The following is a 57,671-nucleotide window of genomic DNA, read 5'->3' as shown; positions in this document are numbered from 1 at the left end:
TGCGCAAGACTGCACGTTGAAAATGGGATTTCTTGCCAGCGCCTTTGACCAGACTGGCCGTTTTGCCGATATACGTCGCCATACCGGTCGCGATGACCATGGCGGTCATCTGCCCCTGCCGTGCAATGGCACCAGAATAGACCTCATCCCCCACCTTCATATCAACCGCAAGCGACTCACCGGTCAGGGCCGACTGATCAACCCGCAAGTAGTCGCCTGACAGCAGCTTGCAGTCTGCGGGAATGATATCGCCAAGCTTGATGCGAATGATGTCACCGGGCACCAGGCCCTGTGCCGGAAGGTCCGACCATGCACCATCCCGCAACACGCGCGCATCAGGTGCAAGGCGCTGCTTTAACGCGGCGATGGCATTGTCGGCCTTGAATTCCTGCCAGAACCCCACCCCGGCATTCAAAACCAGCATCACCATGATGATGGCAAAGTCTGACCAATGCTGCACAACTGCCGACAGAATGGCGGCAACTTCGATCATCCACGGGATTGGCCCCCAGAAGAACGACAAAAGCTTTTTAAGCACACTGGTTTGGCCGTCTTTCAGACGGTTTTCACCGAACTGCTCGACACGGTGCTTTACCTCATCCTGTGCAAGACCTTTTTTCGGGTCGGTCCGCAGCAATGACGGGTCAATTTCAGGGAATTCGCGTTTGGCAGTCTGTTCCATCATGACGGTGCCTCTTTGCCCCTGCTGGCGATGTGGGGAACTGCAATACTTCTAGAGTATATTGCAGCGCACAACATTGCTGCACATCAATCTGGTCGACAAACGTTTGCGCACAAATTATCTATAAAACATGAAAAAAAGCAGCACAGACACCACGGTCGCGGGCCGCATTACCCGCGCACTGGCAGAACGGATTATTTCCGGTGAATTCGAACCCGGCATGAAACTGCGTCAGGACCATTTCGCAGAGGAATTCGGCGCCAGTCATGTTCCAGTGCGCGAAGCCTTTCGCAGGCTGGAGGCACAAGGCCTTGCTGTTAGTGAACCGCGCCGCGGGGTCCGGGTTGCAAGTTTTGACATTGCCGAGGTCCGCGAGGTTGCTGAAATGCGTGCGTCGCTTGAGGTTCTTGCCCTTCGCAACGCGGCCCCCAATCTGACGCCGGATATTCTCGACCTTGCAGAGGCGCACAACCGCGAAGGTGAAAACGCCGCCGACGTTCAGGCTTGGGAACAGGCCAACAAGGCCTTTCACCGTGTAATCCTTGAGCCATGTGGCATGCCGCGCCTGCTTGCGACCATTGATGATCTGCATGCCGCCAGTGCACGGTTTCTGTTTTCGGGCTTCCGGATGGAATGGGAAGCCCCGACAGATCAGGACCACCGGGCAATCCTGGCGGCACTTCGAAGCAATCAGATTGACGTTGCCGCCGCCACCCTTGCCCGACATGTAAAATGGATCGGCAAAAACCCGGCACGGTAATGGACGCAGGCACGCACCAAACACGCTGAGGTGCCACCAAACCCAGCTTCTTTTACGCCCGCTTTCCGTCAAAAATGAAACGATCGACACCCGATACAGGGTGTACCGGCGTCGCCCTTGCACAATCCGAGCGATCAGATTGTGCTCGAACCTTATTTTATAGATAAAAAATATATTTATAAATCAATTATTTATGGATTTAACCCACTGGATTTCATCAAAATTCACTTTCACAGTTCATTTTTGCGTTGATTTCAGCGCCGGATCGCGGCGTAATTAGGATAGAAATCATCGTTTTATAGATAAAATGAATTCAAGCGGGTTCGAACGGGAAAAAAGGACGATGCGCTGCGCTGCGGTGCCGACGCCGCGCGGCAATGCCGGGAACAGCATCAAGGCGCGCACTTGCATCCCCATCGCCAAAAAGGCTCTTCGACCCAGCTTGTAAAGTTCAACCCCCGAACCCGTGCCGCCCGCACGGGTTTAATTGGCGAAGCTCTCTATCCGTGGGGGCTTCGCCACTTTTTTGGGCTGTGGGGAAAGTGCCTGTAGCTTAGTTCGCCTCGGCGGTTTCACGGGGCTGATAGATAAAGCCATGCGCCGGATAGACACTTCCAAAGCTGCCAAGCGTGTTCATCATGCGCACTTCCGACCAGTCATTATTGGGCGACACATCAACGACCGGCTGGCGGTAATGTACCTTGCCGCGTGTGCGTGAATCACTGCCCCAATTGGCATGGTTCACAAGGATCTTGCGATCATCAAGGATGGCAGACACCACCGCCACATGCCCGAGTTTCAGACGCGATGTCTTGCGCAGCGCAAGAACGGCACCGACCTGCGGGCGATTGCCACGCTGGAAGTTTTTCTGACCGGCCTGCCCCCACCACGTCCAAGCATCACCGTAAATCTGAATGCCGGAAACTTCGCGGGCATAAGGTACGCATTGCAGGAACTTGTCGGTCGGGGCGAACTTGTTGAGCGGCGAGGACGGAATCCTGACACTGGCAACAGACTGAACCGTGTCGCTTGGCATCGGGCCCGTCGGGCGAGATGCGGTATTGCCCGTGGTAAAACAGGCTGAAAGCAACAAACACAGTCCGACAACACCAACCAAACGCATCTGGAAATCCCCATCATCTCACGATGGATCACCATAGGATGGCAGGCCTTAATAATCCTTTACCGCGGCGCATTTGCACGATGCGGCAGCGCGCCAATCCGATAAAGCCGCCAAAGTCCGACACAGGCCGCACACAGGATCAAAACACCTGACCCGCGCGCGGTATATTGAATGTGACCGGCTTCGGAAATCGCCCCCAGCAGCGTTCCACCAAGTGCCATGCCGCCAAAGCTGGTGGCACTCCAGAAACTCATGACCCGACCGCGCAGACGGTTATCAACAGTCAGCTGCAGCGCCGTCTGCGACCCAACACCAACCAGCGTCAAACCACCGCCCGTAAGGGCCACCAAAACCACCGCAAGCTCATACCAAGGCGCAAAACCAAGCCCGGTCATGCCAATGGCAGCAGCAAAGGCACCCATAATTGTCACCCGTTGATAGGCGGTGGCGTCCGAGGCTATGCGCGACAGAATAAAGGTTGATGTTACCGCCCCGACCCCTGCACTTGATGCCAGCATGCCAAGCCCGGTTACACCCCGGTCATAAACCGCTTCGGCAAAGACCGGCATCAGTTCGACCATGCCCGTGCCCACAAGCGAGACAAAGCAGGAAAGGGCAAGGACGGATCGGATCATCGGATGATTGAGCGCATATCGCGCGCCGTCCACAAGCGAGGTCCAGATACGTCTACTTTTGGCATCGGGTGCGCGTTCCATGTGGATGGTCACAACTGAAATGACAAACACCATCGGCAGGTAACTGATCGCGTTGATCATAAAGGCAGCACCCGTCCCCCATGTCGCAATCACCACCCCGCCAACTGCCGGCCCGACCAAACGCGAGATATTGAAATTCATCGCGGCATAGGCCACCGCGCGGTTCATGAAGGCGCGCGGCACAATCACCGGCACCAGTGACAGGCGAATAGGTGTCATTGCACTGCCCAAAATCCCCATCGACCCTGCCAAAACCACCATCCAGGGCAGAGTCATCATGTCGGCATAGGACAGCCCCATCAAAAGAAAGGAAACGCCCGCCTGACCAAGATTGAGCAACATGGCCGTACGGCGCAAATCCACCCGATCAGCCATCACCCCAAAGATCGGACCAAGGAAAAAGGCCGGGGCAAAGTTAAGGGCCGCAATCATCCCGGTCCAAAAGGCCGAACCGGTCAGCGACCACGCCAGCCATGACATGGCGATCTTCTGAATCCACAGGCCTTGCGTCGTGATGCATTGCCCGACGAGAAACAGCAGGAAATTGCGATCAGAAAAAATCGATCTTTGTGCTTCATCATATTTCGGATCGGGTTTGGGATCATCCATATCCGGGGCGGGGTCGGGAACAGGCACAAGGCCTCCAATCATCGGTGACGAGAAAAACCGGGCGTGGCGATCATCATACGGGTGGCGGGGCAATGATCACCAGATCGGTTCGAAAGGAACCCGCGGGGCAGGATGTGCCCCGGCAGATCAGCCAGTTATACGAAAGACAGGCCGTTCTGGCATCAAATCTTCGCAAATCGAACTCGGCACGCCTTCCAAAACCGGGAAGAACGACACATATCTATCTTAAGTGCGAAATCAAAAGTAACAGATGAAATCGTCCAAGAAACCAACGCCTTATACGAGGCCATAGCCCCGAGGCCGGGATATTACCACACATGGTCCAGACATTCCGCGATATCGAACGTGAACAGTTCGCCATCAGCCCAAAGACTTGCGAGTGGACCATTCGCGCGATGACGGCGTTGCGCGCCAATATAGACATCAACATCAAAATGCACGGGCCGCGCGACCATATATCGCAGGGCGACATTTTTATGTTCAATCACTTTGCCCGGTTTGAAACCTTTATCCCGCAATTTCTGATCGCACTTGAAACCGGAGTCTATTGCCGATCAATCGCGTCAGGCGAATTCTTTGTCGAGGATAACAGCTTTTCGCGCTATCTCCGCGCCTTGGGCGGTGTGCCCAATGATTACGAACGTCTCCTGCCGTTTCTGGCCGAGGAAATCCTGCGTGGCGGCAAGGTCGTGGTCTTTCCCGAAGGCGGCATGGTCAAGGATCGCCGGGTGATAGATGCCGACCGCCCGCACCCCAAACGTCCCGATTACAGCATTTATTCCAGATCCGCCGATACCAGACGCGCACATCATACCGGTGCGGCCCTTCTGGGTCTTTGTATTGACGGCTTCAAGATCGGCCTTTCAGCCCTGATTGATAAGGGTAAAACCGGCGAACTCAGACGCTGGGCCACCATTCTTGAACGCAGCGAGGATGACCTGTTGGCAACCCTTGCCAAGCCGACCCTGATGTTTCCAGCCAATATTACCTTCCATCCGTTGCGCGTGGATCAGAACCTTTTGGCCCGCGCAGCTGACATGTTTACGGGCGGGCTTAGCCCCAAAATGGCCGAAGAAATGATCATCGAAGGCAATTTGATGTTCAAAAAGACCGATATGGACATCCGTTTGGGTGACCCGGTCAATCCGCGCGATCAATTCAACTGGCTTGATCGCCGCCTGCTGGCCAAACGGGTGGAACAGGCGCAAAGCATTGACGATTTATTCAAACCCGCAAAGACGATCGAGAAGATCACCGATCGCATTGCGCAGTTTGCGATTACGCGCAATATCAAACCACTGCGTGATCACTGCATGTCGGTGATGTATTCCAATCTGACGATCAATGTAAGCCATCTGGCGTCGCGGCTGATCATGATGTGGTTAAAGGATGGTGTCACCGAAGTTGATATCAGCCATTTTGACCACACGCTTTATCTGGCGATTAAAAACATTCAGCAGGCTGAAAATGTGCATCTGCACCGCGGCATGCGCAATCCGGCAGACTATGCGGGCATTTTCGAGCTTAACTGCCCGCAAATCCGCTTTTTTGTCGACAGCGCGGTTCAGCTTGGCCTGATTGAACGCCGTGATCAGAAATATTGCTTCCTGCCAAAATTGCAGGCCGAAGCCACGTTTGACCAGATCCGCATGGACAATCCGATCATGGTCTATGCCAACGAAATGGCACCGATCCATGCCGCATGGCAGGCCCTTGAACGTGCCCGGATCGAGGTGGATCACCTTAGTCCGACCGACATCGCCCATCGCCGCTTTGACGATGAAATTCTGGCCTGGCAGTGGAATCACACCAAGTTCCAGAAACCGAAATACGACGCGATCAACACGCAGGAAACCGCCACCGCAGACAGCCGGCCCTACCTGCTGCTGCCCAACGGGCAGACGCATTTCAACTGTGGTGTTTTGCTGGTACATGGCTTTTTGGCATCGCCTGCAGAATTGCGTGAACTGGGCGAAAAGTTTGCCGCCATGGGCCATGCGGTGATGGGGGTCCGTCTTGCAGGCCATGGCACATCGCCCCACGAATTACAAAAGCGCAAATGGACCGATTGGCTGGCATCAGTCCGGCGCGGCTATGAGATCCTGAGCCCGTTTTGTGATCAGGTGGTCATAGTCGGATTTTCGACCGGCGGGGCACTTTCGGCCATTCATGCCGCGACCAAGCCTGAAAAACTGCGCGCGCTTGTGCTTGCGGGCACGCCGCTTAAGTTCCGTAATCGCAACCTGATGTTTGTGCCGCTGCTTTATGGAGCGAACAAGCTGATGGGCTGGATGCCGTCCGCGCAGGAATTGCTTAGCTTCCGGCCAAACGAATCCGAGCATCCCGACATCAATTACCGCAACATCCCGATTGGCGGGCTACATCATTTGCGCCAGACCGTGGCCGAAATGCAAAGACGCCTGCCGGAGCTGGACTGCCCAACCCTGATTTTGCAGGGCGATGGCGACAAGGTTGTCGATCCCGCCAGTGCCACCATGATCCGGCGTTTGGCGACAAACGCACCGGAAATGGAAGTCCAGATGCTTGCATCCGACCGGCATGGCATTGTGAATGAAGATATCGACGGGGCGCATGATCGCATTATCGACTTTGTGCAAAGCCACTGCGCGGACTCGGTTCAGAAATCAGAAGCCATCCCGGCAGAATAAACGTGGCCGTTAGGCCAACGTCATCAGCTGCGCCAATCCCAGCCCAGACAGAGCAATATTTAAATCGCGTCTTGACGAGCCACCGCTCTATCCATAGTTTGGATCCATGGATACAAACCTGATCACCCAAGCCCTTCGTAATGAGATCGAGGCCGGTACACTGCTTCCTGGCACGGTGCTTAAGCAGGAAGAACTGGCAGCCCGGTTTGGTGTCAGCCGCCAGCCCATCCGACATGCCCTTGAACGGCTGCACGAAACGGGATTGCTTGAAAAACGGCCAGACAGAAGCCTTGCCGTCACCGGACTGCGCAGCAAAGACGTCCATGAACTCGGCCAGATCAGAATTTCGCTTGAAGTCACCGCCCTTCAGCTTTCAGCGCCGCGTTTGACGACTGCTGCCCTGCGCAAGGCACGGCGGATCAATGAAGACCTGTTTGAGGAAGAGGCCCCGGAAATCCTCGCCGAACTTGATCAGGAATTCCACGCAACACTGTATGATGCATGCGGGAATGAACGCCTGCTTGCAATGATTGATGGTTTGCGCGGCGAAGCCAAACGCGCCTATGCCCTGCAACCCAAAGGGTCACGGTCACGCAGTGATTTTTACCAGGAACATCAACAGATTTTGGCCGCACTGGAAGAAAATGACGTCCAGACCGCATGCGACGTCCTGACCACCCATATCGGCGTTACCGCCGGAATGCTGATCCCGATTGATCAAACCTCAAAATCCGAGAGCCCCGTATGAGCAGCTTTGGCGCAGAAGTCATCTGGACCCGCAAGGAAACTGAAATTTTTACCGACCGGCGCTACTCGCGCGGTCATGTCTGGCGCTTTGATGGCGGGGTCGAGGTGCTGGCGTCCTCGTCACCGCATGTGGTGCCGTTGCCCTATTCAGTTGAGGAAAATGTCGACCCGGAAGAAGCCTTTGTCGCGGCCCTTTCAAGCTGCCACATGCTGTTTTTCCTGCATTTCGCATCCGATGCCGGGCTGGTGATTGACCACTATTCCGACGCCGCAATTGGCGAGATGAAAAACGTCGATGGCAAAACCATGATCACCAAGGTGACCCTTCGCCCCGATATCCGTTATGGCGGCAACACACCGGATGCAGAACTTGTCGCCAATCTGCATCACCGTGCGCACGAAGCCTGTTTTCTTGCCAATTCGGTCAAGACAGAAGTTGTCGTCGAAGCAGCCTGATTGTCAGTTTGAAGCAGGCTTTTGCGCGCAGATCGCATAGCGATGCTGTGCACCGCGTTCCAGCCCCTTGGCAAAGCTGATGTGTTTTTTCTGCGCGCTGTGAATTTGTTTAAGATCGACATCCACCGCTATCGGATCAAATCCGGTCTGAGCCAGCATGGCCTTGACGTCGTCTGCCCGTGCACCATTTGAAAAATGCACGCGTGCCAGAATGTCATGATGGGTTTGCATGTGCGCAACCGGAACTGCCGGTTTGCGAAGGCCAAGGGTTTCAAGAAAGCCCGCCATTGCCTTGTTGAGTTTCGTCGCCCAGGTCGGGGAGACAAAATCACCGTCGACGACCAGAAGCTTGCCACCGGGTTTGAGCACCCGGAACCATTCCGCGAAGGCCGCCGCCGGATCTACCAGCGTCCAGACCAGATGACGGGTGACGATCACGTCATAACTGTTGTCTGCCTCAAGCGTATTTTCCGCATCCCCAAGCAGGAAGGTGATGTTCGATCCGCGCTGAACTGATTTGGCGCGCGCCTTTTCAAGCATCGCTTCAGACCAATCCATACCGGTCACATCAAACCCGAGATCATGCATCAGATGGCTGATAACACCGGTACCACTTGCCAGATCAAGTGCCTTGCGCCCGTTACCCTTGCCGAAATGACGTTCGAACAGGGCATGCCATGCGCTGCGCTCAGACTCGGAAAAAATCTCGTGACCGGGCTGTTCATCAAAGGTTGCAGCCCGCATTGACCAGTATTCCTTGATCTCTTCGCGCAGGTTGAAGTTGCTGGCCTGATTCATGGTCTTGATGCTTTCTTGGCGGAATACCCGGATTTCTGCGGGTTGGTTAAGTCTCACAGCGACAATTGCGCAATTACTAATAACAAATGATTTGCATTATCATTGCGAAAAGGATTGATTTTCATTCTCAATAACTGATAAATCGCTCGACAGGCAATCCTAATCTGAGGGAACGGGAATGAAATTTTTGGGTGTATTTGCTGCTCTGACCATGCTGGTCACAGGCACCGCACAGGCAGCAGAATCGGTCACGGTGACCGACGTTACCGGACGTGAAGTTACAGTCGAAGTACCAGTTCAGAAGGTCATTCTGGGCGAAGGCCGCCTGATCTATGGTCTGGCGACGCTTGATAGCGAAGACCCGTTCGAACGTGTCGTCGGCTGGCGAGACGACCTCAAGAAAGCCGATCCGCAGGGGTACGGCCTGTATGCCGCGAAATATCCGCGCATCGACGACATTCCGACTTTTGGCGGTATCAAGGACGGTACCTTTAATATCGAACAGGCGATCTCGCTGAATCCGGACATTGTCATCATGAACCTTGAAGCCAAGGGTGCCACCGAAGAAGGCGGTTTTGATGAAAAACTCGCCGCTGTCGGCATTCCGCTGGTTTATATCGACTTCCGCGAAGCCCCGATCAAAAACACCGAAACAAGCATGAAAATCCTCGGTCAGCTGACCGGCAAGGAAGATCGAGCAGCAGAATTCATCAAATTCCGTTCTGACCACATCAATGAAGTTGAAAAACGTCTTCGTGAAGCGAACCCGGAAAAGCCTGACGTATTTATCGAACGCGCAGCAGGCTATTCCGAGGAATGCTGCATGTCGTTTGGCAATGAAAACTTCGGCAAAATGGTCGAGATGGCAGGCGGCGTGAACATCGCAGCCCCAATTATTCCGGGCACATTTGGCACCATCAACCCCGAACAGGTGATTGCATCCAACCCGGACCAGTTCGTCGGCACAGGCGGTGACTGGGAAGCCTATGCACCAGGCATGGGATGGGTTCCGGTTGGACCTGGTGCTGATATGACCGAAGCCAAGCGCAAGCTTGATGGCCTGATGGAACGCCCTGCCTTTACCGGCATTGATGCCACCAAGAATGGCAACATTCATGTGGTCTGGCACCAGTTCTATAACAGCCCGTATCAGTTCGTGGTGATCGAACAGATGGCAAAATGGTTCCACCCGGACCTGTTTGCCGATATCGACCCGGAAGCAACTTTCAAAGAGCTTCATGATCGCTTCCTGCCGCTCGATTACAAGCCGGGCTACTTCATCTCAAGCAGCGATACAGCCACAAACTGATGACGACCAAACAACTCAACGTCGAAGCCGGGAGCGTGCATTACAAGGCACGCTCCCTGCAGCGTTTCCTGCTCCTGCTCACAATGGGCGGGGCATTGTTTCTTTCGTTTGCCATCGATCTGGCAACGGGCCCGGCGAACTATCCGTTATCAGACGTGATCGCCACCCTGCTTGATCCATGGTCGGCCTCCGATCAGTTGCGCGTGGTGATCTGGGATATCCGCATGCCGATCGCGCTGATGGCGCTCACGGTGGGTGCGGCCCTGTCGACCGCAGGCGCACAGATGCAAACCATCCTTGCCAACCCGCTGGCCAGCCCGTTTACGCTGGGCATTTCGGCCGCCGCCGGGTTTGGTGCGGCGCTGGCCTTGGTACTCGGTGTGGCACTGCTGCCGGCCTTTGTTGATTTCATCATTCCGCTCAATGCGTTCGTCATGGCGATGGGCACGGCATTGATCATCCATTTCTTCAGCCGCCTGCGCGGTGTAACGGTCGAAACCATCGTTTTGCTCGGTATCGCACTGGTCTTTACCTTCAACGCACTTCTGGCACTTTTGCAATATCTGGCAAGTGAACAGGCCCTTGCCGCGGTTGTGTTTTGGACCATGGGATCGCTGGTCAAGGCGACCTGGACCAAGGTGGCCGTGACCGCCGTTGCGGTTGTGATCGCCATTCCGCTCTTTACCCGTCAGGCATGGGCATTGACCGCCCTTCGTCTGGGCGATGCCAAGGCGGAAAGTTTTGGTGTGAATGTACAGGGGCTTCGCCTGCGCACCATGCTGATCGTCAGCCTTCTGGCCGCCATTCCCGTTTCTTTTGTCGGCACGATTGGCTTTATCGGACTTGTCGGGCCGCATATTGCCCGCATGCTGGTTGGTGAAGATCAACGCTTCTTCCTGCCGGCATCGGTTCTGTGCGGGGCGTTGATCCTGTCTGCGACCTCGGTGCTTTCGAAATTGCTGATCCCGGGTGCAATCCTGCCGATCGGGGTGATTACAGCCCTTGTCGGTGTGCCCTTCTTCTTCTCGCTGATTTTCGCAAGTCGGAGGAAATCATGGTAACCCTGCGTCTCGAAGATATCGGAACCCGCTATGGCAAGGTGCAGGTGGTTTCAGGTGTCACCACCCCGACCATCCAGCCCGGCACCGTAACCGCCGTCATCGGGCCGAACGCGGCAGGGAAATCAAGCCTGTTTCGCCGTGTGGCCGGCCTTGCACAGGGCGACGGTGTTGTGGATCTGGGGTCGCATAGACCAGATCGCAACACGATCTGTTATATGCCACAGGATACCGGTTCAACCGCAGTTCTGTCGGTCTATGAATCGGTCATTCTTGCGGCCAAGCAGGGGTCTAGCCTGCGCGTCCGCACCGAGGAACTGGCCCGGATTGATGACATTCTGGCCGCCTTGCGCATTGGTGATCTTGCCGGGCGTAATCTGGGCGAACTTAGCGGTGGCCAACGACAACTGGTCGCCATTGCCCAGACACTGGTACGCGATCCGAAAATCCTTTTGATGGATGAGCCGACCTCGGCCCTTGATCTGCATCGCCAGATGGAAGTTCTGTCCTTCATGCGTGACGTCGCCAAGGGTCAGAACATCATTGTTCTTATTGCCATTCATGATCTGAACCACGCCCTGCAATATTGCGATCAGGCCATGGCGATTCGTGATGGCCGCATGGTGGCATTTGGCCCGTGTTCGGATGTGATCGACAGCGACCTTCTGCGCGATGTCTATCAGGTTGATGGCCATGTAGAACTCAATTCAATGGGTCATCCGCATATCGTATTGCGCGGGCCAAGCGATGAAACCAACAGCCGGCACAATACCGCCGTCGGCCACAATGACATGCCGAAGTCTGCAATGGCTGCCCAATAGAAAGGCGCAGCTTTCCTTGTGATTAAAAACTTTGCATTTGAGGCATTTTCTGCTTCCATGGGAAGATGATGATCATGCATCGCAACAGCGTCATGTTTGGCGCTGTTTTCCTTTGTGAACAGGGGCAGAAACCCTTGGCGATGTCTTTCATGCTTCAGGAGGCAGAACTTGCAGACCGGCGCGCCATTCAGTTTTGAACGCTTTACCTTTCCCGACCTGAAAACCCTGTTGGCAAAGTCAAGCCCGCTTCGTTCCGGCGATTTGCTGGCCGGACTGGCGGCAAGTTCAGATGAGGAACGGGTGGCGGCACGCTTTGCGCTTGCCGATGTACCGCTCAAACGGTTTTTAAGCGAGGCACTCGTACCCTACGAAGACGATGATGTCACGCGCATGATCATTGATGACCATGATGCAGATGCCTTTGCGCCGGTATCCTCGATGACCGTTGGCGATTTTCGCAACTGGCTTCTGACCGATGATGCCACCCCCGAAGCGCTCAGGCATCTGGCCCCCGGCCTGACGCCCGAAATGGTCGCGGCGGTATCAAAACTGATGCGCAATCAGGACCTGATTGCGGTAGCCAAGAAATGCCACGTGGTCACGGCCTTTCGTAATACAGTTGGCTTGCCCGGCCATCTTTCGGTGCGCCTGCAACCCAATCATCCGACCGATGATCCTGCCGGTGTTGCGGCCTCCATCCTTGATGGTCTGATGCATGGCAGTGGGGACGCGGTGATTGGCATCAATCCGGCCACTGACAGCCCCGAAGCCATGATCGAGCTTCTCAAACTAATTGACGAGGTCCGTGAACGGATCGATATCCCGACCCAGTCATGCGTTTTGGCCCACGTCACCACGGCCATTGACGTGATGGCGCGCAATGCGCCGGTTGATCTGGTGTTCCAGTCGATTGCCGGCACGCAAAAGGCCAATGAAAGCTTTGGCATCACCCAGGCCATGCTGGCCGAGGCCGAAGACGCCGCCAAGGGGCTTAAACGCGGCACAGTCGGCAATAATGTGATGTATTTCGAAACCGGTCAGGGAGCCGCCCTTTCAGCAGACGCCCACGAAGGCATTGATCAGCAAACTGTCGAGGCGCGCGCCTATGCGGTTGCGCGCAAGTATTCGCCACTTCTGGTCAATACGGTGGTCGGCTTTATCGGGCCGGAATATCTGTTTGATGGCAAGCAAATCACCCGTGCGGGGCTTGAAGACCATTTTTGTGGCAAGTTGCTTGGCGTGCCGATGGGCTGTGATGTTTGCTATACCAACCATGCCGAAGCTGATCAGGATGACATGGACAACCTGCTGACCCTTTTGGGTGTTGCCGGCTGCAATTTTGTCATCGGTGTTCCGGGTGCGGATGACATCATGCTCAATTACCAAAGCACGAGTTTCCATGATGCGATGTATCTGCGCTCTGTGCTGGGTCTGCAACCGGCACCGGAATTTGCCGCCTGGCTGCGCAAGATGGAGATCCTTGATCAGAACGGCCGCACCCGCCCGCAACTTGACGGGCAGGCCGCCCAGAACCTTTTGGCATGGTCGGGGGCCGCTTAAATGAGCAATCTGACCAACAAGAAAATCCCAAGCGGCCTTGATCCATGGAATACGCTTCGTGCCCATACCGATGCCCGCATCGGCCTTGGCCGGGTCGGCGACGGCTTGCCGACCGAACGGCTGCTTGAATTTCAGATGGCGCATGCGCGTGCGCGGGATTCTGTACATATGGCCTTTGATGCCAGCGCGGTTCGTGACCAGCTTGACGGGCTTGATCACGCGATCCTTGATGTCCATTCCGCCGCGCCGGATCGACCGACCTATCTACAGCGTCCCGACCTTGGCCGGTTGTTGGACGAAGATTCTGCTGCTGCACTTGGCAAGTACGTCGGGGATTATGACGTTGCGTTCATTCTGGCTGATGGCCTATCGGCCCGTGCGACCCATGACCACGCTGCCAATACCTTGAAGCTGATCCTTGATCACTTGGGGCAAAGCTGGTCTGTCGCCCCGATCACACTCGCCACCCAGTCACGCGTCGGATTGGGTGATGAAATCGGTGCGGCATTGGGGGCGAAGCTGACCGTGATGCTGATCGGCGAACGTCCGGGCCTGTCGAGCGCGGATTCGCTTGGATGCTATCTGACATGGGGGCCAAAGCGCGGGCGCTCGAACGCGGATCGCAACTGCGTTTCAAACATCCGGCCGGCCGGTCTGACCCCGGAAAAGGCCGCGAAAAAGATCGCCTATTTGATGGTCGAATCGCGCAAGATGGGTCTGTCGGGTGTTGCGCTCAAGGACAATTCATCCAATCCGGATCTGATTGAAGGCTAGGCATGCGGGGTGGCGGGGCGCGAAGACAGCGCCCTTGTTTGCCCTCAGCCCTGAAGCGCCTCCAGACCGTCTGCCACCATCACCGGATCAAACTCGGTGATATGGTAATCGGCCAGATCATGCTGATGAAACGGATCGCGCGTCAATTCATCTTCCAGTGCGGCCCGATCACCCTTGGCAAGGATCACGCCGCCATCGCGCGGCACCTTGCGACCGGATGCCAAAAACATGCCCTTGGCATAAGCCTGCTTCAGCCACGCGATATGGTCTTCGATATGCGCATCGACCTGTTCAAGCGGAACCTTGTAGTTCAGCGAGACAACAAACATTGCTGATTTTCCCTGTTGAATTCTGAGGGTTGGGATTGGGCACAATCCGGCGTTTCAACGCTGATCACAAATCACATTTTGGCGATCAGGCAGCTTTATGCACCGTCCGTTTTGCTTCCCATCCGGGTAAGAAGATATTCGATCCGCTCTGCATGCGCACTCTCGACCCGTGCAAGACTTTCAAACCACGCAGCGACGTCTTCAAGGCCCTCTTCGCGGGCAATGCGCGCCATTTCCGGATAATCCGCTTCGGCTTCTTGCTGCTCTTGGGAAAGTGCCGCTTCAAGGTTACGCCGCGTCGTACCCAGTTCCCGACCTGTCAGCGGATCACCTGCAGATTCCAGAAACTCCAAATGGCCAAATGCATGCCCGGTTTCCGCTTCGGCGGCGGTGCGAAACAATTCGGCGGCTTCGGACTGACCTTCGATATCGGCCTGCTGGGCAAAGTAAAGATAGCGACGGTTGGTTTGCGCCTCGGCGGCAAAGGCCTTGCGCAGGTTTGCCTCGGTACGTGTTCCCTTGATCGGCATGTGCGCCGTTTCCTTGTTATTGATCGACCTCATACAGCCATTTGTGTATGGGCAAATGTCGTAAAAAATAAGGCGGCAGAACCGGGTGGTTCTGCCGCCATTTATTTGTCGTAAAATCTGTCATCGTCAAGCGGGGCTGGGGCAATAGCCCATTGGCGTTGCCAGATTTCACATGCCTGTCACCTGCGCAAGTTTGCGCAAAACGACGGCGAGAATGATTATGCCGCGTCCTGTTCCGCGCGATTGCGTCGCAGACGGAAGACCAGGTCAACCGATGCCAGTTCCGTGCCGCTTGGCATGTTCGGGATGTTTGCGATCTTGACGTCACCTGCCGGGATGTCAGACAGCATGCCGTCTTCTTCGCAATAGAAATGGTAATGCGGTTCGGTGTTGGTATCGAAGTAGGACCGACCTGAATCAATCACGATTTCATTGAGAAGCTGCGCATCGGTGAACTGGTGCAGGGTGTTGTACACAGTCGCCAGTGACACCTTGATGTTGTTGCTCATGGCTTCGGAATGCAATTGCTCTGCCGTGACATGACGATGACCGTCATCAAACAGCAGACGTGCCAGTGCCAGACGCTGACGTGTTGGACGCAGACTGGCATCTTTGAGCCGGTTAAGCGCATTGGTGTATGGACGCGAGGTATGTCCCATAGCTTTGCCCCTTTGTTCGTGACCGGGCCAGAATCGTGATGGCCCTAATGAATGCTTGGAACAAGCCTAGAGAACCCGAACGCGTTATTCTTTGATTTTGATCAACTACAATCGCGGGACGTAATATTGCAAAATACAAACAAAAAAGGCCGGTAAAAAAACCGGCCTTTTTATTTGATCTGAGATCCGGATCAGTCGCCCGTCATGATGCGGTCGACCAGTTCCTTCACAGTCGGAATATTGCCGTTGGCATAGAACGGATCTTCGCCAAACTTGTAGGCGTTGTGACCGGCAAACATCAGTTCATGTTCGACATCGGCACCATGTGCGATGCTCTGAAGCGTCTTCTGAATGCAGAAGGACCGCGGATCGGCACGCTTGCCTGTCGTGCCTTCGTGCTGTTCCCAGTTGGAGAACTGGCACTGTGACAGACAGCCCATGCAATCGATCTGGTCTTTTTTGATCGTCAGCGCGCTCTCCGGGGTGACAAATACCATGGTGTCATCCGGGGTCGGCATACCTTCTGTATAACCGGCCTCAAGCCATGCCTTGACCTTGTCGGCATCGTCTTCACGCACATAGATCGGGCGTCCACGACGGCCAAGCGGAATACCGACATGAAGGTCTGCCTCGGCAGTACGCGAATAGCGTACCTGACGGTCAGATCGCTGATGAAGGTCTTCAAGGAATTCGTTGCGCACAGCCGAGCTATAGAAGCCCGTCGGGCTGAATTTGTGCAACGAAACATCGCCGTTCTGAAGGTTGGTCAGACGGGATTTCCATTCATCGGAAATCTCGCTTTCCTGCGTCAAAAGCGGACGCGTACCAAACTGGAAGGCCACCGGGGCAACTTCCGGATTGTCGATCCAGTCTTCGAAATCGCGCAGGAACCAGACGCCACCGGCCATGATGATCGGAACATCATTCAAGCCAACGGAATTCATGAATTCACGCAGGGCCGCGACACGCGGGAACGGATCTTCGGGCACCAGCGGGTCTTCGGAATTCGACAAACCGTTATGGCCACCGGCACGCCACGGATCTTCATAGACCACGCCGCCCAGCCATTCCGGTATCTTTTTATAGGACCGCAGCCACAGCGCACGAAACGCGCGCGCCGAAGACACGATCGGATAATAATGTACGCCATACTGCGCAGAGATCTGCGCAATCTTGTAGGGCATACCCGCGCCACAGGTCACGCCATGGATCAGACCTTTGGCACCTTCAAGAACACCATGGAGAATGGGTTCAGCACCGCCCATTTCCCACAACACATTCATATGCAAACGGCCTTCGCCATTGCGCATTTCATGTGCAATTTGTGCTTGTGCGATCCCGCCACGAATACCGTAAGCAATCAGTTCCTGATGACGGTCACTACGGGTTTTTCCTGCATATTCGATCGGGACCAGATTGCCATTCTCGTCATAAGAATCGGCATTCACAGCGGAAAAAGTCCCGATACCACCGGCAGCAGCCCATGCGCCGGAACTTTTACCCGTCGATACAGCAACGCCTTTGCCACCTTCGATAACTGGCAAGACTTCTTTACCCGACATGACGAGCGGTTTAAGGGCTTTCAAATTCGTCTCTCCCATTCGGCATTTGCCCACGACACCAAGGTATCGTGCAGAGTGCCGGACGACGTCGCGTTTTTATCGCCGTCCGGCATCTCAATAGCTTATTCGGCGTCGCCTGCATCCAGGTCGGCACCGGTTTCCTGGTCAACACGTTTCATCGACAGCTTGATTTTACCGCGATCATCGAAACCGATGACTTTGACTTTAACCTGGTCGCCTTCTTTCACGATGTCCGAAACCTGTTTGACACGCTCAGGCGCCAGTTCGGAAATGTGAACAAGACCGTCGCGCGCACCGAAGAAGTTTACGAATGCGCCGAAATCGACAGCCTTAACGACCTTACCATCATAGATATGATTCAATTCAGGTTCCGCAACGATCGATTTGATCCAATCGACAGCTTGCTTGCCTTTCGCACCGTCTGTATGTGCGACGGTGATCGAACCATCGTCTTCGATGTCGACCTTTGCACCGGTCTCTTCGCAGATTTCGCGAATGACCTTGCCGCCCGAACCGATGACGTCACGAATTTTGTCTTTCGGGATCGAGAACTGGGTAATGGTCGGTGCATTGCCCGAAACTTCACCGCGTGCTTCCGGCAGCGCCTTGGACATTTCGCCCAGGATGTGCAGGCGGCCATCACGTGCCTGTTTCAGAGCAATCTGCATGATTTCCGCGGTCACCGAGGTGATCTTGATGTCCATCTGCAGCGAGGTGATACCGTTCTCGGTACCGGCAACCTTGAAGTCCATGTCGCCAAGGTGATCTTCGTCACCCATGATGTCGGACAGGACGGCAAAGTCCTCAGCTTCCTTGATCAGGCCCATGGCGATACCAGCAACCGGACGTGCCAGCGGAACACCGGCATCCATCATCGCAAGCGAACTTGCGCAAACGGTGGCCATCGAGGACGAACCGTTTGATTCGGTGACTTCCGAAACGATACGGGTGGTGTACGGGAAGGCTTCCTTGCTCGGCATCAGCGGATGCAGGGCACGCCATGCCAGTTTACCATGACCGATTTCACGACGGCCGGGCGAACCCATGCGGCCAGCTTCACCAACCGAGTAGGGCGGGAAGTTGTAATGCAGCATGAAGCCTTCACGGTATTCACCGTCAAGGGCGTCAACGATCTGCTCGTCCTGACCGGTACCAAGGGTAACAACAGCCAGTGCCTGGGTTTCACCACGGGTGAAGATCGACGAACCGTGCGAACGCGGCAGAACCGAAACTTCGCCAAGGATCGGGCGAACGTCAGCACCGGTACGGCCATCGATACGCTTGCCGGTTTTCAGGATCGCACCGCGAACGATGTCTTTTTCCAGATCCTTGATGATCGAGGAAACCTTGCCTTTGAGTTCGTCCGGAACTTCATCACCAAGTTTTTCAACGATCTCGGCTTTCGCTGCAGCAACAGCAGCCGAACGCTCCTGCTTGACAACGTTTGCGTATGCTGCGGTCAGGCTTTCGGTGCCCAGTGCAGCAACTTTTTCGACCAGCGCGTCATAGCCATCCGGAAGACCGGCAACTTCGCGCGGCTCTTTGGCAGCTTCTTCGGCCAGTTCGATGATCAGGTCGAGAACGCCCTGGAACTGTTCGTGACCGAATTTGACGGCACCCAGCATGATGTCTTCGGACAGTTCGGATGCTTCGGACTCAACCATCATCACGCCATCACGGGTACCCGCAACAACAAGATCAAGATCGCTTTCCTTGACCGCTTCGGTCGACGGGTTCAGCAGGTATTCACCATCCTTGTAACCAACGCGGGCTGCACCGATCGGGCCGAGGAACGGCAGACCGGAAATGGTCAGCGCAGCGGAGGTACCGATCATCGCAACCACGTCCGGGTCGTTTTCCATGTCATGCGACAGAACGGTACAAACGATCTGGGTGTCGTTACGATACTGCGGGTGGAACAGCGGACGGATCGGACGGTCGATCAGACGCGAAACAAGGGTTTCTTTTTCAGACGGGCGGCCTTCACGCTTGAAGAAACCACCGGGGATTTTGCCAGCGGCAAATGCTTTTTCCTGGTAGTTAACCGTCAGCGGGAAAAAGTCGACATCCGGGCGCGGCTGTTTTGCGCCAACAGCAGTACACAGGACAACGGTTTCACCGTAGGTAACCTTGACGGCACCATCCGCCTGACGGGCAATTTTACCGGTTTCAAGAACCAGTTTGGCATTGCCCCACTGCATTTCCTTACGGACGACATTAAACATTATTTTCTCTTCCTCTTACAAACCTCTGGCGGACCCGAAAGTATACACGAGTTCCGAACACATTACTCATGAGGCTTGCATGACAGCGTCATGAGTAATGGGTCCGGCGTAAGCATCGGGTCGGCCCATCCGACCCTGCTTCTCGTGTTCCGATCCACCGGAACAATAAAAAAAACGACGGCGGAGGTCACCCTCCGCCGCAGTTCGATATCAGCGGCGAATACCGAGGCGTTCAATAACGCTCTCGTAACGCGACTGGTCTTTGCGCTGCAGGTACTTCAGCAGGCGGCGACGCTGACCAACCATCATGAGAAGACCACGACGGCTGTGGAAGTCGTGGTTATGTTCTTTCATGTGCTCGGTGAGGTTCTTGATCCGTTCAGTCAGGATAGCAACCTGGACTTCGGGGGAACCGGTGTCACCGTCTTTCTGAGCGTATTCCTTGATCAGCTCAGCTTTGCGTTCAGCAGTAATCGACATCAGGCATCCTTTCGCCTTTAGAGATTAAAAACACGCACAGGCCGAATTTCGCCACCATTGATCTCAGCCAACGCTATTGCGCGGTCATTGAGCATGGCACAGACGATTTCGTCCTGCACGACGGGGTTTTCAAGGGCATTGCGCTTTGCCACCGGCAACAGCCCGACAGGCTGGCCAGAGGAAAGGCGTTGCGCCTCGACTTCGGTCAGGGCCAGCGCCGGGATGTCGTCCAGCGCGGTCTCAACCGGAAGCAGTTTCTTCATCACCTCGTCCGGGTCCATATCCAGCAGATCCTGCAGGGGAATGGCGTTCCCTTCCGAAAACGGCCCCGCCGATGTCCGGCGAAGCGCGGCGATATAGCCAACAGTGCCAAGGCGCAGCGCGATATCGCGCGCCAAAGATCGCATATACGCACCTTTACCCGACACAACGTCGAGCACGGCATGGTCGCGATCTGGCATGTCGACCAGTCGAAGATCCTTGATCAGAATCGGACGTGGCTGCAAAACCACATCTTCATCGCGGCGTGCAAGGTCATAGGCACGTTTGCCATTCACCTTGATCGCCGAAAACTTTGGCGGCACCTGCTGGATTTCACCGATGAACTCACCCAGCACGGCCTTGATTTCGTCTTCGCCCGGACGATGATCAGAGGTCTCGATAACCTCGCCTTCGGCATCATCCGTGCTGCGCGCTTCGCCGAATTTCAGCGTTACGCGATAACTTTTGCTGCCGTCCATGACATAGGCAACCGTTTTGGTTGCTTCGCCAAAGGCAATCGGCAGAACGCCAGACGCCAGCGGGTCAAGTGTCCCGCCATGTCCGGCCTTGTTGGCATCCAGCAGACGACGCACCTGATTGACCACAGTTGATGATGTGATCTCCAGGGGCTTGTCGACCGCCAGCCAGCCATTAATGCTCTTACCGCGACGGCGACGCGCCATCAGTCGTCCTCATCTTCCGGGTCACCCGACCGGTCATCCACAAGATCCTGCGCGACGTGCGGGTCGCGAAGGAGGGCGCCTATATGGTCAGCGACATCAAAACTCTTGTCTTCGACAAATCGCAATGCAGGCACATATTTCATATGAACCGTATTGGCCACATGACTGCGCAGGTGCCCTTTCTGACGCATCAACGCTTTCATCGACGTTTCTGCTTCTCCGCCGCCAAGCGGGGTAAAGGATACCATTGCATTGCGCATATCCGGCGACAGATTGACACCCGTGATGGTTACCGGGCGCCGGGTCAGTTCCGGGTCGTAAATGTCTCCGCGCTCCAATGCCTGCGACAGCGCCTGACGGATTTCTTCCGCCACACGGAGCTGTCGCTGACTTGGTGCTTTGGCTGGTTGCTTCGCCATGTCAGTTCCTCACCGTCTTACAGTTCGACGGCAATTTCCTCGTTCTCGAAGCACTCGATGACATCGCCAGCCTGAATATCGTTGTATTTGGCAAACGACATACCGCATTCATAGCCCTCACGGACTTCCTTGACTTCGTCCTTGAAACGACGAAGCGTCGAAAGTTCGCCGGAATGAATAACGACGTTGTCGCGCAGCAGGCGAACGCCTGCGCCACGTTTGACGATACCCTCGGTGACCATACAACCGGCAATCTTGTTGCCAGAGATGGTAAAGATGTCGCGGATCTCTGCATATCCCAGGAACTTCTCGCGAACTTCCGGAGACAGCATGCCCGACAGCATCTTTTTGATGTCATCAGCAACATCATAAATGATCGAGTAGTAACGAATATCAACGTTGTCGCGGCGTGACTGTTCACGGGCCTGCTGGTTTGCACGCACGTTAAAGCCAATGATCAGGGCGTTGGATGCACGCGCCAGCGTAACGTCGGATTCGTTAATACCACCCACACCGCTATGCAGGACACGGACCGAGACTTCCTCGTTCCCGAGTTTCTGCAAGGTACCGATAAGGGCTTCGACAGAACCCTGCACGTCACCCTTGATGACGATCGGGAGTTCTTTGACATCACCGCTCTGCGAGAACATGTTCTCAAGCGCGGATTTCTTCATCGCAGCGGCCTGGGTCTCACGAATGCGGCGCTGACGGAAGTCGGAAACTTCACGCGCCTTGGCTTCGTTTTCAACAACCACAAAGTCGTCACCAGCAGACGGCACACCGTTCAGACCGGTTACCTCGACCGGCATACCCGGAATGGCTTCTGCGACACGGTTGCCGTGATCGTCGATCAACGCACGGACACGACCCCATTCCGGACCCGTGACAAAGATATCACCGGTGCGCAGCGTACCGCGCTGAACCAGAACGGTCGCGACCGGACCGCGGCCTTTTTCCATACGGGCTTCAACGACAACACCATCGGCAACACGTTCCGGGTTGGCTTTAAGATCAAGCACCTCGGACTGCAGCAGAATGGCTTCTTCCAGTTCGGTCAGGCCGGTGCGCTGTTTGGCGGATACTTCAACCGCCTGAACATCGCCGCCCATTTCCTCGACGACAACTTCATGCTGAAGAAGTTCGGTTTTCACCTTGCTCGGATTTGCACCCGGCTTGTCGATCTTGTTGATCGCGACAATCATCGGAACGTCAGCTGCCTTGGCGTGGCTGATCGCCTCGATGGTTTGCGGCATGACCGAGTCATCGGCAGCAACCACCAGAACCACGATATCGGTAACCTTCGCACCGCGCGAACGCATTTCGGTAAACGCTGCGTGGCCCGGAGTATCGATGAAGGTGATCTTCGAACCGGTTGCCATGGTGACCTGATAGGCACCGATATGCTGGGTAATACCGCCAGCCTCGCCACCGGCAACGTCTGTTGCGCGCAGGGCATCAAGCAAAGAGGTTTTACCATGGTCAACGTGACCCATCACGGTCACGACCGGCGGACGGCCGATCAGTTGTTCTTCGTTGTCATCGGCAGCAACCAGTGCCTCTTCAACGTCAGCATCGGAAACACGGCGCATGTTATGGCCGAATTCCTCGACAACCAGCTGCGCGGTATCAGGATCAAGGCTCTGGTTGATGGTCGCCATGACGCCCATGCTCATCAGGGTCTTGATAACGTCTGCCGCACGTTCAGCCATACGGTTGGCCAGTTCCTGAACGGTAATAACGTCCGGGATAACCACATCACGCACGACTTTTTCCTTTGGTTTCTGCGGGCCCTGGGCACGCGCTTTTGCTTTGGCCTGCTGGCGCTTGATCGATGCCATGGAACGACGGCGACCACCTTCGTCACCGCTCATTGCATTATTGATCGAAAGCTTGCCACGACGGCGGCCATCGTCACCCTTGCCGCGCGCAGCGCGACCGGCTTCTTCCTCGGCACGCTTGCGTGCAGCCTGACGGGCATTTTCCTCGTCAATTTCCTTGCGGCTTTTGGACTTGGCATCTGCCGGGGCCGCACGGCGACGTTCTTCAGGCACCAGCGGTTCTGCCGGCTCACCCTGCATAACATTTTCCTCAGCCTTCGGCTTGCCAGCCGGTTTCGGCTTGGAGGTCTTGCCTTTCGCGGTCGAAGCTGCAAGTTGCTTCTCGACTTCTTCCACAGACGGGGAGTCGTTTTCAGAAGCAGCCGGCTTTTCTTCTTCCTGCTTGGCCTCAGCAGCTGCCTTGGCTTCTTCTGCCTTGCGCGCTTCTTCCTCGGCCTTGCGCGCAGCTTCTTCGCGCGCACGAATTTCCGCATCCGCTTCTTCTTGCTTGCGGCGCTCTTCAGCAGCCTTCAAAGCAGCCATACGGGCAGCGCGCTCGCTATCGGTCAGATTGCCGTGATCATCAACGGTCTGGCGCGATTTCGGCTCTTCTACCGGTTCCTTCTTGGCTTCCGGTGCCGGCTTTTCTGCCGCCGGTGCCTGCTCTTCAACAAGATCCTTCTTCACTTCACGGAAGCGACCGGATTCGTTTTTTTCGAATGTACGCTTCTTACGCACTTCGACGGTCACAGATTTTGACCGTCCATGCGAGAAGTTCTGACGAACCTGCCCAGCCTCGATCGTCTTGCTCAATTCAAGCTTCGATCTGTTGAGGCTCAGCGGTTTCTTCTCCTGTTCGCGATCACTCATAATCCGTCCAACTTCCTCATTTCCTGCGGGATCGGGCACATCTGCCGATCCTGTCCTGTCCGTCTGGCGCTTATCTGGTCACAGAGTCTGATCTCAGACAGCGCGAAATCCTTCAAGCCGCTTGCATGAACGACCCAACCGCGTGGCAAGGCCTCCTGGCGCAACGGCCACATGTACTGCTTTTTCGCGACCAAAAGCCGCGCCGATTTCAGCAGCATCCAGAACGGAATAAATCGGCAGATCCCGGGCCTTGGCCTCGATCTTGGATTTTCCGTCTGCGGCACCATCGCGTGCCGCCAATATCAAGGCTGCGCCCTCGGCAATCTGGGCACGGGCCTTTTCAAATCCTGCAACAGCCTGTCCGGCACGTCGCGCCAGCGACAACAGATCGATACATTTGCGCGTCAGCAATTCTTCGATCCGGTCTGCAAGTGCGGTGTCGACCACGACTTTTTGCCGGGCCGCCCGGGCAAAGGCGTTCTTTGCACAGGCGGTATTTATCACATCCCGCGACGGGCACAACCATAATCCCCGTCCCGGTAGCCGTTCCTCAAGGTCTGGCACCACCGAACCATCCGGCCCGATTACAACCCTGAGAAGATCTTCTTTGTTCCGGACTTCGCCGGTGACAATGCACCGGCGTTCCGGAACCTCGGCTACCTTGCCGCCTTTACGATGCGACATGGCATCCTCCGATCAGGCTTACGCCTCTTCGCCTTCGGCAGTTTCTTCGGTCTCTTCTTCAAGACCATCGAACCAGCCAAGCTTGCGGCGGGCTTCCATGATCATGTCGTTGGCCTGATCCATGGTCATGGTATCAGCATCCCCGACATATTCGATCAGCTCGTCACTGGCGAGATCAGCAAAGTCTTCAAGGTTTTTGACATCGTTTTCGCCAAGGCGAACAACAACAGCAAGCGACAGACCCGGGAATTCTACCAGATCATCGGCAACCTTGAGCTCTTCACGACGCTTCTGAAGACGCTCTGCCTCTTCGGAAAGGAAGGTGCGTGCGCGGTTGCGCAACTCTTCAGCGATTTCTTCTTCGAACCCTTCGATCTCAGCCAGCTCTGCCAACGGCACATAACCGACTTCCTCGATCGAGGTGAAACCTTCGGCAACGAGGAGATGGGCGATCACTTCGTCAACATCAAGGGCCTTGATGAACATTTCCGCACGCTTGCGTGCTTCTTCCTGACGACGTTCGCTTTCGTCTTCCTCGGTGAGAATGTCGATATCCCAACCGGTCAGCTGGGATGCCAGGCGCACGTTCTGACCACGACGGCCAATGGCGAGGCTGAGCTGATCGTCCGGAACGACAACTTCGATACGGTTGGTTTCTTCATCAATAACAACCTTGGTGACTTCGGCCGGGGCCAAAGCATTCACAACAAAGGTCGCAGGGTCTTCCGACCACTGGATGATGTCGATTTTCTCACCCTGAAGTTCGGCAACAACGGCCTGTACGCGCGAACCGCGCATACCGACACAGGCACCGACCGGGTCAATCGAGTTGTCCGAGGACAGAACCGAGATTTTCGCGCGCGAACCCGGATCACGGGCAACCGACTTGATCTCGATGATGCCGTCGTAGATTTCCGGCACTTCCTGGGCAAACAGTTTTGCCATGAAGGTCGGGTGGGTACGCGACAGGAAGATCTGCGGTCCACGCTGTTCACGACGAACATCAAGGATCAGGGCACGTACCCGGTCACCCTGACGCACGGTTTCGCGCGGGATCAGTTCTTCACGGCGCAGAATGGCTTCGGCACGACCGATATCGACAAGAACATTGCCAAATTCGACACGCTTGACGACGCCGTTGATGACTTCGTCTGCACGGTCCTTGTATTCCTCGAACTGGCGTTCGCGCTCTGCGTCGCGCACTTTCTGCACGATGACCTGTTTTGCGGTCTGGGCAGCGATACGGCCAAAATCGATCGGCGGAAGCGGATCAACCAGGAATTCACCAAGATTGATGTTCTCGTCACGGATGCGTGCCTGCTCAAGTGACATCTGGGTGAAATCGTTTTCGATTTCATCAGTGACCTCGATGTAACGGGCGAGTTTGATTTCGCCGGTTTTACGGTCAATATGGGCACGAATGTCATGCTCATGGCCATATCTGGAACGACCGGCCTTTTGAATGGCCTGTTCCATCGCACCGAGAACCTCGTCACGATCAATGCCCTTTTCACGGGCAACGGCATCTGCGACCTGCAAAAGTTCCGGCCGCGGCATTCCCGAAGTTGCTTCCATATCCAACCTCTATTCTGCGTTTTCGTCAGTCCGGCGATTACCGGTGACGTGCGCGATCAATTCATCTGTCAGCACCAATTTCGCTTTTGCGATATCGGCCAACGGCAACAAGACACGTTCGCCATCCACAATCAGAGCGACCGCATTATCTTCAATCCCATCCAGCACACCGCTGAAACGGCGACGACCATTCACGGCCATCACCAGTTCGACCTTTGCCTCAAATCCCTTCCACACATCAAAATGTGTGGCGCGGGTCAGCGGGCGGTCGATACCCGGGGAACTGACTTCAAGGTGATAGGCACCCGAAATCGGATCCTCGACATCCATCAGGGCGGAAACTGTACGGCTGATCTCGGCGCAATCTTCGACATTGATGCTGCCTGTGGCGTCCGGTCGATCTGCCATGATCTGCAGGATATTGTGGTCCTGCCCGGTCATCGAAACCCGAACCAGCTCAAAGCCCAGCGCGTTGATTGACGGCTCGATAATCTCTACGATTTTCGCCATCAACGGGTCTTTTAACTGTTGTCCAATCAGCTCAGCCATAAAGCGATGCCATACCCCAAAAAGCACAAAAGAGCGGGCGCGGGGCCCACTCTTTGTCAGAATTTACAAAAAGCTTGGCGGCTTTATACAGCCGGTTTGCGCAGAAATCAAGTCAGGATACCGGCACACAACGCCATTCAACCCAAGGATTTCCGGGCATATCGGCAAACCGGGCAACCTCGCCGATCTGCGACCAGATACAGCAACGATATTCAATCAAACGGCCTTAAACGCGGCCACCCCCGCAAATGCTTGCACTGCCTGCCTTTTCCAATACCGGGAACCCTGCCACAGGACACTGTTTTCGGCACAGTTATCTTACAGATCCGACGGAACGCCGATCTGGCCATTTTTCATCAAAGAATAAAGTCTGTGCCCGGCGACATGCTGCAAACGCAGCCCTGCCCTGATCCGCCGTAATCTGTCCAGACACGCAAGCACCATGGCACCATGCATCAGACACAGCGACTCCCGACACAGGGTCGCTACCCGCCTGACCAAGCGCGACTTAGGATTGGCGTGGTTTGCGACGGAATCGCAGATAGTTGCACTTTTTTCCCTGACGCAGCGCCTTTTGCTCATAACGGGTCCGCACCCAGTCGGACGGCGGCGTGCGCCAGTCATCGGGGCTCTCTGCCAGCCATTCGAAATCCGGATGGTTATGCATATGCTGCAAGGTCCAGGAAATATACTGCATATCATCGCTGGCAACCCGGAACTCAGCACCATCTTTCAGAAGACGTGCGAGCAACGCCAGATTTTTCGGGCCGATAAAGCGACGCTCGGCATGGCGTTTCTTGGGCCACGGATCGGGAAACAGCAAAAAGGCCCGGTCAAAACAGGCATCCACCAGCTTATAAAGCAGCGGGCGCGAATCATCGGCAACCACGAGTACATTGGATAGTTTTCGCTCATCAAGATGGCGCAGCAGGCTGCCAACCCCGTCCATAAACGGTTCTGCACCGATAATTCCGACATCCGGGTTTGCTTCGGCCTGGCCGGCCAGATGCTCTCCACCGCCAAAACCGATTTCCAGCCAGAGCTGTTTGGGCTTTGCACCAAAATAGCTGTTCGGGTCGACCCCGGCTTCATCCGGATAGGTGATACCAATTTCAGGCAACATCGCATCCACAAGGGCCTTGCGAGAATCCTTGAGCGGACGGCTGCCGCGACGGCCATAGAAGTTTGGACGATCAGCGGTCGGGATCGGACGGTCTTTGTTGCGCATGGTCGTTTCTGTTGATCAGGGTCGGAATGAAGGTTCGGGTCGTCAGAAAATCAAAACGGGCGGCCCGGAAAACTCGGGCCGCCCGCCTCTTATCACGTCATGCGATTTTGGCAAATCGCACTTTTCAACGCGCTTTCTGCCAATCAGGCACCGAATGCCGATTTCAGTTCGCCAACCAGATCGGTGCGCTCCCAGGAGAAGCCACCATCGTCGGTCGGCTGACGGCCAAAGTGACCATAAGCAGAAGACGGCGTGTAGATCGGGCGGCACAGCGACAGATGCTCGCGGATGCCACGCGGGCTGAGATCCATCAGCTGACGCAGAACGTCACCCAGCTTCAGCTCATCAACATTACCGGTGTCGTGGTTGTTGACATAAAGTGCCAGCGGCTTGGACACGCCAATCGCATAGGCCAGCTGAATGGTGCATTTTTCTGCAAGACCTGCTGCAACGACGTTTTTCGCAAGATAACGCGCAGCATAAGCCGCCGAACGGTCAACCTTGGTCGGGTCCTTGCCCGAGAACGCACCACCGCCATGCGGTGCAGCGCCACCATAGGTATCAACGATGATCTTACGGCCGGTAAGGCCGGCATCACCGTCAGGACCACCAATCACAAAGCGACCCGTCGGGTTGATATAGATTTCATCAGCAGGCGGCATCCAACCTTCCGGAAGGGCCGATTCGACATAGGGCAGAACCAGTTCGCGAACAGCGTCCTGAGTCAGGCCTTCGGCATGCTGGGTCGAAACAACCACAGAGGTCGCTGCAACCGGCTTGCCCCCAGCATAGCGCAGGGTTACCTGGCTTTTGGCATCCGGGCCGAACTGCGGGGCTTTGCCCGAGTGACGGTCAGCTGCCATGGCACGCAGGATACGATGCGAAAACTGGATCGGTGCCGGCATCAGTTCATCTGTTTCGTTACAAGCGTAACCAAACATGATCCCCTGGTCACCAGCGCCAAGGTCTTTTTCACCAGCAGAATCAACACCCTGAGCAATATCAACAGACTGTTCATGCACATGGCAGTCGATCTGGGCCGTCTTCCAGTGGAAGCCTTCCTGCTCGTAGCCAATGTCACGGATTGCCTGACGGGCCTTTTCGATCATGACCTCTGTGGTCACGCTTTCTGGGCCACGAACTTCACCCGCCAGAACCACACGGTTGGTGGTTGCAAGCGTTTCAACGGCAACGCGCGAATCTTCATCCGCAGAAAGAAAGGCATCAACGATGGAATCGGAAATGCGGTCACAGACTTTGTCCGGATGACCTTCCGAGACGGATTCACTGGTAAATAGATAATCGGAAAGAGACATATAAGACCTTCTCCGGTAATGGGTTTCCAAAACTGGACCGGAGGGCTCCCGATACAGGGCTGTATCGATAGCGCCCACTTAGCCTTTTTTTGTGTGGTGGCAAGCGGTCCAAATCCGTCCACATTGGTCAGTTCTGGGTCGAACTGTCCTGTCGGTTGTGCCTTATCGCTATGTGAAGGTCAAGCATCATTGCCGCAAAACGGTAATCCGACAAACGCCTGACCAACGGCAACTGTACCGAACAGACAAAGGCGTGATTCACAATTTGCGAACCACGCCTTTCGACAAATATCTATCGGTCAAACCGATTATTTCTGATCGGAATCAGTGCTCTGCAACGCGCCCATTGATTTAACGAGCTCAAAAATTTTCTTGCGCTGGTTCGGATCGGTGATCCGGTAGTAGGCACGCACCAGTTCAAGCGTTTCACGACGGTTCATCGGGTCGTTGTCGAACGGATCCGGGCTTTCCGACATTTCGCGACGTTCATGCACCGATTTCGAGGAAACCTCGTCAGGCATATCGTCGAAGAAGAATGATACAGGCACGTCAAGAACGCGTGACAGATCGTACAAACGCGACGCACCAACACGGTTGGCACCCCGTTCATATTTCTGCACTTGCTGGAATGTCAGGCCAATCGCCTCACCCAGCTTTTCCTGACTCATACCAAGGAGCGTTCTGCGCAGGCGAACACGTGCGCCAACGTGAATATCCACAGGATTCGGGGCGCCGCTTGCGGTCCGGCCACGACCACGTCCACGTGTGTTCTTTACCATCGTACTTTCTTCCCTAGGCGACATTTAAGGTAGTTCCTTCTCTCACTCCGACCTACCCATCCGTGTTTTTGTGGGACAATTTCCGGACGGTTCGGCAATTTTGTCAGCCGTCTAGAGGGATTTTAATCGGCGTTTATATCCCATAGCGAGAACGGCGAAGAAGGTCACAATACCGTAAAATAGAAAGTCACGCCACAAATAATATACTGTTGTATGGTTTTTATCACTCAAAAGGGGGTGCAAAAGGGTAGCCCTCTCCCCTAAGGACAGGCTTGCAACCTTGCGCCCGTAGGAATCGAACACTACCGATACTCCCGTATAGGCCGCCCTGACTAACGGACGCCCTTCCTCAACAGTCCTGAATCGGGCTGCCGCCATATGTTGATATGGGCCTGCGCTGCGGCCAAACCACCCGTCATTGGTCACATTTAACAACCAGTCGGGCTGCTTGGCGTCATCAATAACCGCACCGGGGAAGATCACTTCGTAACAAATCAGCGGTGAAAAGCTCGGGATTCCGCTAACCGAAAGCGTTTGGGGGCCCGGTCCGGACGAAAAATCAGTCCGTCCTTCCGTCAACTTCGGGAAGGGCAAAATAGAACGGAACGGCACATATTCCCCGAACGGCACCAGATGAAACTTGTCAAAGTTGGCAACAATAGACCCGCTGGCATCAATGACCTGAATGGCGTTCCAAACTTTGTACGCATCGGTGTCGCGCGGATAGGTCCGCGGCGCCCCGGTGATCAGGATATCATCGGGCCCAAGAACTTCTGCCATTTCCATGCGCGCCTGCGTCTGGGTTTCGACAAAAAAGGTCGCAGCTGTTTCAGGCCAGATAACAATGCGCTTTTGATCGGGCCGCAGGTCTTCGGGGCGACGTGACATTTCCAGCAGCAAGGAAAAATGCTGGTTTTGCAGTTCAGGACGCCATTTGTCACGCTGAGGGATATTGGGCTGCACAATCTGCAAGATGGGCACATCTGCCGGCAGGTCGGATATTACAACATCCGATGTGTCAGGACCCGCCATCATCAGGCGTACCGCGCCGCCACCCCACAGTGCGACCGCAATCATCACACCGCCAATTGCCGCCAACTTACCGCGTTTCCCGGCAACAAAAGCTGCAGGCAAGGTTGCAAATAGTGCGGTAACAAAGGACAGACCATAGATCCCGACGACCGAGGCAAATTGCATCGGTGCGGCATCAATCGCCCAAACATGCCCCAAAAGGTTCCAGGGAAAACCGGTCAGCAAATGACCGCGTAAATATTCCACAATGGCCCAAAACACCGCGAGCAGTATCGCACGCCGCACAAGACCATTGCCCAGACGCCAGCTTGCCCAGACTGCCAACATGGGGAAAATTGCAAGTCCGCCACCAAGTCCAAGCAGGGCAAACGGGATCATCCAGCCATAAATTTCGGGCTGAACCAGAAAGGCATGACTGACCCAGTAAAAGCCTGCCGCAAAATGGCCGGTGCCAAACCACCATCCGGCAGAAAGCGCGCCCTTGTTGCAGCGAACGCCCTCAAGGCTCCAGAGCAGAACCGCGAAGCACACCGGCAGAACCGGAATCACGAAGAAGGGGGGCAGAGCCAAAACTGCCACTGCCCCGGATAACAACCAGACAAACCGCCTGCGCCAGCCTGAAAGACCGGCAAGTCGGCGCGCCATGGCTTCAATCATCCGTTTTTTCCTGCGTTTCTGCCGCCACGGCAGGGGTTTGATCCTCATCGCGGCGTACCATATGGATCCGCAGGCGACGGATGCGCCGTGGATCGGCATCAAGGACTTCAAACTGAATGCCGCTGGGATGTTCGATCAACTCGCCGCGGGCCGGAACACGCCCGGCAAGCGAAAAGACAAGACCGCCAAGCGTATCGATGTCTTCATCCTCGTCCTCGTCCAGCAAGCCAAAGGACAGCTTTTCTTCAAGGTCCTCGACCTCAAAGCGGGCATCAGCAATATAGCAACCGTCCGAAAGACGGATCAGTTTCGGTGTCTGGTCGATGTCATGTTCGTCATCGATTTCACCGACAATTTCCTCAACCAGATCCTCGATCGTGATCAGGCCGTCAATGCCGCCGAACTCGTCAACCACCAGCGCCATATGCGTGCGCGACAATCGCATTTCCGACAGTAGATCAAGCACCCGAATGGCGGGCGACACGAACAATACCCGGCGCAGCAATGATTGCAGGCTGAATTCACGACCAGCCGCAACACAGCCCAGCACGTCCTTGATATGAACCATGCCGGCAATGTCATCAAGCGTATCGCCATAAACCGGCAGACGTGAATGGGCCTTCTTGACCATCACCTCGACCAGTTCCTGCAATTCGATATTCTTGGGCACAGCCACAATATCGGCACGCGGGATCATGACGTCTTCTGCCGTCATGTCACGCAGGGCAATAATGTTTTCAAAAAGGGAACGTTCGTGCAGCGAGACCGGCTCGTCGTCTTCCTCGGTCCGCTCGGCAAGTTCTTCGAGCGTATCAGAAAGCGATGCTTCGCCATTGCGTGACTTGCCACGCTTCAGCCCCAATGCAGAGGCCACATTGTCCCATAAGGAGCCATTTTCGGCGTCCTGAATTGTATCCTCGCCAGTGCGAGGGCGCATACTCTCGTGGTCGTCGTCGTGTTGACTAGAGTCGTTCATGGGTCGGTTTCGACATCCTTTTGTTCAAACAAACCGGTTAGTGGATCAGGGTCTAGTTGGGTTCATCTTCAATCGGCGCGTAGGGATCATCAATCCCAAGACCGGCAAGAATTTGACGTTCAAGTTCTTCCATCTCTTCGGCTTCATCATCAACCATATGATCGTAGCCGACAAGATGTAGCGTGCCATGAACCGCAAGATGAACCAGATGATTTTTCAAGGTCTTTTGCTGGTCGATGGCTTCACGGGCACAGGTTTCGCGCGCAATCACGATATCGCCCAGCATCAGGGGCATATCAGGCGCCATCATAAAGGCCTCGGCATCCTCGGCACTTTCAAGGGCAGCAAAGGACAACACATTGGTCGGCTTGTCTTTTTCCCGGTAATCCCGGTTCAGTATCCGAACCGATGCATCATCAGAAAGCCGTACCCCAAGTTCGATCACTGGCGCGACAGACAAAAGCGACGCACCGTCACCTTCGTCTTGCGTACCATCCGTCGGAACCGCGTTATCATCCCAAAGGGCACCATCGCCAAGCGCACCATCAAGGGCGGCAATCACAGCAGCCTCGATCGCGGCAATTTCATCGCGTTGCCAATCACCCGCCTCGACTTCAAGCTCAAGCTCAAGCGGTGCTGTCATCGTCCGCACCCTTGCCAATGCCATCCTTTTCGCCGCGATAGCCTTTTTTCAGGCGGTCACGCAGGGCATCGGCCGCGTCATAGGCCTGCACGATCTTGGTCACAAGGTGATGGCGCACGACGTCGCGCTGATCAAACTTGACCGTGGCAACGCCTTTGACATCACCAATGGTTTCAAGTGCATCACGCAACCCGGATTTGGTGCCATCGGGCAAATCAATCTGGGTCATGTCACCCGTCACCACCATGCGTGACCCTTCACCCAGACGGGTCAGGAACATTTTCATCTGCATGGGCGTGGTGTTTTGGGCTTCATCAAGAATGACAAAGGCATGCGAAAGCGTCCGACCACGCATAAAGGCCAGCGGGGCAACTTCGATTTCGCCGCTTTCCATGCGTTTTATCACGACATCGCCCGGAAGCGTGTCATGCAAAGCGTCATATAGCGGGCGCAGATACGGATCGACCTTGTCTTTCAGATCACCCGGCAGGAACCCAAGGCGCTCACCGGCCTCGACCGCGGGGCGTGACAGGATGATGCGATCCACCTGCCCCAGAATGAAGGCCTGTACGGCCATGGCAACTGCAAGATACGTCTTGCCGGTACCGGCCGGGCCAATGCCAAAGATCAGCTCGTTATCAAGGATCGCCTCGACATAGTCTTTCTGACGTTTGGAACGCGGCGAGATACGGCGCTTCTTGGTCTGGATGGTCAGGCGCGAACCGCCAAACATGTCCTTGGTCTGGCCGCTCCACGGATCGGCGTCGTCCGGTTCGGACAGGCGCACAGCACCGTCAACCGTTTCGACATCGATATTATCTATTTCCTTATCACGCAGACGCGCATAAAGCTGGGACAGCACCTTTTTGACCTGTGCAACCTTGGCCGGATCACCGGCCAGCATCACAACCAGCCCACGGCTTGAAACCTGAACCCCGGTACGCTCGGACAGGCGCGTCAGGTTCTCGGCCTGCGGGCCGTACAAAACCTGCGCAAGCGCATTGTCCTGAAACTCGATCTGATCGGAATCCTTGGGGGCATGTTTGGTCTTGGTGTTGGTCTTGCTTTTCGTGGGGGTGCCGCTCACGCAACGTTCCTTTCAGATTTCTGGTCGCTTTGGGTGGCGTCGACCAGTTCGCCGCCAAGGGAATTAGGCAGCGCCTCGGTGATTTTCAAGCGCACGATCTGTCCAAGTGCCGATTCCGGCAACCCGCTGACATGGACTGGCTGCATATAGGGGCTTTTGCCCACCAGCTGGCCTTCATATTTGCCGTGACGTTCCAGCAGAACATCCATTTCCTTACCGACACTGTTCTGGTTGAAGGTCAATTGCTGTTCGGCCAGCAGTGCCTGCAAACGCATGATCCGTTCGGTTTTGACCTTTTCAGGCACCTGCAATTCCATTGCCGATGCCGGGGTACCCGGGCGCGGACTGTATTTAAAGCTAAAGGCCTGAATGAACGTGATGTCGCGCACGATTTCCATGGTGTCTTCGAAATCCTTGTCCGATTCACCGGGGAATCCGACGATAAAGTCCGATGACAACGCAAGGTCGGGGCAGGCATCCTTCAAGCGTTTGGCAATGTCGCGATAGTCCGCATTGGTATGCTTGCGGTTCATCGCCTGCAAAACACGGTCACCCCCGGCCTGTACCGGCAAATGCAGGAACGGCATCAGTTTCTTGATATCGCGATGGGCAGAAATCAGGTCCTCATCGACATCGCGCGGATGTGACGTGGTGTAACGAATGCGATCCAGCCCGTCGATTTCAGCCAGCTCGCGCAACAACCGGCCAAGTGTCCATTCCCCGCCATTGGGGGCTTCGCCGTGATAGGCATTCACATTCTGCCCCAAAAGGGTCAGCTCACGCGTGCCCTGTGCGACAAGTTGCTTGGCTTCGCGAATAACATCCGCACCGGGGCGGGAATATTCCGCACCGCGGGTATAAGGCACCACACAGAAAGTGCAGAACTTGTCGCAGCCTTCCTGAATGGCCAGAAATGCGGAATAGCCCTGTTTTGAAACCTGCTCTGGCAGATGATCAAACTTTTCCTCGGCCGGAAAATCGGTATCGACGATGCGATTGCGGCCAACTGCGCGATTGGCGCGCGCAACCATTTCCGGCAGACGATGATAGGTCTGCGGGCCAAACACCATGTCGACCATGGGTTCGCGCTTCATCAGTTCGGCACCTTCGGCCTGCGCAACACAGCCCGCCACCGCAACGATCATCTTGTCGCCGCCACTGGCTTCCTTGGCTTCCTTGTGCTTGCGCACGCGCCCCAGATCCGAAAACACCTTTTCGGCGGCCTTTTCTCGAATATGGCATGTATTAAGGATGACCATATCGGCCCCCTCGGCGCTGTCGACCGACTGGTAACCCAGTGGCGCCAGAACATCCTGCATGCGCTGACTGTCATAGACATTCATCTGACAGCCATAGGTTTTTACAAAAAGTTTCTTCGCTTCCGTCACGCCAGATCCGTTTCGCTTTTTCAAAACGCCGAAAAGCGGTGTGATCGCTCACACCGCGCCTGGGTTCCGTACAATCGGTGATTGGAACCCGTCGGACATCTCGTTATCTGAAAACCCGGTCAGGTGAAACCGAATTTCACATCAACCGGTGCATTATACGGCAAAACGATCAGGAGCCGAACTGTCGATCCGGGCCAAACAGTCGAAAATCTTCCGAAATGATCGCAAGCGGCGAACTGCCAATAAGCTCACCGGACAGATCGCTGTCAATCAACTGAACCGGCACACCCTGATGCAGGCCACGCAAAGCTGCCTGATGTCCCTGGGCAACGCGGGCTTCACACATCCGGGCAAGCTCCTTGCGTGATCCGGCTGCGTCTGCCAGCGTCACGGGCGGATGGACAACAATCTCCACCGTCACCTTGCCGAGCGCGAGAAACTGCCACAAATGCGGGGCCAAGTCCATATCCCCGTACCAGGAATAAAATGCCCGCAAATCGCGGCCAATCGGCGCCCCGTCAAGACGGGTGGCGGCAATCGAAATCGGCTGGAAGCGCACCGGCGATCCATCGGGCATCACCCGTTCAGCCGACGCAAACAAAGTCGATTTGAACGGCAACACACGGTTGCCATCGTTGCTTGTGCCTTCCGGGAACAGGATCAGCTTGTCGCCATCACCCAAACGCTGGCTCAGTTGATCATTCTGTTCGCGTGAACGCGCGGCACGGCGTTCGATAAAGGTGGTGCGCGAAAGTTTGGCAAGCAACCCAAAGACAGGCCAGTCAGCAACTTCGGTCTTGGCAATGAAACTGCCACGGGTCAAGGCACCGAGCACCGGGATATCAAGATAGGATGCGTGGTTGGCCACGATGACCCCCGGACCATCCATCATATCGACGCCCGAAACCCGGACCTCGATATGCAAAATGCGCAGACACAGGGCGTGATAGAAACGCGGCAATTCATCAGCCAGCTTCAATCTCGCGGCAATTGCGACCATCTGAACCGGCAACAACACCAGTGTCAGAAGCACATAAGCCATCAGGCGGATGGCAGCACACACATAGCAGTTCACGATACCCTCGCGGTGCGTTCGTAATGCTTGTAATAGCGATCCGTCACCTTTTCGGTCGGCAACACGATGAAGATATCCGTGGTGTTGAACTGATGATCAATCACCGCCCCGTCACCAACAAAACCACCCAGCCGCAGATAGCCTTTGATAAGCGGTGGTAAGTCACGCAATGCCTGGCGCTGATCGATGCCATCGATCTCGGCGCGCATCATCGGCTCGTAGCGATCGGCGATCGCACGCGGGCGCATGTCTTCGGGTGCAAGGTGATTGTGATGCAGATAGGTCAGAACATCCTTGAAGGCATCCGGGTCCGTCCCGTGAAAGGATGCACAGCCAAACATCAGTTTGATGTCGTATTTGAAAACGTATGCCGCGATCCCCTGCCACAGAAGCTGCAAGGTCGGCATGGTGCGGTATTCGGCCTCAACACAGGAACGCCCCAGTTCCATGATCTCGCCGGTTTCCTTTACCGCATTAAGCATGGTTTCGATGTGGTACTCGTCCGCGCTGTAAAAGCCGCCATGTTCATTGGCAACCGACTGGCGCAGCAAACGATAGGTCCCGACCACCGCATCAGCACCGGCACCACGAGTATGGTCAAGAACAAGAAGATGGTCGCAGAGCGGATCGTAGTGATCGAAATCGCGCTTTTCGGCGGCCATTTCGTCGCTTGGTATGGCGCCGCGTTCTTCATAGAACACTTTATAGCGAAGCTTCTGGCTGGCGAGAATTTCATCCTGATTCTCGGCGAGTCGTACCTCAAGCCGCTGAAGCTTTTTTTCGTCACGCATGACAACACCCTTTCGTTCAACTGCACGGATTTTGCGCAAGAATTGGGTGAAGAGCGAGTGAAGGCTTTGTGAAGAACAGGTAACAGATATATGAAGGCCACTTGCCTGTTTCAGCAAGTGGCCTTGAAAACCTTAAGTCCAGCGTTCGGTTGAAGGGCAGATTTACTTGCCATCTTTCAAAGGAACACCATAAAGCTCAAGACGATGACCAACCAGACGGAAGCCCAGCTCGTTGGCGATCTCTTCCTGAAGCTTTTCGATTTTTTCGTTCGAAAACTCGATCACGTCACCCGAACGCATGTCGATCAGGTGATCGTGATGTTCTTCGGTCAGTTCCTCGTAACGGGCGCGACCATCACCGAAATCGTGTTTTTCAAGGATGTCGGCCTCTTCAAACAGGCGGACGGTGCGATATACGGTCGCAATCGAAATCTTCGGATCAATATCGGTCGCCCGACGATAAACCAGTTCGACGTCCGGGTGGTCTTCGGACTCAGAGAGCACACGGGCAATCACCCGGCGTTGGCCCGTCATTTTCAGGCCCGCGTCGATGCATTTCTGCTCGATAGTTGATTCTGCAAGCATTGTCTTGTTTCTCGTTTCCGTTTCCGGTTCCACCTGTCCCCAGCCGAGACGTATCTCAGGCGTCGATCTCGTGTGGCTAAATATTGAAAAATCCGCCACATATCGCAAGGTCGAATTCGCGATATATTCCGCTTCATGCAAATCGCCGGTTTCAATCACCCGCAATCACAATCATATCGGCATTCCAGTGCCCACTTGCCACCCGCGATGAAGGACGCTACTTCAAAGTCACGCATCAAGGCAGGAGACCGCATGGCCACCGCGACCCCGGACCAGAAAATAGACATCACAACGGACGTCTGCCCGATGACGTTTGTACGTACCCGCCTCAAACTTGAAACCATGACACCGGGTCAGGTTCTTGAAGTAACACTTGGCGCTGGTGAACCGTTAAAAAACGTTCCGCGCTCGGTAACCGAGATGGGCGACGAAGTCATCGAACTGGTCGAAATCGCTGATACACCCGGAACCTACAGGCTCAAAATCCGCAAGGGTTCGTGAAACCGCCGGTTCCAATGCAGGCTTACACTACAACAGGTTGGCGCTCAAAACCACACTATTTATGTGGATATAGCCGATTAAAATCGCTCCAAATTGCCTAAGACCATGTTGGGAAACCAAACTTCTTGTCGTGGTTTGCTCTGCACATCCATGTTGCGGAAAATCTTCTAGAGCAAACGTTCAAGAACCAGTGCGTCGATTTTGTCGCCGCCCTGGCGTGCATAATACCCCTTGCGGCGCCCCACCTCGGCAAAACCGTGTTGCTGATAAAGCGCAATCGCTGCGTCGTTATCCACGGCCACTTCCAGCAAAATGCGGTTAACATCTGCCTGTTGCAGACGTTCCTCGACAGCCTTAAGCAAGGCACGACCAACACCCATGCGCCGCGCATCCGGGGCAACCGTGATGGTATTGATCTCGGCTTCATCCAGAACAGCCTGTACCAGAACAAAGCCCAGCGGTTGGTCTTCGGCGTTTTTCGAAGTATCGCCGGGGCGATAGGCCAGAATGCCAAAGGCGCCTGGCACATCGAGAAGCCGGATGATGGCATCCGAATCCCAAGCATCGTCAAACCCCTTGGCATGCAGCGCACTGGCCACCGATGCAAAGGCTGCGGTAAGTGGCACCACCTCAATGTTCGGGGCGTCGCTATCGGTGCTGCCATCGCTGGGATTGGGCGGGGTCATTTCTTTTTCTGCGGTCCCTGATCTTCGATGCGCCGCGCATCTGGCGCACGCAGGTAAAGCGGCACCGGGGCCAGGTTTTCACCACTTTCCCAACGCTCTGCCGCAATCCGTGCCACATTTCCCGCACGCGGAAGACCCGGCGCGGTACAATCATAAAAGGCATCGGGGGCATGGGCCGCCGCCGTCAAAAGCCGCGGGGTCGCATCGCCGGCAAGCAACGTATCCCCCGGGGGTGCCATCATAAGGGCTTGGCGCAGCGCCACACATTCTGCGGTGCTAAGCGGGCGTTTTTTGCCGTCAAAGGCCTGTGCAAAAATCTCGTTTCGTTTGCTATCAAGCGCAACAAGGATATTGCGCCCCTGCTGGTCACGCTCGGACACGCCATAGACGACTGCTTCAAGCGAACTGACACCAACTACCGGGATCTTGCGTGCCAAACCAAGGGCACGCGCGGTCGAAAGACCAATGCGCATACCGGTAAACGCACCCGGTCCGACGGTTACGGCGATGCCATCAAGATCGGCAAAATCGACTTTTGCCACTTCAAGGCTTTTGGCAATAAAGCCCATCAGATGTTCGGCCTGACCGCGTTCCATGTCCTCATAAAGCTCGCCCTTCACTTCGCCATCAATCAAAACAGCGGTCGACAGCGACGTTGAGGCGGTATCAATCGCCAAAATCGTCGGTCCGGACTTTTCCGTCTTTGCGGATGCGGTTTGCGATGCGTTAAGGTCTGCGCTATCTGATGAGCGCGACTGTCCAGTCAGCATCTTCTTTATGTAATCGGTGAACGACAAGAACAGGGGGCCTCCGGCGATGGCGCTGGTCGAAATTACGCCACAAGAATATGATGTCGAAATTGATATCGTCTATGCCACGGATCGCAATTTCACCGGGGCACCGATTTATACACGACCTGCCTGCTATCTTCATGCGGATGCGGCCAAATGCCTCAAAAAGGCCTCTGCCATGGCACGTCGTCAGGGGGTGAAACTTCGCATTCTGGATGCGTTTCGGCCCCAGGAAGCGCAACGCGCGCTGTGGAACCATTCACCCAACCCCGATTTCGTCGCCAACCCCGATTTCGGATCGCCACATGGTCGTGGTGTGGCCATTGATCTAACCCTGATTGATCAAAACGGCAAGGAACTGGATATGGGGGCAGGGTTTGATGAAATGCATATCCGGTCCTATCACGGATCGGATTTGATCTCCAAACAGGCCGAAGCCAACCGTTTTTTGCTGCTCGGCATCATGGTCAGTTCAGGGTTTGAATATTATGATCACGAATGGTGGCATTATCAGTTGCCCAACGCACGCAGCAAATATCCCGTCTTTTCTGACACCGCCCTTGCCAAACCACTGATGGCGAAATAACCAGCCGCGCCTCAAACACCGTGCTGGTGCGACCAACCGATATTAGCCATTCGTGTTTGATTTCTGTTGTTCGGGGTTGTCGGCATTTTCCTGGTCACCATCGCCGACCCAGCGCACCAGAAGTGTCTCGATCGGCTTAAGCGCGATCAGGACAATAAATGTCAGGACAGTCGCGATTACGACGATGTGCCACGCCGCAAGGGCACAGGCAATACCAAGGGCGGCGGTAATCCAAACGGTCGCCGCCGTGGTCAGGCCGGAAACCGACATGCTTTGCGGCTGGCGCAGGATCACGCCAGCGCCGATAAAGCCGATACCGGTCAGAACACCTTGCAAAATCCCCTGAACAACGCGCGAAAGTGCATCTGGATGGTCAATCAGATCCTGAAAATGCACGGCGACCACTGCCACAACAGCCGCGCCCAATGACACAAGTGCAAGGGTCCGCATGCCGGTCGGCTTGCCATTCACATCACGGTTCAACCCGATCAGCATGCCGATGACTGTTGCCGCCACCAGACGCGCAATCATATCGATCACACCAATATCGAAATATTTTTCCGCCGTGGCGAAATAGGGAAGGTCGGTCAGCATGTCCGGGCCTGTCTGGTTTCAGGAACCCCTAAAACGTTGGTCCGACAGCACTTGTTCCCGTTTTACGGTTAATCCCTAGATAAACAGCATCTCGCCATTTTGCTTGGCATCATTAAGAAATGTCACAACACCGCCGGTTTCAATCGACAGGTCATCACGTTTTGCCTCGTTCTCAAGACCAAGGGCGCGCAGGCCCATCTCGCAGACCATAAACTTGGCATTCAGGCTGGCACAGGCCGACAACAGTTCTTCGAAAGTGCCAATGCCACGCGTTGAGTAACTGAGATCAATCGAGGTCGCCGTCGCCCCGTCCACCTCGGTGCGCAGATGGCGCCAACCCGACGGTGCAAACAGCGCCCGGCTGGCATCCATGGTGAAGAACAAGGTCACGTCACGGCCCGATGCCAAGGCGGCTGATGCCATTACGAGGGCGTAATGAACTTTTTCATAGGTCCCGGAAAACACCACCAAGGAGAGCTTTTTGGGCGTATCAGACTCAGTGCTCATGAATAGACAGGTCCTTGATTGTGGCGTTATCTGAACAGGTCGGGCAGCCCGGATCGCGCGGCACCTTGATCTTGCGGAAAGATGCCGAAAGCGCATCCATAATCAAAAGATGCCCCGACAAGCTATCACCGATGCCCATGAGTTCCTTGAGCACCTCTGTCGCCTGAACACCGCCGACCATGCCCACAACCGATCCCAACACACCACCCTGTGCACAGGATGGAATGGCGTCTTCGGGTGGTGGGGCATGATAAATACAGCGATAACAGGGATGCGGGGCGCCCAGATGGGCCTTGAAGGTCGATACCTGCCCGTCAAAACGAAGGGCAGCCCCGGAAACCAGCGTTTTGCCGGCCAGATAGCAGGCATCGTTGAGTAAGAAGCGCGTATCGAAGTTATCCGACCCGTCGGCAATTACATCATAATCGGCAATCAGATCCATGACGTTTGATGCATCGAGGCGGGTATTATGGGCATGCACGGTCACTTCGGGGTTCATGTCACCCATGGTCGCCCTGGCACTATCGACCTTGGGCGTTCCGATATCCTTCATGCCGTGTGCGATCTGGCGTTGCAGATTGGAAAGTTCGACCGTGTCGGCATCAACGATCCCGATCGTGCCAACCCCGGCAGCCGCCAGATACATGGCAAGCGGCGAGCCAAGCCCGCCCGCGCCCACGATCAGAACCCGACCGCGCTTAAGTTTCATCTGCCCCGTGCCGCCAACTTCCCGAAGGACAATGTGGCGGGCATAACGTTGCACTTCATTTTCGCTGAATTCGAAATCACTCACGCGGTCAAATTATCCTGTCAGGCCGGATTAAAAGTCGGTTGTTTCTGGATATAGCCTGCTGGTGATATCGCTCAAGGAAAAGATTTGGTTCTGCATGGAATTATCAGGGTCGTCAGCCAGATGATCAGGCATCAAATGCGACTGACCGAACCCATCTGAACCGATCATATTCCAGTCGGTAACATCCGGGTGGAAGAAGCCTGACTCGCGATAAGCCTGTTCGATCCGGCCGATCCGCTCAAGCTCGGCAATCCCCTGATCAAGTGCGACCAACAGGTCCTGACTGTAAGGTGTGGCGCGTGTGACGGCAAAATGGCGACTGCCATCAAGGGCAATCTTATAGTCCGGAATGGGCAACAAGCTGTTCCCATTGACCACCAGTTCCATCTCCGGGCCGGGTTGAAACGGGGCCAACAGAAAATCGGCACGGCCCTCGGCAACGAACTGGACCATCAATTCCCACGATGGCACATGAATAAGATCGACAAGGTGAAGCTTGGCCAACGCTTGCCAATCGGGGATCCAGTGACGATTGGACGCAGCGCGCAGCAAACGAATACCCCTGAGGTTCTTGACCTTTAACCGATTTGGATTGTCCGCAAGCATGTAAAAACCTGCCTCAAACCGGCCTTCGGGAATAAGCGCCGTTGAAGATGCAATGCGATCCGCCTTGTGTTCAATATCACGAAGCCAGGTCGATGAACCGGTGATGTCAGCTTCGCCATTGGCAAGCATATGCATCATGCGGGCATAGTTTCCCCCGGGCAGCAGCTCGAACGCACCAAGCCAGCCACCGCGGCGCAATGCCTGCTGAAGCAAGACAACCTCGACAACGTCGCGACGGCTATGTTTGCCGTCAAACACCTCAATCTCAAGCGGATCACGCCCATCAACGAACCGCTTGTAATCAACCAGCACATCGTCAGCGACAAGGATGCGCAGATTGTGTTTTCCATGGTCTGCACTGGATGTTTTGACTCCGAAACAAAAAAGAATAATCACTGACAGCGCGATGCAAAGCCAATTCACACCGCCGGTTTCACGGTCTATTTGTCGCGCACATGCCATGGACTGCTCCCTTCTGCCTCTATCACATTGGGACCATAACGCCCGACATCCAGAGGCAAGCAGGCGATGCGTACGAAAAAAGGCCCGGTCGAAACCGGGCCCTTGATCATGAATTCGACTGGATGGCGCTTACTGCAGACCTTCAAACAGCGGGGTCGACAGATACCGTTCGGCAAAGCTCGGCACGATCACCACGATGCGCTTGCCTTCGTTCTCAGGCTTTTGACCAAGCTCGATACCTGCCGCGACTGCAGCACCCGATGAAATGCCGGTCGGCAGACCTTCGATGCTGGCCAGTTTGCGTGCGGTGGCAAAGGCCGTTTCATTGCCGATGGTCATCACGGTGTCGATCACATCAGTATTCAGGTTGCCCGGAATGAACCCGGCGCCAATGCCCTGAATTTTGTGCGGGCCCGGTGCGCCACCGGAAATAACCGGGCTGTCTTCCGGTTCGACCGCAACGATCTGGATGTTCGGGTTGTGCTTTTTCAGCACCTCACCAACCCCGGTCAGGGTCCCGCCGGTACCAACACCGGAAACAAAGATATCTACCTTGCCAGCGGTATCCTTGATGATTTCCTCGGCCGTGGTGTTACGGTGAATTTCCGGGTTGGCCGGGTTGTCAAACTGCTGAAGCATGACGGCACCGTCAATTTCGGAAACCAATTCCTCGGCACGGGCAACCGCACCCTTCATGCCCTTGGCTGCCGGGGTCAGATCAATCTGCGCGCCCAGAAGCATCAGCATCTTGCGACGTTCCAGCGACATGCTTTCCGGCATGGTCAGGATCAGCTTGTATCCCTTTGCCGCTGCGACGAAAGCCAGCGCAATACCGGTATTGCCCGAGGTCGGCTCCACCAGGGTTGCACCCGGCTTAAGCTTGCCCGATTTCTCGGCATTTTCGATCATCGCAAGGCCGATACGGTCCTTGACCGAGGCCAGCGGATTAAAGAATTCAAGCTTGCCGATCAGGTCGGCTTTGACACCTTCGGCCTCTGCCAGGCGCGAAAGACGTACCAGCGGCGTTGCGCCAATGGTGTCGATGATGCTGTCGTAAATCTTGCCGCGAAACTCAGTCATGTTTTCCTCGCACGTTTCTGTATTTTTGCCATCAAGCACATGTTTCACATGTATTTATCTCGCTATTCATCCAGGTCAAATGGATAGAAGAAATTTTTACATGCCCGGTGCCCGGCAACGTTCCATAGACTTGTAGTTTTATCCTCAATAGCAGCAGTTTCTTGTTGAATGACGATACACCAAACCGCTGCACCCCGATAAGATCAAATGATGAAATCAGGGGACTCTTCAATCCCGCTGCGCAGACCCGCATCACGCGCGCGATTGCACAGGTCTTCGACCGTGATCTTTTCAAGCTGCTTCATCATTTCGTCCTGCAATTCCCGCCACAGCGGACGGACGACTTCCTTGCCCAGTGGCGATCCTGCCGGATCCTCGATCGGGTCATCGGATGTTTCCATCGACCGGATCACCGACACGATATCGGCCAGCGTAATGCGACGGCGTTCACGCGCCAGACGATAGCCCCCGCGCGGGCCCCGCACGCCGACCAGGATGTCTGCGCGCACCAATTGCTGCAGGGTCTGTTCAAGATAGCGTTTCGGAATGCCCTGACGCGCAGTGATATCCCGGCTCTGCACCGGTTCACCCGCCGCGTTATAGGCAATATCCACGACCGCCTCGATCGCAAACAGCATCTTCTTAGAAAGCTTTAGCATCTTTTCACTCAACTCCCCTTGCGGTTCTGCCATCCCCCCAGACGACACAACCAGATAGCGTCAAACCTGATTGACCAGCACTGTTTCACCGGCCTATCTGGCCGGGCTTGCTGTTCCGGTCGAACCGAAACCACCCGCACCGCGCGCAGTTTCATTCAAGTCTTCTACGGCGTGCCACTGCACCTGCGTCACCGGTGCGACGACCAGCTGGGCAATGCGCATGCCGCGCTCGATTTCAAAGGCTTCGTCACCATGATTGATCAGGATAACTTTGATCTCGCCGCGATAATCGGCGTCAATCGTGCCCGGACTGTTCAGAACCGTAACCCCGTTTTTCGCCGCAAGGCCCGATCTGGGGCGGACCTGTGCTTCAAATCCGGCGGGCAGGGCAATCGCAATGCCGGTTTCAACCATGGCACGCTTGCCCGGTTCCAGAACCAGCGTCCCTTCAATTGCGGCCTGCAAATCAACGGCTGCCGACTGCGCGGTTGCGTATTCCGGCAATGGCAAATCTGCCCCGTGGGGAAGCTGTTTTAAATCAACGCTTAAAAGCGACATCCTTTATCCTTGTCTTCTCCCGGCAGGGTCAGCTGCCGGTCTTGTCTGTTGTTTGCCGTCCGGACCATGGTATGGGCCACGCCCGTCAGGAAAAGTGTTTGATGATGCGCGCACTTAATGCACGGGCAACCCCGGTTTTGCTTTGGCGTTCCCAGCATTCATCAGCCGTTTCATCCGCGCCTGAAATCAGGCAAATCTCGTTATCATCCCCGCCAAAGGTCCCGGTTGAGGCCGCCACATCATTGGCCAAAATCCAGTCGCAACCCTTGCGCAAGCGTTTGGCGCGCGCATGGGCGGTGACATTTTCGGTTTCGGCGGCAAATCCAATGACAAGTCCCGGGCGCAGCGGCCCGGCCTTGCTGATGGTCGCCAGAATGTCGGGATTTTCCGAAAGCTTCAGGTCCGGGATCACCCCCGACCCGTCTTTCTTAAGCTTCTGACCCGCTTCATCAGCGGTTCGCCAATCGGCCACCGCAGCAGCACAAACCGCGATATCGGCGGGAAGGGCGGCCTGCACGGCACCCAGCATCTCGCGCGCGGTTTCGATGTGCACGACCTTCACGCCAGCGGGATCGGGCAGGGTCACCGGGCCACTCACCAGCGTCACATCAGCCCCCGCCTGTGCCAATGCCTCGGCAATCGCGTGCCCCTGCTTGCCCGAAGAACGGTTGGCGATATAGCGCACCGGATCAATCGGCTCATGGGTCGGGCCGCTGGTCACGACCGCCTTTTTTCCCGAAAGCGGCTTGGGCGCGTCCTGCGCCGCAAGGAAATCAACCACGCTTGCGATGATCTCGGCCGGTTCGGCCAAACGGCCCGATCCGAATTCACCACAGGCCAGGTCACCAGATGACGGGCCAACGCGAAGTACACCGCGGCTTTCAAGGGTTGCGATATTGGCTTGTGTCGCCGGGTGGTTCCACATCTCGACATTCATTGCCGGTGCAATCATCACCGGCTTGTCCGTCGCCAAAAGGGCCGTGGTCGCCAGATCACCGGCCTGTCCGGTGGCCATCTTGGCCAGAATATCGGCACTTGCCGGGGCGACCAGAACAAGATCAGCCTCACGCGAAAGGCGGATATGGCCCATTTCGGCTTCATCGGTCAGGGAAAACAAATCCTGATAAACCTTGTTTTCGGTCAGTGCCGCGACCGAAAGCGGTGTAACAAATTCTGCCCCGCCCTTGGTCAGGATGGCGCGGATATTTACACCGCGATCACGCAGCCGACGGATCACCTCAAGCACCTTATAGGCGGCAATGCCGCCCGAGATGATCAGCAGGACAGTTTTTCGATTTAAGTCACCCGACACTGTGATTACCAATTAATTACGGTTAAGAAGTGTGGTTAACCTACATTGTCCCCCAAGCGCACGCAAGAACCCAATAAAGCCCGCCGCAATCTTCGAAAAACGCCATGCCCGATATCCGGACATGGCGTTGACTTAGTTATGATTTCACGGGCCATGGTCAGTCATGGGATTTTCCAGCACCCGTCCAGTTCTTATGGAACGGTGTAAAGCATCCCGAACCAGCGCCACCGTGACTCCGCCCCCATGGCGGTGCAATTGATCCGCCAACGCCCGCTTGAAACCGGGCCATCAAGGCGGATTTCAACCCGCTCTTCACCAAGCCGGGACATGGTGGGTTCACCTTCGGACGGATAACAATTCATCGACGGGGCCGGTTCCGCCAGCGTAAACCCAAAGGCTGGCGGATTACGGGTCAGGGTGTAATCACTTGGCGTAACATCGCTGACCACAAGCGGCAGGGAATTCGCCGCCAGATTAAACCGGTCCATTGCCCCGTAATGTTCGTTCAGTGCAAAGCGCGGCAGATACATGAAATCCGATCCGGTATGCATCGCACCGCTTTGCTGCCCAAAGGATGCGCGGTAGCCGGCTTCTTTAACCGCCGCGATGACCTCTGAATTGGCTTCGCCATAGGGATAGGCAAAGATTTCAGGCACATAGCCCAGTTCTTCCTCGAACCGCTTGGCCGAATGAGCAAGCTCTGCCTTGACCTGTTCGATATCAAGATCCGGCAGATGTGAATGGTGCTGGCTGTGACCACCAATGGTCACGCCCGCCTCGGACAAGTCCCGCACCATGTCCCAGGTCATGTAGTTAGCATAGCCGGAATCAAGTTGTTCGGTGGAAACAAATACCGTGAAAGGCATGTCATGTTCGCGAAATACCGGCCAGGCTTTCTCATAGACAGAGCGATACGCGTCATCAATCGTGATACCGATCGTACGGTCTGGCAGCCCCTTGCCATCGGAAAGGGCGCTCACGATCTGGGGAACACCCATCACGGTATAGGGGCCGCTTGTCAGCTCCTGGACATGGGCGGTGAACTGTTCCATCGCGATGTTGGTCGACGGATAGTCGCCTTCGCCAAAGCGATGATACATAAAGACCACAGCCGATGTCGCATCACCGCTCATCGCGACGTCTTGTTCATCATGACTTTGTGCATTTTCTTCGGTTGCGGGTGCTTCGTCCGTACCAGTCTGGGCAAAGCCCGCTGTCGCACCAAGCGTAATTCCAGCCGCGAACGAGACACCAAGAATAAGGCCCTGCAATCTGCGTGACGGCATCACTTGCATGAATGCAGAAATCGCGCTGTGCCCTTTGGTCTCAATTGCCATATCTGATTCCAGTATCTTGCGATTCACCCACGCCGGGACGCAACCCATTTGCGCCTCGGATCTACCCCACAGTAGAAAACCCGCATTCTGCCCCACGCTTTACATTTCGAAGGGTCATTTTGACTCCGAAAATACCAGTGAACTGTTTGTTTTTCCACAGTTCATATGGCACCCCTGCCAAGCCCACATTGCGTGACCAGCATCGGGATCACTATATCGAAGCTTCATCCACCCAATTCAACCAACGAGGCATCATGCTTGATTCCAAGGGACTTGACCTTCTTTTCCACAATGGCCGAACGCACAATGTCTGGCAGGACAAACCGGTTGATCCGGACCTGCTCAAACAGGCGTGGGACCTGGCCGTACTGGGACCGACAAGCGCCAATTGCGAACCGATGCGTATTGTCTTTGTCACCACCGATGAGGCGCGGGCACGTCTGAAACCCTGCCTGGCAGAGGGCAATGTCGAAAAAACCATGACAGCCCCCGTCACCGCGATCATCGCCCATGACATGGAATTTTACGAAAAGCTGCCCGATCTGTTCCCCCATACCGATGCCCGGTCATGGTTTGCCGGCAAGGAAGAGGCGATCAAAGCCACTGCATTCCGCAACGGCACGCTTCAGGCAGGCTATTTCATCCTGGCCCTTCGCGCCCTTGGCCTTGATAGCGGCGGGATGTCGGGCTTTGATAACGCCAAGGTCGATGCAGAATTCTTTGCTGGCACCCCGTATAAAAGCAACTTCCTGCTCAATATCGGTTATGGCGACGGCAGCAAACTGTTTGAACGCCAACCGCGTCTAAGCTTCGATCAGGGTGCTGAAATCATCTGATCACAGACGCAAAAGCAACAAATACAGTCCCAACCGGCGGACCATTAATCACTGGTCCGCTGGTTGGCGGAGTCCAATCCGCTCCCCACCTGAAACAGCTGTCTGGCACGTTCTGGCAGACGGCGCGTTTGCAACGCATGCGACAGTTTTTTTCAATCACTTCAGGACTTAGAAAACTGTCATCAAAGTTTTATTTGATCTTTACTGGCCCATAACCATTTTAGGTCCACTTTTGATCATGCGCGTGATAAACCGCCGTCACCCCGTTTAAACAGGAGCGTTAATTGGGTTTCCGCCAATTGATACTTACGGCTTTGGCCGTTGCCTTTCCGGTCGCCATTGTTTTCATCGTCCTTGCGTCGATGGGACAGCTTGGCGTGGGAACGGCGATCCTGTCGGCAGTCCTGTCCTTTGTCGGCGTGGCAGCGATGTTGCGCATTTATTTTGGGGACCTGCGTCGGGTGGCCCGCTATGCCACCGACCTGCGCGATCAATATAAGGGCACCCCGCCACAACACATTTCCTTTTCGGCCGCGTCGGAACTGTCATCGCTTTATACCCAGATTGCCGCGGCCTTCCGGGATCGAATAGCCCTTCTGGAAGCACAAACCAGCACGGATGCCGAAATCCTCGATCACCTGCCCAATCCGGTGGTTATGGTCAACCGTCAGCGCGTGGTGACCGGTTTTAACCGTGCGGCAAATGGCCTGTTTCACAACCTTGAAACCGGCCGTGATCTGACCCGCTTCATTCGCGACCCGATCCTGCTTGATGCCTTTGACGATGTCGCCAACAACCGCGAAACCATGAAGCACGCGGAATTCGTGCTGGCATCCGATGCCCACCGTCATTTTGACGTGCTGACCGCCCGCCTGCCTGCCGCTGCCGGGGACCGGAACTTCGTTCTGACATTTTCCGACCTGACCGAGCTTCGCAAACTCGAACAGATGCGCGCGGACTTCGCAACGGACGCCGGGCACGAACTGCGCACCCCGCTTTCGGTTCTGCTTGGCTTTATCGAAACGCTTGAAGGTCCGGCCAAGGATGACCCGGATGCGTTAAACCAGTTCCTGCCGGTCATGCGTGATCAGGCCCAGCGCATGCAACATCTGATCGAAGACCTGTTGTCACTTGCCCGGATTGAACTGAACGAACACACCCCGCCGTCCGAAAACTGCAATGTCGGAAAAATCATTGGCAAGGTCGCTGAAAGCCTTGCCATGAAGGCGCAGGACAAGGGCATGAACATCCGTGTCACCAGCACGCTTGATGACACCGACATGGTTGGCGAGGAAAAGGAACTGACCCAGGTCTTTGTCAATCTGGTCGAAAACGCCATCAAATACGGCCATACCAATTCCGATGTCGAAGTCTCGATCAGTCTGGCCCAAAACCCGCCGGGTGCTCTGGCGCGCTTCCGCCATGACCGGATCATGGCGGTGGCCATCCGCGATCATTCCGATGGCATCGCACGCGAACACCTGCCGCGCCTGACCGAACGCTTCTATCGTGTCGATACCGCCCGCTCCCGCGCGGTTGGCGGAACGGGCCTGGGGCTGGCCATCGTCAAACATCTGGTGCAACGCCACCGCGGCACCATGCAGATCGAAAGCGAACAGGGCGTCGGGTCGGTCTTTACGGTCTATCTCCCGGCCAAAACCGGCGACAATGTTCGCAAGCTCCACAGCGCCTAAACGATCAAAACCAGCCCAAACAAAAAAGGCCAGCAACAATTTGCTGGCCTTTTGCATATCTGATCCGGTCGAATGTTTCGATTACAGAATGAACTTCGAAAGATCGGCATCCTTGGCCAGATCCTCGACCTGCTCGCGCACATAAGCCGCATCAACCTTGAAGGTCTCGCCACTCCGGTCGGTGGCGGTGAAGCTGATGTCATCGAGCAGCTTTTCAAGCACCGTATGCAGGCGACGCGCACCAATGTTTTCGACCGTTTCGTTTACGTTGGCCGAAATGCGGGCAATCTCATCAACCGCATCGTCAGTGAAGTCGAGTTTGACGTCCTCGGTCTGCATCAGGGCGATATATTGTTTGATCAGGGATGCTTCCGGTTCCATCAGGATACGGCGGAAGTCGCCCTCGGTCAGTGCCTTAAGCTCAACGCGGATCGGCAGGCGACCCTGCAATTCCGGCAACAGGTCGGATGGCTTTGCCAAATGGAACGCGCCCGAGCAGATAAACAGAATATGGTCGGTTTTAACCGTGCCGTGCTTGGTTGACACGTTCGTGCCTTCGATCAGCGGCAGCAAGTCACGCTGAACACCTTCGCGCGATACATCGCCGCCACGTTCCTGACGTGCGGTGATCTTGTCGATCTCGTCCAGGAAGACAATGCCGTTCTGTTCGACATTTTCAATCGCCTCGGCGGTGACCTTGTCATTATCGAGAAGCTTGTCACCCTCTTCATCGATCAGGCGCTCAAAGGCTTCTTCGACCGTCATGCGCTTTGGCTTGGTATTGTTGCCAAACGCTTTGCCGAACATGTCGTTCAGGTTCATCATGCCCATCTGCGCACCGGGCATGCCCGGGATATCGATGGTCGGCATCGACGCCGAACTGCTTTCCTGAACGTTGATTTCAATTTCTTTTTGCTGAAGCTCGCCCTCGCGCAGCATCTTGCGGAACTTCTGACGGGTTTCCGGCGAGGCATTCTCACCGACCAGACCATCAAGAATACGTTCCTCGGCCTGCATTTCCGCCTTGGCATGGACTTTCTTGCGCATGCTTTCGCGTGTCAGGTCGATGGAAACTTCCACCAGATCACGCACGATCTGTTCGACATCGCGCCCCACATAGCCGACTTCAGTAAATTTGGTCGCTTCGATCTTGATGAACGGCGCTTCTGCCAGTTTGGCAAGGCGGCGCGCGATTTCGGTTTTACCGACACCCGTCGGCCCGATCATCAGGATGTTTTTCGGCAGAACTTCATTGCGCATGGTTTCGTCAAGCTGCTGACGGCGCCACCGGTTGCGCAGCGCAATGGCGACCGCGCGCTTGGCATCCTTCTGACCGATAATGTGACGGTCCAGTTCGGAAACAATTTCGCGCGGGCTGTAATGTTGGGTCATGATTTATTCCGTATCTTTTTGCGACGGAGGCATTGCGAAGGCCCGGATAAACCAGCGCCCTACTTTGCTTCCTCGATATCAATCTTTTCCAAAAGGACATTGCCGTTGGTATAAACGCAAATCTCACCGGCAATTGCCATGGCCTTGCGGGCGATTTCCTCGGCACCAAGATCCTGATCAATCAGGGCCCGTGCCGCGGCAAGCGCATAGTTGCCACCCGAACCAATGGCAATGATGCCATCTTCGGGTTCAAGAACATCGCCCTGGCCGGTCAGAACCAGCGACACATCCTTGTCGGCCACCGCCATCATGGCTTCGAGCTTGCGCAGATACCGATCTGTCCGCCAGTCCTTGGCCAGTTCAACACAGGCGCGCATCGTCTGGCCCGGATGACGATCCAGCTTGGCTTCAAGCCTTTCCAGCAGGGTAAAGGCATCCGCCGTTGCCCCGGCAAAGCCCACCATGATCTCGCCCTTCTGGCCGATCCGGCGCACCTTGCGCGCATTGCCCTTGATCACCGTCGGACCAAGCGAGACCTGACCATCACCGGCCACCACGACTTCATTGCCCTTGCGCACGGACAGAATTGTCGTGCCATGCCAGCTTTGTTGTTCGCTCATGAATTATCCTTGAATCTCATCGATTGCTTCGCCCAAGAGTTAGCACGGCAGACGCCCCGGTCAAGGGCAGAAGCCACCCGCAAAGACCGCTTCCGCTGACCGCGCGACCTTCATGTCGACCAAAACACAGTTTCAACGCAGAGATACCCAAAAAATTCAGGGCATACCCGCGCCACATGCTTTACCCTTGGAGATGGTAAAAGAATTTGATGGTAAAAGAATTTCAAGAAGACAGGACCAGTCACCATGAGCAGCGATCTTACCCAAACCCATCTTGGCAAATGCATTCTTGCCGGTCAGGGCAAAATCAAGGCCGATCTGGTGCTGCGTAATATCGGCTTGCTTGACGTCATCACCGGCACGGTCAGCGAAACCGATATCGCCATTGTCGGCGACCGGATTGTCGGCACCCATGACAGCTATGCTGGCGAGACCGAAATTGATTGCACCGGCAAATTCGCCGTACCAGGCTTTATCGATACCCACCTGCATATCGAAAGCTCGCTGGTGACCCCGCTGGAGTTTGATCGTTGTGTGTTGCCCCATGGCGTCACCACGGTCCTGTGCGACCCGCACGAAATCGCCAATGTGCTGGGGGCCGAGGGCATCAAATACTTCCTTGATTGCGCAGAACAGACCGTGATGGATGTGCGGGTCAATCTGTCATCCTGTGTTCCGGCCACGGCGTTTGAAACCGCTGGCGCACGGCTTGAAATCGAAGACCTTCTGCCGTTCCGGTCGCACGAAAAGGTCGTCGGTCTGGCGGAAATGATGAACTATCCCGGCGTGCTTAACCTTGATCCGGGCATCATGGCTAAGCTCGAAGCCTTTCAGGATGGCCATATTGATGGGCATGCGCCGCTGGTGCGCGGATCGGATCTTAATGGCTATATGGCTGCCGGCATTCGTACCGATCACGAAGCCACCTCGGCCGAGGAAGCCCGCGAAAAACTTGCCAAGGGTATGGCGATCCTGATCCGTGAAGGATCGGTGTCCAAGGATCTGGAGGCACTGGCTGAAATTCTCGATGAAAACAGCTCAAGCTTCGTGGCGCTATGTACCGATGACCGCAACCCGCTTGATATCGGCGAAGAAGGTCACCTTGATAGTCTTGTTGCGCGCCTCATTGGTCATTTGAAGGCGCGTAACTGCCCGATCCATCATGCCTATCGCGCAGCGTCCCATTCCGCAGCCCGCATTTTCGGCCTGCGTGATCGCGGTTTGATCGGGCCGGGCTGGCGGGCTGATATCGCCATCCTTGATGATCTCGACGCCTGCCACGTTACCGATGTCATTTCCGGTGGTCGCCTTGTAACCAAGGATCTGTTTGCCAAACGCAAAACCATCGACCCGGTTGGTCTAAGCTCGATGAAGGCCACCCCGGTCTCGGCAGAAGCCTTTGCCTGCGATCCCAAACCGGGTCAGAACCAGACGCCGGTGATCAAGGTCAAACCGGGCCTTATCCTGACCTTCCGCGATGAAGCAACGCTTGAAATCGGCGATAATGGCCTGAAACCCGATCTGGATAACGACGTGATCAAGGTCGCCGTCGTCGAACGCCACGGCATCAATGGCAATATCGGCAGAAGCTTCGTGCGCGGCTTTGGCCTGAAACGCGGGGCGATAGCCTCATCCGTCGGCCATGACAGCCATAACATCACCGTGGTCGGCGCCAGCGATGCCGACATGGCAGCAGCGGTTAATCGCCTGATTGAAATGGGCGGCGGCTTTGCGGTGGCCGATGGCGGCAAGGTCACCGCCGAACTGGCCCTGCCGGTCGCAGGCCTTATGAGCCTTGAGCCGTTTGAAACCGTCGAGGAACACCTGATTGATCTGCGCAAGGCGGCGAAGGATCTGGGCTGTGTTCTGCCCGAACCATTCCTTCAGGTTGCCTTCCTGGCCCTGCCAGTTATCCCGCATCTGAAAATGACGGATCGCGGCCTGTTTGATGTGGATAAGTTCGACTTTGTATAGGGCCAAAACAGCCTTCAATGGCGGGTAGAAGACGGTTTGCCGACCGGATGCATGAATTCATGTGATTATGCGGCCAATACGTAGGCACCTAAAACTGGCTTTTCCACAGCTTTATTGCTACATACGACCCGTCATATGCATCAATATCTGCAGGAAAGGAGCTTTGCATGCGCAAGGCCCGCGTTGAGCGTAACACAAACGAAACCCAGATCATGGTCGAACTGAACCTTGACGGGACCGGCGTTTATGACGTCGAGACCGGGGTCGGGTTCCTTGATCACATGCTCGAACAACTTTCGCGTCACAGCCTGATGGACCTTAAAGTCCGGGCCAAGGGCGACCTGCATATTGATTTCCACCACACCACCGAAGATAGCGGCATCGCAATCGGCGAGGCCTTTGCCAAGGCGCTTGGCGATAAAAAGGGCATCACGCGCTATGGCAGCTGCCTGCTGCCGATGGACGAAGCGCTGACCCGTGTGGCCCTTGATATTTCAAGCCGTCCCTATCTGATCTGGAATGTCGAATTCACCCGCGACAAGCTGGGCGATATGGATACCGAGCTGTTCCGTGAATGGTTCCAGGGCTTTGCCCAGGCGGCTGGCATCACGCTGCATGTCGAGAACCTGTATGGTGAGAACAACCACCATATCATCGAAAGTGCCTTTAAGGCGCTCGCACGGTCCCTGCGCGTGGCAATCGAAATTGATCCGCGCAAGTCCGATGCAATTCCGTCCACCAAGGGCACGCTTGGCGGCTCCTTGTAAGCAGGTCAGTTCGATCTGATCGAAAATACACCGGTGGCACAGCAGACAACACTCTGCCACCGGTCCAGAAAACCGGTTTTCGATGAAGGTTTACACAGTCCATACCCATCCCGGCGATGCCGACCCGATGGAAAACGCCATCCTGATCCGCGAAGGCTTCAATTTCTGGGCCTTTCTGCTCTCGGGCCTTTGGGCGTTGTACCATCGGCTTTGGCTGGGCTTTTTCGGCCTTGTCGCGGTTTCATTTCTCTGCACCTTTGCGGTCGAGCTGTTTAACGGCGGGCCGGAAATGGACTTTGCCCTGGCGCTTGTGACCGGGATTGGTTTTGGCCTGATTGCCAATGACCTTCGCCGTCGCAAACTGGCCGCATCCGGCTGGCAGATGGTTGATATCGTCGCGGGCCACGATGAAACCGATGCCGAACACCGCTGCTTTGAGCGTTCGAAAAATTCCCGGCTGCGCGTCCCACACTCCGCAGCTGCCCTTACCTCCACCCCCTCAACCGGGAGCCCATCCTACCCATGAGTGTTGCGATTATTGATTACGGTTCCGGCAATCTGCGCTCTGCTGCCAAGGCGTTCGAGCGTGCTGCACGTGAAACCGGCTTTTCTGACGAGATCATTGTCACCGATGACCCGGAAAAGGTCCGCAACGCCAGCCATATCGTGCTTCCGGGCGTTGGTGCCTATGCCGATTGCCGTGCGGGCCTTGATGCTGTTACCGGCATGGTTGATGTCCTCACCGAACAGGTGATCAAAGGCGGCAAGCCGTTCTTTGGCATCTGTGTTGGCATGCAGTTGATGTCGACCGTCGGCCGTGAATTTGCCGTCACCGACGGCCTTGACTGGATCGCCGGTGAAGTTGTGGCCATCGAGCCCAGCGACCCAAGCCTTAAGATCCCGCATATGGGCTGGAACGAGCTGGTGCTTGATCCGGCGGGCAAGACGCACCCGGTCCTTAAAGGCATTTCCGATGGCGACCACGCCTATTTCGTACACAGCTATCACATGCATGTCTCCAACCCCGATCAGCGACTGGCATCGGTTTCCTATGGCGGGGAACTGACCGCGATGATCGGGCGTGACAACATGATCGGCACCCAGTTCCACCCGGAAAAAAGCCAGAAAACGGGGCTGACCATCATCGGGAACTTCCTGGGGTGGAAGCCATGATCGCACCATCTGATACCATTCAGCCGGGCGTCATTGCCGAACGCGTGACCGAACTGACTGCAGGCGACATTTCCGATATTGTCGATGCCTGTACGCAGGCGATTGTCGAAGGCGGCGGCTTTGGCTGGCTGACACCGCCGGACCGCCCGGACATGGAAAAATACTGGCGCGGTGTGTTGTTGATGCCCGGTCGGCATCTGTTTGTGTCGCGCGTGGATGGCATCATTTCCGGTGCCGCCCAGTTGATCGAAACACCGGCCAACCTTGAAGCACAGCGCCATTCCGCCCAGATTTCCGGCCATTTCGTCGCCCCTTGGGCACGCGGGCGCGGCAACGGCAAGGCGATCGTGCGTTCGATTGAATATTTCGCCCGTGAAGCGGGCTACAGCGTTTTGAAACTCGACCTTCGCGAAACCCAG

58 protein-coding genes (1 of these 58 only partly in view) are annotated in these 57,671 nt (G+C 55.6%); 18 read left to right on the top strand and 40 right to left on the bottom strand.

Annotated features, from left to right (window positions below):
• Positions 1–685 carry the 5' end (the start) of a plasma-membrane proton-efflux P-type ATPase gene (locus B2R48_RS05100; RefSeq protein WP_296998486.1) on the bottom strand. The gene continues 1,802 nt to the left of window position 1, outside the view, so the window shows 685 of its 2,487 coding nt (coding positions 1–685); it begins with the start codon at positions 683–685; the stop codon falls past the left edge of the window.
• A 127-nt stretch (positions 686–812) separates the two neighbouring features.
• On the opposite strand from B2R48_RS05100, the gene B2R48_RS05095 reads away from it, so the two are divergent.
• Positions 813–1,442 carry a GntR family transcriptional regulator gene (locus B2R48_RS05095; RefSeq protein WP_062957158.1) on the top strand — a complete coding sequence of 210 codons (630 nt, stop codon included), beginning with the start codon at positions 813–815 and terminating at the stop codon, positions 1,440–1,442.
• 553 nt (positions 1,443–1,995) lie between these two features.
• On the opposite strand, the gene B2R48_RS05090 is transcribed toward B2R48_RS05095, so the two are convergent.
• Both B2R48_RS05090 and B2R48_RS05085 read right to left on the bottom strand, forming a co-directional pair.
• Positions 1,996–2,565, bottom strand: a complete 570-nt coding sequence (locus B2R48_RS05090; RefSeq protein WP_296998483.1) for a CHAP domain-containing protein — start codon at positions 2,563–2,565, stop codon at positions 1,996–1,998.
• Positions 2,566–2,624: 59 nt separating this feature from the next.
• The gene (locus B2R48_RS05085) at positions 2,625–3,917 is read right to left on the bottom strand and encodes an MFS transporter (protein ID WP_296998481.1); all 1,293 of its coding nucleotides are present in this window, start codon (positions 3,915–3,917) and stop codon (positions 2,625–2,627) included.
• A 311-nt stretch (positions 3,918–4,228) separates the two neighbouring features.
• Between B2R48_RS05085 and B2R48_RS05080 the strand changes: the two genes are divergently transcribed.
• The 3 genes from B2R48_RS05080 to B2R48_RS05070 all read left to right on the top strand — a co-directional run bounded on the left by B2R48_RS05080 (position 4,229) and on the right by B2R48_RS05070 (position 7,783).
• Positions 4,229–6,580 (top strand): alpha/beta hydrolase, encoded by a 2,352-nt coding sequence (locus B2R48_RS05080; RefSeq protein ID WP_296998479.1) that lies wholly within the window; start codon positions 4,229–4,231, stop codon positions 6,578–6,580.
• Positions 6,581–6,686: 106 nt separating this feature from the next.
• Complete coding sequence (locus B2R48_RS05075) at positions 6,687–7,328, top strand: GntR family transcriptional regulator (RefSeq protein ID WP_296998478.1); 642 nt, start codon at positions 6,687–6,689, stop codon at positions 7,326–7,328.
• Positions 7,325–7,783 carry an OsmC family protein gene (locus tag B2R48_RS05070; protein WP_296998476.1) on the top strand — a complete coding sequence of 153 codons (459 nt, stop codon included), beginning with the start codon at positions 7,325–7,327 and terminating at the stop codon, positions 7,781–7,783. The genes B2R48_RS05075 and B2R48_RS05070 overlap by 4 nt, the downstream gene beginning before the upstream one ends.
• Before the next feature lie 3 nt (positions 7,784–7,786).
• On the opposite strand, the gene B2R48_RS05065 is transcribed toward B2R48_RS05070, so the two are convergent.
• Positions 7,787–8,581 carry a class I SAM-dependent methyltransferase gene (locus B2R48_RS05065; RefSeq protein WP_296998474.1) on the bottom strand — a complete coding sequence of 265 codons (795 nt, stop codon included), beginning with the start codon at positions 8,579–8,581 and terminating at the stop codon, positions 7,787–7,789.
• A 178-nt stretch (positions 8,582–8,759) separates the two neighbouring features.
• On the opposite strand from B2R48_RS05065, the gene B2R48_RS05060 reads away from it, so the two are divergent.
• The 5 genes from B2R48_RS05060 to eutC all read left to right on the top strand — a co-directional run bounded on the left by B2R48_RS05060 (position 8,760) and on the right by eutC (position 14,103).
• Positions 8,760–9,890, top strand: a complete 1,131-nt coding sequence (locus tag B2R48_RS05060; protein WP_296998472.1) for an ABC transporter substrate-binding protein — start codon at positions 8,760–8,762, stop codon at positions 9,888–9,890.
• Complete coding sequence (locus B2R48_RS05055; protein ID WP_296998470.1) at positions 9,890–10,951, top strand: FecCD family ABC transporter permease; 1,062 nt, start codon at positions 9,890–9,892, stop codon at positions 10,949–10,951. The genes B2R48_RS05060 and B2R48_RS05055 overlap by 1 nt, the downstream gene beginning before the upstream one ends.
• Positions 10,945–11,769 carry an ABC transporter ATP-binding protein gene (locus B2R48_RS05050; RefSeq protein WP_296998467.1) on the top strand — a complete coding sequence of 275 codons (825 nt, stop codon included), beginning with the start codon at positions 10,945–10,947 and terminating at the stop codon, positions 11,767–11,769. The genes B2R48_RS05055 and B2R48_RS05050 overlap by 7 nt, the downstream gene beginning before the upstream one ends.
• Before the next feature lie 168 nt (positions 11,770–11,937).
• Positions 11,938–13,329 (top strand): ethanolamine ammonia-lyase subunit EutB, encoded by a 1,392-nt coding sequence (locus B2R48_RS05045; protein WP_296998465.1) that lies wholly within the window; start codon positions 11,938–11,940, stop codon positions 13,327–13,329.
• Positions 13,330–14,103: an ethanolamine ammonia-lyase subunit EutC gene (eutC, locus tag B2R48_RS05040; RefSeq protein ID WP_296998462.1), complete on the top strand. Its 774-nt coding sequence runs from the start codon at positions 13,330–13,332 to the stop codon at positions 14,101–14,103.
• Between the two features lie 44 nt (positions 14,104–14,147).
• On the opposite strand, the gene B2R48_RS05035 is transcribed toward eutC, so the two are convergent.
• The 23 genes from B2R48_RS05035 to B2R48_RS04925 form a co-directional block, all read right to left on the bottom strand.
• Complete coding sequence (locus B2R48_RS05035; protein ID WP_062957147.1) at positions 14,148–14,432, bottom strand: YciI family protein; 285 nt, start codon at positions 14,430–14,432, stop codon at positions 14,148–14,150.
• 95 nt (positions 14,433–14,527) lie between these two features.
• Positions 14,528–14,962, bottom strand: a complete 435-nt coding sequence (locus B2R48_RS05030) for a rubrerythrin family protein (RefSeq protein ID WP_213475759.1) — start codon at positions 14,960–14,962, stop codon at positions 14,528–14,530.
• A 218-nt stretch (positions 14,963–15,180) separates the two neighbouring features.
• On the bottom strand, positions 15,181–15,621 hold the full coding sequence (gene irrA, locus B2R48_RS05025; protein ID WP_062957146.1) for an iron response transcriptional regulator IrrA: 441 nt from the start codon (positions 15,619–15,621) through the stop codon (positions 15,181–15,183).
• A 191-nt stretch (positions 15,622–15,812) separates the two neighbouring features.
• Positions 15,813–17,207 carry an NAD(P)H-dependent flavin oxidoreductase gene (locus B2R48_RS05020; protein ID WP_296998458.1) on the bottom strand — a complete coding sequence of 465 codons (1,395 nt, stop codon included), beginning with the start codon at positions 17,205–17,207 and terminating at the stop codon, positions 15,813–15,815.
• 98 nt (positions 17,208–17,305) lie between these two features.
• On the bottom strand, positions 17,306–19,429 hold the full coding sequence (gene pnp / locus B2R48_RS05015) for a polyribonucleotide nucleotidyltransferase (protein ID WP_062957145.1): 2,124 nt from the start codon (positions 19,427–19,429) through the stop codon (positions 17,306–17,308).
• 210 nt (positions 19,430–19,639) lie between these two features.
• A complete protein-coding gene (gene rpsO, locus B2R48_RS05010) occupies positions 19,640–19,909 on the bottom strand; it encodes a 30S ribosomal protein S15 (protein ID WP_062957144.1) in 270 nt (89 codons plus the stop codon).
• A gap of 17 nt (positions 19,910–19,926) precedes the next feature.
• Positions 19,927–20,853 (bottom strand): tRNA pseudouridine(55) synthase TruB, encoded by a 927-nt coding sequence (gene truB, locus B2R48_RS05005; RefSeq protein ID WP_296998454.1) that lies wholly within the window; start codon positions 20,851–20,853, stop codon positions 19,927–19,929.
• Positions 20,853–21,272, bottom strand: a complete 420-nt coding sequence (gene rbfA, locus B2R48_RS05000) for a 30S ribosome-binding factor RbfA (RefSeq protein WP_062957142.1) — start codon at positions 21,270–21,272, stop codon at positions 20,853–20,855. Before rbfA ends, truB begins: the two co-directional genes overlap by 1 nt.
• Positions 21,273–21,289: 17 nt before the next feature.
• Positions 21,290–23,959 (bottom strand): translation initiation factor IF-2, encoded by a 2,670-nt coding sequence (infB, locus tag B2R48_RS04995; protein WP_062957141.1) that lies wholly within the window; start codon positions 23,957–23,959, stop codon positions 21,290–21,292.
• Positions 23,960–24,052: 93 nt separating this feature from the next.
• Complete coding sequence (locus tag B2R48_RS04990; protein WP_062957140.1) at positions 24,053–24,643, bottom strand: RNA-binding protein; 591 nt, start codon at positions 24,641–24,643, stop codon at positions 24,053–24,055.
• 18 nt (positions 24,644–24,661) lie between these two features.
• Complete coding sequence (gene nusA, locus B2R48_RS04985; protein ID WP_062957139.1) at positions 24,662–26,218, bottom strand: transcription termination factor NusA; 1,557 nt, start codon at positions 26,216–26,218, stop codon at positions 24,662–24,664.
• A 9-nt stretch (positions 26,219–26,227) separates the two neighbouring features.
• Positions 26,228–26,767: a ribosome maturation factor RimP gene (gene rimP, locus B2R48_RS04980; RefSeq protein WP_296998449.1), complete on the bottom strand. Its 540-nt coding sequence runs from the start codon at positions 26,765–26,767 to the stop codon at positions 26,228–26,230.
• 508 nt (positions 26,768–27,275) lie between these two features.
• Entirely contained in the window at positions 27,276–27,995 is a 720-nt protein-coding gene (trmB, locus tag B2R48_RS04975; RefSeq protein ID WP_296998447.1) for a tRNA (guanine(46)-N(7))-methyltransferase TrmB, read from the bottom strand.
• Positions 27,996–28,138: 143 nt separating this feature from the next.
• The gene (gene metK, locus B2R48_RS04970) at positions 28,139–29,311 is read right to left on the bottom strand and encodes a methionine adenosyltransferase (protein ID WP_296998444.1); all 1,173 of its coding nucleotides are present in this window, start codon (positions 29,309–29,311) and stop codon (positions 28,139–28,141) included.
• 308 nt (positions 29,312–29,619) lie between these two features.
• Positions 29,620–30,090: a helix-turn-helix domain-containing protein gene (locus B2R48_RS04965; RefSeq protein ID WP_296998442.1), complete on the bottom strand. Its 471-nt coding sequence runs from the start codon at positions 30,088–30,090 to the stop codon at positions 29,620–29,622.
• Positions 30,091–30,201: 111 nt separating this feature from the next.
• Positions 30,202–31,779 (bottom strand): apolipoprotein N-acyltransferase, encoded by a 1,578-nt coding sequence (lnt, locus tag B2R48_RS04960; protein ID WP_296998440.1) that lies wholly within the window; start codon positions 31,777–31,779, stop codon positions 30,202–30,204.
• Complete coding sequence (locus tag B2R48_RS04955; protein WP_062957133.1) at positions 31,772–32,716, bottom strand: hemolysin family protein; 945 nt, start codon at positions 32,714–32,716, stop codon at positions 31,772–31,774. The genes lnt and B2R48_RS04955 overlap by 8 nt, the downstream gene beginning before the upstream one ends.
• A 91-nt stretch (positions 32,717–32,807) precedes the next feature.
• Positions 32,808–33,398 (bottom strand): rRNA maturation RNase YbeY, encoded by a 591-nt coding sequence (gene ybeY, locus B2R48_RS04950; protein ID WP_296998437.1) that lies wholly within the window; start codon positions 33,396–33,398, stop codon positions 32,808–32,810.
• Positions 33,382–34,485 carry a PhoH family protein gene (locus tag B2R48_RS04945; protein ID WP_084272123.1) on the bottom strand — a complete coding sequence of 368 codons (1,104 nt, stop codon included), beginning with the start codon at positions 34,483–34,485 and terminating at the stop codon, positions 33,382–33,384. Before B2R48_RS04945 ends, ybeY begins: the two co-directional genes overlap by 17 nt.
• The gene (miaB, locus tag B2R48_RS04940; RefSeq protein ID WP_084272122.1) at positions 34,482–35,873 is read right to left on the bottom strand and encodes a tRNA (N6-isopentenyl adenosine(37)-C2)-methylthiotransferase MiaB; all 1,392 of its coding nucleotides are present in this window, start codon (positions 35,871–35,873) and stop codon (positions 34,482–34,484) included. The genes B2R48_RS04945 and miaB overlap by 4 nt, the downstream gene beginning before the upstream one ends.
• Positions 35,874–36,042: 169 nt before the next feature.
• Positions 36,043–36,948: a lysophospholipid acyltransferase family protein gene (locus tag B2R48_RS04935; protein ID WP_296998431.1), complete on the bottom strand. Its 906-nt coding sequence runs from the start codon at positions 36,946–36,948 to the stop codon at positions 36,043–36,045.
• The gene (locus B2R48_RS04930; RefSeq protein WP_213475752.1) at positions 36,945–37,739 is read right to left on the bottom strand and encodes a GNAT family N-acetyltransferase; all 795 of its coding nucleotides are present in this window, start codon (positions 37,737–37,739) and stop codon (positions 36,945–36,947) included. Before B2R48_RS04930 ends, B2R48_RS04935 begins: the two co-directional genes overlap by 4 nt.
• A gap of 162 nt (positions 37,740–37,901) precedes the next feature.
• Complete coding sequence (locus tag B2R48_RS04925) at positions 37,902–38,324, bottom strand: Fur family transcriptional regulator (protein WP_062957369.1); 423 nt, start codon at positions 38,322–38,324, stop codon at positions 37,902–37,904.
• A gap of 252 nt (positions 38,325–38,576) precedes the next feature.
• On the opposite strand from B2R48_RS04925, the gene B2R48_RS04920 reads away from it, so the two are divergent.
• The gene (locus tag B2R48_RS04920) at positions 38,577–38,825 is read left to right on the top strand and encodes a sulfurtransferase TusA family protein (RefSeq protein WP_296998426.1); all 249 of its coding nucleotides are present in this window, start codon (positions 38,577–38,579) and stop codon (positions 38,823–38,825) included.
• Between the two features lie 167 nt (positions 38,826–38,992).
• On the opposite strand, the gene rimI is transcribed toward B2R48_RS04920, so the two are convergent.
• On the bottom strand, positions 38,993–39,511 hold the full coding sequence (gene rimI, locus B2R48_RS04915) for a ribosomal protein S18-alanine N-acetyltransferase (protein WP_296998424.1): 519 nt from the start codon (positions 39,509–39,511) through the stop codon (positions 38,993–38,995).
• Positions 39,508–40,308, bottom strand: a complete 801-nt coding sequence (tsaB, locus tag B2R48_RS04910) for a tRNA (adenosine(37)-N6)-threonylcarbamoyltransferase complex dimerization subunit type 1 TsaB (RefSeq protein WP_296998422.1) — start codon at positions 40,306–40,308, stop codon at positions 39,508–39,510. Before tsaB ends, rimI begins: the two co-directional genes overlap by 4 nt.
• 19 nt (positions 40,309–40,327) lie before the next feature.
• Between tsaB and ddpX the strand changes: the two genes are divergently transcribed.
• Complete coding sequence (gene ddpX, locus B2R48_RS04905; RefSeq protein ID WP_062957127.1) at positions 40,328–40,888, top strand: D-alanyl-D-alanine dipeptidase; 561 nt, start codon at positions 40,328–40,330, stop codon at positions 40,886–40,888.
• Positions 40,889–40,930: 42 nt separating this feature from the next.
• Here ddpX and B2R48_RS04900 read toward each other — a convergent pair whose 3' ends face one another.
• The 9 genes from B2R48_RS04900 to B2R48_RS04860 form a co-directional block, all read right to left on the bottom strand.
• On the bottom strand, positions 40,931–41,482 hold the full coding sequence (locus tag B2R48_RS04900) for an MgtC/SapB family protein (protein WP_213475749.1): 552 nt from the start codon (positions 41,480–41,482) through the stop codon (positions 40,931–40,933).
• 75 nt (positions 41,483–41,557) lie between these two features.
• Complete coding sequence (locus B2R48_RS04895; RefSeq protein ID WP_296998419.1) at positions 41,558–41,989, bottom strand: DsrE/DsrF/DrsH-like family protein; 432 nt, start codon at positions 41,987–41,989, stop codon at positions 41,558–41,560.
• Positions 41,979–42,782: a HesA/MoeB/ThiF family protein gene (locus tag B2R48_RS04890; RefSeq protein ID WP_296998417.1), complete on the bottom strand. Its 804-nt coding sequence runs from the start codon at positions 42,780–42,782 to the stop codon at positions 41,979–41,981. The genes B2R48_RS04895 and B2R48_RS04890 overlap by 11 nt, the downstream gene beginning before the upstream one ends.
• A gap of 27 nt (positions 42,783–42,809) precedes the next feature.
• Complete coding sequence (locus B2R48_RS04885; RefSeq protein ID WP_296998415.1) at positions 42,810–43,850, bottom strand: hypothetical protein; 1,041 nt, start codon at positions 43,848–43,850, stop codon at positions 42,810–42,812.
• Between the two features lie 129 nt (positions 43,851–43,979).
• Positions 43,980–44,930, bottom strand: a complete 951-nt coding sequence (cysK, locus tag B2R48_RS04880) for a cysteine synthase A (RefSeq protein WP_062957368.1) — start codon at positions 44,928–44,930, stop codon at positions 43,980–43,982.
• A gap of 203 nt (positions 44,931–45,133) precedes the next feature.
• Positions 45,134–45,589 (bottom strand): RrF2 family transcriptional regulator, encoded by a 456-nt coding sequence (locus tag B2R48_RS04875; RefSeq protein WP_008888834.1) that lies wholly within the window; start codon positions 45,587–45,589, stop codon positions 45,134–45,136.
• A gap of 93 nt (positions 45,590–45,682) precedes the next feature.
• On the bottom strand, positions 45,683–46,147 hold the full coding sequence (dut, locus tag B2R48_RS04870) for a dUTP diphosphatase (RefSeq protein ID WP_296998409.1): 465 nt from the start codon (positions 46,145–46,147) through the stop codon (positions 45,683–45,685).
• An 85-nt stretch (positions 46,148–46,232) separates the two neighbouring features.
• On the bottom strand, positions 46,233–47,459 hold the full coding sequence (gene coaBC / locus B2R48_RS04865) for a bifunctional phosphopantothenoylcysteine decarboxylase/phosphopantothenate--cysteine ligase CoaBC (RefSeq protein ID WP_296998407.1): 1,227 nt from the start codon (positions 47,457–47,459) through the stop codon (positions 46,233–46,235).
• A 191-nt stretch (positions 47,460–47,650) separates the two neighbouring features.
• Positions 47,651–48,796, bottom strand: a complete 1,146-nt coding sequence (locus B2R48_RS04860; protein ID WP_213475744.1) for a polysaccharide deacetylase family protein — start codon at positions 48,794–48,796, stop codon at positions 47,651–47,653.
• 254 nt (positions 48,797–49,050) lie between these two features.
• On the opposite strand from B2R48_RS04860, the gene B2R48_RS04855 reads away from it, so the two are divergent.
• A complete protein-coding gene (locus B2R48_RS04855) occupies positions 49,051–49,632 on the top strand; it encodes a malonic semialdehyde reductase (RefSeq protein WP_062957366.1) in 582 nt (193 codons plus the stop codon).
• Between the two features lie 284 nt (positions 49,633–49,916).
• Entirely contained in the window at positions 49,917–51,326 is a 1,410-nt protein-coding gene (locus B2R48_RS04850) for an ATP-binding protein (RefSeq protein ID WP_296998404.1), read from the top strand.
• An 81-nt stretch (positions 51,327–51,407) separates the two neighbouring features.
• Here B2R48_RS04850 and hslU read toward each other — a convergent pair whose 3' ends face one another.
• Both hslU and hslV read right to left on the bottom strand, forming a co-directional pair.
• Positions 51,408–52,718 carry an ATP-dependent protease ATPase subunit HslU gene (gene hslU / locus B2R48_RS04845; protein WP_296998402.1) on the bottom strand — a complete coding sequence of 437 codons (1,311 nt, stop codon included), beginning with the start codon at positions 52,716–52,718 and terminating at the stop codon, positions 51,408–51,410.
• A gap of 59 nt (positions 52,719–52,777) precedes the next feature.
• On the bottom strand, positions 52,778–53,338 hold the full coding sequence (gene hslV / locus B2R48_RS04840; protein ID WP_062957118.1) for an ATP-dependent protease subunit HslV: 561 nt from the start codon (positions 53,336–53,338) through the stop codon (positions 52,778–52,780).
• A gap of 246 nt (positions 53,339–53,584) precedes the next feature.
• Here hslV and ade point away from each other — a divergent pair, with 246 nt between their 5' ends.
• The 5 genes from ade to B2R48_RS04815 all read left to right on the top strand — a co-directional run.
• Complete coding sequence (gene ade, locus B2R48_RS04835) at positions 53,585–55,312, top strand: adenine deaminase (protein ID WP_296998399.1); 1,728 nt, start codon at positions 53,585–53,587, stop codon at positions 55,310–55,312.
• A gap of 167 nt (positions 55,313–55,479) precedes the next feature.
• Positions 55,480–56,079, top strand: coding sequence for an imidazoleglycerol-phosphate dehydratase HisB (gene hisB, locus B2R48_RS04830; RefSeq protein WP_008888824.1), 600 nt, complete (start codon positions 55,480–55,482; stop codon positions 56,077–56,079).
• A gap of 82 nt (positions 56,080–56,161) precedes the next feature.
• Positions 56,162–56,605, top strand: coding sequence for a DUF2628 domain-containing protein (locus B2R48_RS04825; RefSeq protein ID WP_062957115.1), 444 nt, complete (start codon positions 56,162–56,164; stop codon positions 56,603–56,605).
• Positions 56,602–57,252: an imidazole glycerol phosphate synthase subunit HisH gene (hisH, locus tag B2R48_RS04820; protein WP_213475739.1), complete on the top strand. Its 651-nt coding sequence runs from the start codon at positions 56,602–56,604 to the stop codon at positions 57,250–57,252. The genes B2R48_RS04825 and hisH overlap by 4 nt, the downstream gene beginning before the upstream one ends.
• Positions 57,249–57,671: GNAT family N-acetyltransferase (locus tag B2R48_RS04815; RefSeq protein ID WP_296998397.1), on the top strand; the 423-nt coding region annotated here is incomplete at its 3' end. The genes hisH and B2R48_RS04815, both read left to right, overlap by 4 nt.

Source organism: Thalassospira sp. UBA848, assembly GCF_002295455.1.
Lineage (GTDB): Bacteria > Pseudomonadota > Alphaproteobacteria > Rhodospirillales > Thalassospiraceae > Thalassospira.
This window is presented reverse-complemented; position numbering and strand designations above follow the sequence as displayed.

What these genes read in the sequence shown, in the direction of transcription:
- B2R48_RS05095 (WP_062957158.1), top strand. Translation starts at nt 813, where the DNA reads ATGAAAAAAAGCAGCACAGACACCACGGTCGCGGGCCGCATTACCCGC.
- B2R48_RS05090 (WP_296998483.1), bottom strand. Translation starts at nt 2,565, where the DNA reads ATGCGTTTGGTTGGTGTTGTCGGACTGTGTTTGTTGCTTTCAGCCTGT.
- B2R48_RS05080 (WP_296998479.1), top strand. Translation starts at nt 4,229, where the DNA reads ATGGTCCAGACATTCCGCGATATCGAACGTGAACAGTTCGCCATCAGC.
- B2R48_RS05075 (WP_296998478.1), top strand. Translation starts at nt 6,687, where the DNA reads ATGGATACAAACCTGATCACCCAAGCCCTTCGTAATGAGATCGAGGCC.
- B2R48_RS05070 (WP_296998476.1), top strand. Translation starts at nt 7,325, where the DNA reads ATGAGCAGCTTTGGCGCAGAAGTCATCTGGACCCGCAAGGAAACTGAA.
- B2R48_RS05065 (WP_296998474.1), bottom strand. Translation starts at nt 8,581, where the DNA reads ATGAATCAGGCCAGCAACTTCAACCTGCGCGAAGAGATCAAGGAATAC.
- B2R48_RS05060 (WP_296998472.1), top strand. Translation starts at nt 8,760, where the DNA reads ATGAAATTTTTGGGTGTATTTGCTGCTCTGACCATGCTGGTCACAGGC.
- B2R48_RS05055 (WP_296998470.1), top strand. Translation starts at nt 9,890, where the DNA reads ATGACGACCAAACAACTCAACGTCGAAGCCGGGAGCGTGCATTACAAG.
- B2R48_RS05050 (WP_296998467.1), top strand. Translation starts at nt 10,945, where the DNA reads ATGGTAACCCTGCGTCTCGAAGATATCGGAACCCGCTATGGCAAGGTG.
- eutC (WP_296998462.1), top strand. Translation starts at nt 13,330, where the DNA reads ATGAGCAATCTGACCAACAAGAAAATCCCAAGCGGCCTTGATCCATGG.
- B2R48_RS05035 (WP_062957147.1), bottom strand. Translation starts at nt 14,432, where the DNA reads ATGTTTGTTGTCTCGCTGAACTACAAGGTTCCGCTTGAACAGGTCGAT.
- B2R48_RS05030 (WP_213475759.1), bottom strand. Translation starts at nt 14,962, where the DNA reads ATGCCGATCAAGGGAACACGTACCGAGGCAAACCTGCGCAAGGCCTTT.
- irrA (WP_062957146.1), bottom strand. Translation starts at nt 15,621, where the DNA reads ATGGGACATACCTCGCGTCCATACACCAATGCGCTTAACCGGCTCAAA.
- pnp (WP_062957145.1), bottom strand. Translation starts at nt 19,429, where the DNA reads ATGTTTAATGTCGTCCGTAAGGAAATGCAGTGGGGCAATGCCAAACTG.
- rpsO (WP_062957144.1), bottom strand. Translation starts at nt 19,909, where the DNA reads ATGTCGATTACTGCTGAACGCAAAGCTGAGCTGATCAAGGAATACGCT.
- truB (WP_296998454.1), bottom strand. Translation starts at nt 20,853, where the DNA reads ATGGCGCGTCGCCGTCGCGGTAAGAGCATTAATGGCTGGCTGGCGGTC.
- rbfA (WP_062957142.1), bottom strand. Translation starts at nt 21,272, where the DNA reads ATGGCGAAGCAACCAGCCAAAGCACCAAGTCAGCGACAGCTCCGTGTG.
- infB (WP_062957141.1), bottom strand. Translation starts at nt 23,959, where the DNA reads ATGAGTGATCGCGAACAGGAGAAGAAACCGCTGAGCCTCAACAGATCG.
- B2R48_RS04990 (WP_062957140.1), bottom strand. Translation starts at nt 24,643, where the DNA reads ATGTCGCATCGTAAAGGCGGCAAGGTAGCCGAGGTTCCGGAACGCCGG.
- nusA (WP_062957139.1), bottom strand. Translation starts at nt 26,218, where the DNA reads ATGGAAGCAACTTCGGGAATGCCGCGGCCGGAACTTTTGCAGGTCGCA.
- rimP (WP_296998449.1), bottom strand. Translation starts at nt 26,767, where the DNA reads ATGGCTGAGCTGATTGGACAACAGTTAAAAGACCCGTTGATGGCGAAA.
- trmB (WP_296998447.1), bottom strand. Translation starts at nt 27,995, where the DNA reads ATGCGCAACAAAGACCGTCCGATCCCGACCGCTGATCGTCCAAACTTC.
- metK (WP_296998444.1), bottom strand. Translation starts at nt 29,311, where the DNA reads ATGTCTCTTTCCGATTATCTATTTACCAGTGAATCCGTCTCGGAAGGT.
- B2R48_RS04965 (WP_296998442.1), bottom strand. Translation starts at nt 30,090, where the DNA reads ATGGTAAAGAACACACGTGGACGTGGTCGTGGCCGGACCGCAAGCGGC.
- lnt (WP_296998440.1), bottom strand. Translation starts at nt 31,779, where the DNA reads ATGATTGAAGCCATGGCGCGCCGACTTGCCGGTCTTTCAGGCTGGCGC.
- B2R48_RS04955 (WP_062957133.1), bottom strand. Translation starts at nt 32,716, where the DNA reads ATGCGCCCTCGCACTGGCGAGGATACAATTCAGGACGCCGAAAATGGC.
- ybeY (WP_296998437.1), bottom strand. Translation starts at nt 33,398, where the DNA reads ATGACAGCACCGCTTGAGCTTGAGCTTGAAGTCGAGGCGGGTGATTGG.
- B2R48_RS04930 (WP_213475752.1), bottom strand. Translation starts at nt 37,739, where the DNA reads ATGCGTGACGAAAAAAAGCTTCAGCGGCTTGAGGTACGACTCGCCGAG.
- B2R48_RS04925 (WP_062957369.1), bottom strand. Translation starts at nt 38,324, where the DNA reads ATGCTTGCAGAATCAACTATCGAGCAGAAATGCATCGACGCGGGCCTG.
- B2R48_RS04920 (WP_296998426.1), top strand. Translation starts at nt 38,577, where the DNA reads ATGGCCACCGCGACCCCGGACCAGAAAATAGACATCACAACGGACGTC.
- rimI (WP_296998424.1), bottom strand. Translation starts at nt 39,511, where the DNA reads ATGACCCCGCCCAATCCCAGCGATGGCAGCACCGATAGCGACGCCCCG.
- ddpX (WP_062957127.1), top strand. Translation starts at nt 40,328, where the DNA reads ATGGCGCTGGTCGAAATTACGCCACAAGAATATGATGTCGAAATTGAT.
- B2R48_RS04900 (WP_213475749.1), bottom strand. Translation starts at nt 41,482, where the DNA reads ATGCTGACCGACCTTCCCTATTTCGCCACGGCGGAAAAATATTTCGAT.
- B2R48_RS04895 (WP_296998419.1), bottom strand. Translation starts at nt 41,989, where the DNA reads ATGAGCACTGAGTCTGATACGCCCAAAAAGCTCTCCTTGGTGGTGTTT.
- B2R48_RS04885 (WP_296998415.1), bottom strand. Translation starts at nt 43,850, where the DNA reads ATGGCATGTGCGCGACAAATAGACCGTGAAACCGGCGGTGTGAATTGG.
- cysK (WP_062957368.1), bottom strand. Translation starts at nt 44,930, where the DNA reads ATGACTGAGTTTCGCGGCAAGATTTACGACAGCATCATCGACACCATT.
- B2R48_RS04875 (WP_008888834.1), bottom strand. Translation starts at nt 45,589, where the DNA reads ATGCTAAAGCTTTCTAAGAAGATGCTGTTTGCGATCGAGGCGGTCGTG.
- dut (WP_296998409.1), bottom strand. Translation starts at nt 46,147, where the DNA reads ATGTCGCTTTTAAGCGTTGATTTAAAACAGCTTCCCCACGGGGCAGAT.
- B2R48_RS04860 (WP_213475744.1), bottom strand. Translation starts at nt 48,796, where the DNA reads ATGGCAATTGAGACCAAAGGGCACAGCGCGATTTCTGCATTCATGCAA.
- B2R48_RS04855 (WP_062957366.1), top strand. Translation starts at nt 49,051, where the DNA reads ATGCTTGATTCCAAGGGACTTGACCTTCTTTTCCACAATGGCCGAACG.
- hslU (WP_296998402.1), bottom strand. Translation starts at nt 52,718, where the DNA reads ATGACCCAACATTACAGCCCGCGCGAAATTGTTTCCGAACTGGACCGT.
- hslV (WP_062957118.1), bottom strand. Translation starts at nt 53,338, where the DNA reads ATGAGCGAACAACAAAGCTGGCATGGCACGACAATTCTGTCCGTGCGC.
- ade (WP_296998399.1), top strand. Translation starts at nt 53,585, where the DNA reads ATGAGCAGCGATCTTACCCAAACCCATCTTGGCAAATGCATTCTTGCC.
- hisB (WP_008888824.1), top strand. Translation starts at nt 55,480, where the DNA reads ATGCGCAAGGCCCGCGTTGAGCGTAACACAAACGAAACCCAGATCATG.
- B2R48_RS04825 (WP_062957115.1), top strand. Translation starts at nt 56,162, where the DNA reads ATGAAGGTTTACACAGTCCATACCCATCCCGGCGATGCCGACCCGATG.
- hisH (WP_213475739.1), top strand. Translation starts at nt 56,602, where the DNA reads ATGAGTGTTGCGATTATTGATTACGGTTCCGGCAATCTGCGCTCTGCT.